At 38.7% G+C, this 57,671-nt stretch carries 51 protein-coding genes and 1 other RNA gene (2 of these 52 running past the window's edge); 11 read left to right on the top strand and 41 right to left on the bottom strand.

The annotated features are described in order from the left end of the window. Positions 1 to 612 carry the 5' portion of a hypothetical protein gene (locus SCALIN_RS02185; protein ID WP_096892624.1) on the bottom strand. It extends 411 nt beyond the left edge of the window, so the window shows 612 of its 1,023 coding nt (coding positions 1–612); the start codon lies at positions 610 to 612; its stop codon lies off the left edge, out of view. A 122-nt stretch (positions 613 to 734) separates the two neighbouring features. Between SCALIN_RS02185 and ssrS the strand changes: the two genes are divergently transcribed. From ssrS to rho, 4 genes are all read left to right on the top strand, one after another. Continuing rightward, a non-coding RNA gene (gene ssrS, locus SCALIN_RS02180) (6S RNA) lies at positions 735 to 910 on the top strand. Positions 911 to 1,358: 448 nt separating this feature from the next. Continuing rightward, the gene (locus tag SCALIN_RS02175; RefSeq protein ID WP_096892623.1) at positions 1,359 to 2,309 is read left to right on the top strand and encodes a 5'-3' exonuclease; all 951 of its coding nucleotides are present in this window, start codon (positions 1,359 to 1,361) and stop codon (positions 2,307 to 2,309) included. Further along, positions 2,310 to 2,921, top strand: coding sequence for a dephospho-CoA kinase (gene coaE, locus SCALIN_RS02170; protein ID WP_096892622.1), 612 nt, complete (start codon positions 2,310 to 2,312; stop codon positions 2,919 to 2,921). 13 nt (positions 2,922 to 2,934) lie between these two features. Next, positions 2,935 to 4,320: a transcription termination factor Rho gene (gene rho / locus SCALIN_RS02165; RefSeq protein WP_096892621.1), complete on the top strand. Its 1,386-nt coding sequence runs from the start codon at positions 2,935 to 2,937 to the stop codon at positions 4,318 to 4,320. Positions 4,321 to 4,441: 121 nt separating this feature from the next. Here the strand turns inward: rho and mnmG are convergent, their stop codons facing one another. Further along, positions 4,442 to 6,280 carry a tRNA uridine-5-carboxymethylaminomethyl(34) synthesis enzyme MnmG gene (mnmG, locus tag SCALIN_RS02160; protein WP_096892620.1) on the bottom strand — a complete coding sequence of 613 codons (1,839 nt, stop codon included), beginning with the start codon at positions 6,278 to 6,280 and terminating at the stop codon, positions 4,442 to 4,444. Further along, on the bottom strand, positions 6,280 to 7,845 hold the full coding sequence (gene rny, locus SCALIN_RS02155) for a ribonuclease Y (RefSeq protein WP_420885410.1): 1,566 nt from the start codon (positions 7,843 to 7,845) through the stop codon (positions 6,280 to 6,282). Before rny ends, mnmG begins: the two co-directional genes overlap by 1 nt. Positions 7,846 to 8,594: 749 nt before the next feature. Between rny and SCALIN_RS02150 the strand changes: the two genes are divergently transcribed. After that, positions 8,595 to 9,500: a UbiA-like polyprenyltransferase gene (locus SCALIN_RS02150; protein WP_096892618.1), complete on the top strand. Its 906-nt coding sequence runs from the start codon at positions 8,595 to 8,597 to the stop codon at positions 9,498 to 9,500. Here the strand turns inward: SCALIN_RS02150 and SCALIN_RS02145 are convergent. From SCALIN_RS02145 to SCALIN_RS02085, 13 genes are all read right to left on the bottom strand, one after another. After that, positions 9,487 to 9,702, bottom strand: coding sequence for a DUF2905 domain-containing protein (locus SCALIN_RS02145; RefSeq protein ID WP_096892617.1), 216 nt, complete (start codon positions 9,700 to 9,702; stop codon positions 9,487 to 9,489). The two genes, SCALIN_RS02150 and SCALIN_RS02145, sit on opposite strands and share 14 nt — an antisense overlap. Before the next feature lie 32 nt (positions 9,703 to 9,734). Next, the gene (lptB, locus tag SCALIN_RS02140) at positions 9,735 to 10,529 is read right to left on the bottom strand and encodes an LPS export ABC transporter ATP-binding protein (RefSeq protein ID WP_096892616.1); all 795 of its coding nucleotides are present in this window, start codon (positions 10,527 to 10,529) and stop codon (positions 9,735 to 9,737) included. Between the two features lie 17 nt (positions 10,530 to 10,546). Further along, positions 10,547 to 12,043 (bottom strand): S26 family signal peptidase, encoded by a 1,497-nt coding sequence (locus SCALIN_RS02135; protein ID WP_096892615.1) that lies wholly within the window; start codon positions 12,041 to 12,043, stop codon positions 10,547 to 10,549. A gap of 69 nt (positions 12,044 to 12,112) precedes the next feature. Next, the gene (gene lepA, locus SCALIN_RS02130) at positions 12,113 to 13,915 is read right to left on the bottom strand and encodes a translation elongation factor 4 (RefSeq protein WP_096892614.1); all 1,803 of its coding nucleotides are present in this window, start codon (positions 13,913 to 13,915) and stop codon (positions 12,113 to 12,115) included. Between the two features lie 125 nt (positions 13,916 to 14,040). Beyond that, the gene (locus tag SCALIN_RS02125) at positions 14,041 to 14,379 is read right to left on the bottom strand and encodes a c-type cytochrome (protein ID WP_162532109.1); all 339 of its coding nucleotides are present in this window, start codon (positions 14,377 to 14,379) and stop codon (positions 14,041 to 14,043) included. Positions 14,380 to 14,449: 70 nt separating this feature from the next. Beyond that, entirely contained in the window at positions 14,450 to 15,067 is a 618-nt protein-coding gene (locus tag SCALIN_RS02120; protein WP_096892612.1) for an XTP/dITP diphosphatase, read from the bottom strand. Positions 15,068 to 15,154: 87 nt separating this feature from the next. Beyond that, entirely contained in the window at positions 15,155 to 15,877 is a 723-nt protein-coding gene (rph, locus tag SCALIN_RS02115; RefSeq protein ID WP_096892611.1) for a ribonuclease PH, read from the bottom strand. A gap of 23 nt (positions 15,878 to 15,900) precedes the next feature. Beyond that, positions 15,901 to 16,827 (bottom strand): ornithine carbamoyltransferase, encoded by a 927-nt coding sequence (gene argF, locus SCALIN_RS02110; protein ID WP_096892610.1) that lies wholly within the window; start codon positions 16,825 to 16,827, stop codon positions 15,901 to 15,903. 75 nt (positions 16,828 to 16,902) lie between these two features. After that, a complete protein-coding gene (locus SCALIN_RS02105) occupies positions 16,903 to 18,087 on the bottom strand; it encodes an aspartate aminotransferase family protein (protein ID WP_096892609.1) in 1,185 nt (394 codons plus the stop codon). A 171-nt stretch (positions 18,088 to 18,258) separates the two neighbouring features. Continuing rightward, positions 18,259 to 19,260 carry an acetylglutamate kinase gene (gene argB, locus SCALIN_RS02100; RefSeq protein WP_096892608.1) on the bottom strand — a complete coding sequence of 334 codons (1,002 nt, stop codon included), beginning with the start codon at positions 19,258 to 19,260 and terminating at the stop codon, positions 18,259 to 18,261. Positions 19,261 to 19,354: 94 nt separating this feature from the next. Further along, positions 19,355 to 19,834, bottom strand: a complete 480-nt coding sequence (gene ruvC, locus SCALIN_RS02095; RefSeq protein WP_096892607.1) for a crossover junction endodeoxyribonuclease RuvC — start codon at positions 19,832 to 19,834, stop codon at positions 19,355 to 19,357. Further along, a complete protein-coding gene (locus tag SCALIN_RS02090) occupies positions 19,835 to 20,920 on the bottom strand; it encodes an SO_0444 family Cu/Zn efflux transporter (RefSeq protein WP_096892606.1) in 1,086 nt (361 codons plus the stop codon). A gap of 198 nt (positions 20,921 to 21,118) precedes the next feature. Then, a complete protein-coding gene (locus SCALIN_RS02085) occupies positions 21,119 to 21,835 on the bottom strand; it encodes a ZIP family metal transporter (protein WP_162532108.1) in 717 nt (238 codons plus the stop codon). A gap of 133 nt (positions 21,836 to 21,968) precedes the next feature. Here SCALIN_RS02085 and SCALIN_RS02080 point away from each other — a divergent pair, with 133 nt between their 5' ends. After that, positions 21,969 to 22,889 (top strand): dihydroorotate dehydrogenase, encoded by a 921-nt coding sequence (locus SCALIN_RS02080; RefSeq protein ID WP_096892604.1) that lies wholly within the window; start codon positions 21,969 to 21,971, stop codon positions 22,887 to 22,889. Next, a complete protein-coding gene (locus tag SCALIN_RS02075) occupies positions 22,882 to 23,709 on the top strand; it encodes a dihydroorotate dehydrogenase electron transfer subunit (protein ID WP_096892603.1) in 828 nt (275 codons plus the stop codon). Before SCALIN_RS02080 ends, SCALIN_RS02075 begins: the two co-directional genes overlap by 8 nt. Positions 23,710 to 24,159: 450 nt before the next feature. On the opposite strand, the gene SCALIN_RS02065 is transcribed toward SCALIN_RS02075, so the two are convergent. The 12 genes from SCALIN_RS02065 to SCALIN_RS02010 all read right to left on the bottom strand — a co-directional run bounded on the left by SCALIN_RS02065 (position 24,160) and on the right by SCALIN_RS02010 (position 35,721). Next, on the bottom strand, positions 24,160 to 25,077 hold the full coding sequence (locus tag SCALIN_RS02065; RefSeq protein WP_203415302.1) for a PEP-CTERM sorting domain-containing protein: 918 nt from the start codon (positions 25,075 to 25,077) through the stop codon (positions 24,160 to 24,162). A 201-nt stretch (positions 25,078 to 25,278) separates the two neighbouring features. After that, complete coding sequence (locus SCALIN_RS02060) at positions 25,279 to 26,481, bottom strand: type II secretion system F family protein (protein WP_096892601.1); 1,203 nt, start codon at positions 26,479 to 26,481, stop codon at positions 25,279 to 25,281. Next, a complete protein-coding gene (locus tag SCALIN_RS02055; RefSeq protein WP_133111614.1) occupies positions 26,478 to 27,371 on the bottom strand; it encodes a hypothetical protein in 894 nt (297 codons plus the stop codon). Before SCALIN_RS02055 ends, SCALIN_RS02060 begins: the two co-directional genes overlap by 4 nt. A 71-nt stretch (positions 27,372 to 27,442) precedes the next feature. Next, positions 27,443 to 28,084: a GspMb/PilO family protein gene (locus tag SCALIN_RS02050; RefSeq protein WP_096892599.1), complete on the bottom strand. Its 642-nt coding sequence runs from the start codon at positions 28,082 to 28,084 to the stop codon at positions 27,443 to 27,445. Between the two features lie 2 nt (positions 28,085 to 28,086). Continuing rightward, a complete protein-coding gene (locus SCALIN_RS02045; RefSeq protein ID WP_096892598.1) occupies positions 28,087 to 29,328 on the bottom strand; it encodes a PilN domain-containing protein in 1,242 nt (413 codons plus the stop codon). 183 nt (positions 29,329 to 29,511) lie between these two features. Further along, complete coding sequence (locus SCALIN_RS02040) at positions 29,512 to 29,955, bottom strand: prepilin-type N-terminal cleavage/methylation domain-containing protein (RefSeq protein WP_096892597.1); 444 nt, start codon at positions 29,953 to 29,955, stop codon at positions 29,512 to 29,514. Further along, positions 29,955 to 30,626 (bottom strand): Ig-like domain-containing protein, encoded by a 672-nt coding sequence (locus SCALIN_RS02035; protein ID WP_096892596.1) that lies wholly within the window; start codon positions 30,624 to 30,626, stop codon positions 29,955 to 29,957. Before SCALIN_RS02035 ends, SCALIN_RS02040 begins: the two co-directional genes overlap by 1 nt. A 73-nt stretch (positions 30,627 to 30,699) precedes the next feature. Beyond that, the gene (locus SCALIN_RS02030; RefSeq protein WP_096892595.1) at positions 30,700 to 31,881 is read right to left on the bottom strand and encodes a type II secretion system minor pseudopilin; all 1,182 of its coding nucleotides are present in this window, start codon (positions 31,879 to 31,881) and stop codon (positions 30,700 to 30,702) included. Continuing rightward, complete coding sequence (locus SCALIN_RS02025) at positions 31,785 to 32,522, bottom strand: PulJ/GspJ family protein (RefSeq protein ID WP_096892594.1); 738 nt, start codon at positions 32,520 to 32,522, stop codon at positions 31,785 to 31,787. The genes SCALIN_RS02030 and SCALIN_RS02025 overlap by 97 nt, the downstream gene beginning before the upstream one ends. After that, the gene (locus tag SCALIN_RS02020; RefSeq protein WP_162532107.1) at positions 32,519 to 32,893 is read right to left on the bottom strand and encodes a prepilin-type N-terminal cleavage/methylation domain-containing protein; all 375 of its coding nucleotides are present in this window, start codon (positions 32,891 to 32,893) and stop codon (positions 32,519 to 32,521) included. The genes SCALIN_RS02025 and SCALIN_RS02020 overlap by 4 nt, the downstream gene beginning before the upstream one ends. Positions 32,894 to 33,046: 153 nt before the next feature. Beyond that, the gene (gene gspD / locus SCALIN_RS02015; protein ID WP_133111612.1) at positions 33,047 to 35,098 is read right to left on the bottom strand and encodes a type II secretion system secretin GspD; all 2,052 of its coding nucleotides are present in this window, start codon (positions 35,096 to 35,098) and stop codon (positions 33,047 to 33,049) included. A 254-nt stretch (positions 35,099 to 35,352) separates the two neighbouring features. Continuing rightward, the gene (locus tag SCALIN_RS02010; protein WP_096892591.1) at positions 35,353 to 35,721 is read right to left on the bottom strand and encodes a response regulator transcription factor; all 369 of its coding nucleotides are present in this window, start codon (positions 35,719 to 35,721) and stop codon (positions 35,353 to 35,355) included. A gap of 224 nt (positions 35,722 to 35,945) precedes the next feature. On the opposite strand from SCALIN_RS02010, the gene SCALIN_RS02005 reads away from it, so the two are divergent. Continuing rightward, the gene (locus SCALIN_RS02005; RefSeq protein ID WP_096892590.1) at positions 35,946 to 37,673 is read left to right on the top strand and encodes a glutamine--tRNA ligase/YqeY domain fusion protein; all 1,728 of its coding nucleotides are present in this window, start codon (positions 35,946 to 35,948) and stop codon (positions 37,671 to 37,673) included. Positions 37,674 to 37,857: 184 nt separating this feature from the next. Then, positions 37,858 to 38,496 carry a chemotaxis protein CheX gene (locus tag SCALIN_RS02000; protein WP_096892589.1) on the top strand — a complete coding sequence of 213 codons (639 nt, stop codon included), beginning with the start codon at positions 37,858 to 37,860 and terminating at the stop codon, positions 38,494 to 38,496. A 159-nt stretch (positions 38,497 to 38,655) separates the two neighbouring features. Here the strand turns inward: SCALIN_RS02000 and moaC are convergent, their stop codons facing one another. The 13 genes from moaC to SCALIN_RS01935 form a co-directional block, all read right to left on the bottom strand. Continuing rightward, a complete protein-coding gene (gene moaC / locus SCALIN_RS01995) occupies positions 38,656 to 39,135 on the bottom strand; it encodes a cyclic pyranopterin monophosphate synthase MoaC (protein ID WP_096892588.1) in 480 nt (159 codons plus the stop codon). A gap of 128 nt (positions 39,136 to 39,263) precedes the next feature. Then, positions 39,264 to 40,241 (bottom strand): GTP 3',8-cyclase MoaA, encoded by a 978-nt coding sequence (moaA, locus tag SCALIN_RS01990; protein ID WP_096892587.1) that lies wholly within the window; start codon positions 40,239 to 40,241, stop codon positions 39,264 to 39,266. A 32-nt stretch (positions 40,242 to 40,273) separates the two neighbouring features. Next, positions 40,274 to 41,149, bottom strand: coding sequence for an Mrp/NBP35 family ATP-binding protein (locus SCALIN_RS01985; RefSeq protein ID WP_096892586.1), 876 nt, complete (start codon positions 41,147 to 41,149; stop codon positions 40,274 to 40,276). Positions 41,150 to 41,203: 54 nt separating this feature from the next. Then, the gene (locus SCALIN_RS01980) at positions 41,204 to 41,812 is read right to left on the bottom strand and encodes a 4Fe-4S dicluster domain-containing protein (RefSeq protein ID WP_096892585.1); all 609 of its coding nucleotides are present in this window, start codon (positions 41,810 to 41,812) and stop codon (positions 41,204 to 41,206) included. 103 nt (positions 41,813 to 41,915) lie between these two features. Next, positions 41,916 to 43,661, bottom strand: a complete 1,746-nt coding sequence (locus SCALIN_RS01975; RefSeq protein ID WP_096892584.1) for a B12-binding domain-containing radical SAM protein — start codon at positions 43,659 to 43,661, stop codon at positions 41,916 to 41,918. A gap of 282 nt (positions 43,662 to 43,943) precedes the next feature. Further along, positions 43,944 to 47,435: a molybdopterin-dependent oxidoreductase gene (locus SCALIN_RS01970; RefSeq protein ID WP_096892583.1), complete on the bottom strand. Its 3,492-nt coding sequence runs from the start codon at positions 47,433 to 47,435 to the stop codon at positions 43,944 to 43,946. A 48-nt stretch (positions 47,436 to 47,483) separates the two neighbouring features. After that, positions 47,484 to 48,557 carry a hypothetical protein gene (locus SCALIN_RS01965; protein WP_133111610.1) on the bottom strand — a complete coding sequence of 358 codons (1,074 nt, stop codon included), beginning with the start codon at positions 48,555 to 48,557 and terminating at the stop codon, positions 47,484 to 47,486. Continuing rightward, on the bottom strand, positions 48,460 to 49,233 hold the full coding sequence (locus SCALIN_RS01960) for a TorD/DmsD family molecular chaperone (RefSeq protein ID WP_096892581.1): 774 nt from the start codon (positions 49,231 to 49,233) through the stop codon (positions 48,460 to 48,462). The genes SCALIN_RS01965 and SCALIN_RS01960 overlap by 98 nt, the downstream gene beginning before the upstream one ends. A gap of 117 nt (positions 49,234 to 49,350) precedes the next feature. After that, positions 49,351 to 49,947 (bottom strand): hypothetical protein, encoded by a 597-nt coding sequence (locus tag SCALIN_RS01955; RefSeq protein WP_096892580.1) that lies wholly within the window; start codon positions 49,945 to 49,947, stop codon positions 49,351 to 49,353. 56 nt (positions 49,948 to 50,003) lie between these two features. Continuing rightward, a complete protein-coding gene (locus SCALIN_RS01950; protein WP_096892579.1) occupies positions 50,004 to 51,266 on the bottom strand; it encodes a 4Fe-4S dicluster domain-containing protein in 1,263 nt (420 codons plus the stop codon). 50 nt (positions 51,267 to 51,316) lie between these two features. Beyond that, entirely contained in the window at positions 51,317 to 52,267 is a 951-nt protein-coding gene (locus tag SCALIN_RS01945; protein ID WP_096892578.1) for an ethylbenzene dehydrogenase-related protein, read from the bottom strand. An 847-nt stretch (positions 52,268 to 53,114) separates the two neighbouring features. Next, entirely contained in the window at positions 53,115 to 54,572 is a 1,458-nt protein-coding gene (locus SCALIN_RS01940) for a sigma-54-dependent transcriptional regulator (protein ID WP_203415301.1), read from the bottom strand. Continuing rightward, positions 54,565 to 56,244, bottom strand: coding sequence for a two-component system sensor histidine kinase NtrB (locus tag SCALIN_RS01935; RefSeq protein ID WP_096892577.1), 1,680 nt, complete (start codon positions 56,242 to 56,244; stop codon positions 54,565 to 54,567). Before SCALIN_RS01935 ends, SCALIN_RS01940 begins: the two co-directional genes overlap by 8 nt. 573 nt (positions 56,245 to 56,817) lie before the next feature. On the opposite strand from SCALIN_RS01935, the gene SCALIN_RS01930 reads away from it, so the two are divergent. After that, positions 56,818 to 57,066: a biotin/lipoyl-containing protein gene (locus SCALIN_RS01930; protein WP_096892576.1), complete on the top strand. Its 249-nt coding sequence runs from the start codon at positions 56,818 to 56,820 to the stop codon at positions 57,064 to 57,066. A 2-nt stretch (positions 57,067 to 57,068) separates the two neighbouring features. After that, positions 57,069 to 57,671, top strand: the 5' portion of a protein-coding gene (gene holB / locus SCALIN_RS01925; RefSeq protein WP_096892575.1) for a DNA polymerase III subunit delta'. The gene runs 435 nt beyond the window's last position; the window shows 603 of its 1,038 coding nt (coding positions 1–603); its start codon is at positions 57,069 to 57,071; its stop codon lies beyond the right edge, outside the window.

Below are 57,671 nucleotides of genomic sequence, written 5' to 3'. Positions count from 1 at the left end.
TTTAAGTCCTTTACTTGAAGAGTGGTCTGATAAAAACTCTAAAAAATTTAATATGGTTTCCTGTCTGAATTCCATTACATCATTCGTAAACTCCCGGGGCATTTCATAACCGAAACTGTTCTTATAAATATCTTTACATGTGAGGCATGTACATCCCCAGATTTTTCTTGTTTTACCAAACAACTCAGTAAACTCTCCATAAAAGAGATGCGGTTCATCCCAGAATACACCATCTGCGCCAGTGCTTGCCGCAAGATCAATCCATTGAGACATCTTATCTCTAAATGTTCTTGAATTAATGCATGCCTTGTTTACATTAATGTCACCTTCCGTAAAACTCAACTTCTGCCTTGCTTCCGGAAATAGTTTTACAAATGCTGAAAATGATTCACCGCCAAAAACCCTACCAATCCCCCATGGGTCCATGAACACCTCCAGCCCGACATTTTTACTCATCCGAACAATATCAATCATGGTTTCAGCATGATAAGTGATATCGTGTTCACTCATTGTATGAATAACAAGATTACACCCATCCTGTATCATTTTCTCCATATCTTTTTCGACATGCTTTAATGTCCTGTTTCCAAAATAACTCGCACCTAATTTCATAGCATCACAATACTACTTCCACCAAATAACTCTGTCAAGAGAAACTATATCAAAGACTTACATATTAAGCGTCAAGAATATGCTTGAATTAAATTATCACATTTGATATAAGTCGTGTGAAAGCGGCTCTGCTATGTTCGTGCTAGAAGGAAATTTTTTTAAACCTACAAACGTCCTATCGGGAGCTTTATTTTGCTGACTTTAATCTTTGCTTAACGTGGAGATTGGTTAACAAAGAGTGCCCACCTTGAAAAAGGGTTGACGAAAAAACTCTTCTCACGGCAATAGCGGAGCCTGTTATTTCTTGCTCTTAATATCACTTTTTTCAGTTCATATTTAGTTCATAATAGAAGCTACATAAATAATTATAAGAAGAACAGAGACAAACTTTAATTATTTATAACTCTATTATCTATCACCGTTTTTTACATGAATACTCACAACATATAACTGTATTTAGAGATAAAACAGAAACTCTTATTATGAGAAAATTAAAAAAAGTGCTTGACAAATACGATAAACACAACTAATATTCATGAATTACCTCTATTTTCCATCTAGTTAGGTATTCAACATTTCTTGGCGCCACACTTGTGAAATGAAATAGCAAGCTCCTGGGTTTCAATTATACTTGTTGTAACATTCAAATTCGCAGTGAACTCCGGAAACTTAAATAATCAGTAAAATTCTGCATATTTAACAAAAATTTATTGAAAGTATATACAAAGATCACCTGAAACCTTTTCTTGCAAAAGACCTCTCTAACACTTGCTTATTGCCTAAAACGTGAAAATGTATTAGAACCGACAGACAATTCCATTATAAATATATATCCAAAAGTGTCGAAAAATTTCTTTATTATTGACGGACATTCTCAACTATATCAGGCATACTATGCAATAATCGGTTTAACAACTCCTTCTGGACAACCAATAAATGCGGTGTATGGATTTACCAGGATGTTACGTAAAATTGTAAAAGAGGACAAGCCATATTATATGGCAATCGCTTTTGATTCAAAAGGACCTACATTCAGGCATTTAGAATATGCAAAATATAAAGAGCATAGAAAACCTACACCTGATGATCTGGCGTCGCAGATACCTCTAATGTTCGATTTAATAAGAGCTTACAATATACCAATTTTTGCGATAAAAGGTTTTGAGGCAGACGATATAATTGGAACTATTTCAAAGAAAGTGTCTATGGAAAATATAGAATGCACAATTATAACAACAGATAAAGACATGGACCAGTTAGTGGACAAACATATAAAGGTTTTCAATCCCAGAAAGAAGGAGATAAGGGATATCGATAAGATACGAAACGAAATGGGAATTGAGCCCAAAAACTTTATTGATGTTCTTGCTCTCAGTGGAGACTCAAGCGACAACATACCCGGTATTCCCGGTATCGGACTTAAGACAGCTTTAAATCTTATTAGAGAATGGAAGTCACTCGATAACGTATTATCAAATATTGACAGGATAAAAGGCAAGAAAAAACAGGAAAACTTATTGAAATATGCTGAATTGGCGAGATTATCAATGCGTCTGGCAACTATTAATACAGAAGTCCCTATCGATTTCCGCCTCGAATCGTGCCGATTCACAAATTTTAATAATAATAAACTTAATGAACTGTTTACTGCATATGGATTTAACTCCTTTCTTGCTGATAATCATGATAGCAACTGAATGAAGCGACATGTTAATGTAATAGGTATTACTGGTGGTATAGCTAGTGGAAAGAGTACAATCGCTGAAATGCTGGGCACATTGGGTGCTGATATTATTGATGCCGACAAAATTTGCCATAATCTCATTAATACCAGAGACATTACAGATAAGATCACGAAAAGATGGGGAAACCATATACTGAACAGTGATGGCAAGATCGAAAGACGCATGTTAGCAGAAATCGTATTTGCAGACAAGGATGAGGTCTCTGCTTTAAATAAAATAATACATCCTAAGGTAGTAGAAAAAATTAAAAATAGAATTGCCGAACTTCAGATTGAAACAGCAACAGAGGCTATTGTATTAGATGCCGCACTATTAGTTGAATCAAACTTAATAGATATCTGTGACATAATTTTGTTTGCAGATACTGAGAAAAACAGATGTGAGTCAAGAGTCCGGTACAGCCGTAAGTGGCCATTAGATGAAATAGCAAAGAGAGAAAAGTTCCAAGGCTTAATACCCCAAAAAAGGGAACTTGCGGATATTATCATAAATAATAACAATTCAAAAGAGGATACATTAAATCAAGTTAAAGATTTCTGGTGTCAATTTATAACAAAAAAGTAATTTGGAGAATAACATGGTTTCGACTAAGACAGCTTCAACAAAAACAACAAAGACTACGAAAGCGACCAAGGCAGTTAAGAAAGCCAGCACACCCGTCGTAGATAAAAATACAAATGAAAAATATGAAGAAATAAAAAAAGGTGATATGCATATCACCTCATTACAAAAAATGACAATAAAATCGCTTCAGGATACTGCGAAAAAAGAAGGCATAAAGGAGTATTCCGGCCTTAAAAAGCAGGAATTAATATTTAAAATACTTAAGGAACGAGTAAACCAGAATGGCCTTATGTATGGAGAGGGAGTAGTTGAGGTACTACCGGAAGGTTTTGGTTTTTTACGCTCTCCGGACTACAATTACTTACCATGTCCCGATGATATATATATATCTCCATCACAAATAAGACGGTTTGGGATAAGAACGGGTGCCACTGTTTCAGGGCAAATACGCCCTCCTAAAGAAAATGAAAGATATTTTGCCCTCCTCAGAGTAGAAGCTATAAACTATGAAAACCCTGACCTCTTAAATGAAATGTGTGTTTTTGATGACTTAACACCACTCCATCCTGACGAACGTCTCTTGTTGGAAGCAAATAAAAATGAGACAGAGATGAGAATAATGGACCTGGTAACACCAATAGGCAAAGGACAGCGTGGTTTGATTGTCGCCCCGCCCCGCACAGGAAAAACTGTCCTTATTAAGGAAATCGCAAACAGTATAACAAAAAACCACCCGGAAGTTTACTTGATAATACTATTGATAGATGAACGTCCTGAAGAGGTAACAGAGATGGACAGGGCTGTCGACGCAGAGGTAATAGGTTCTACTTTTGATGAACCGGCAAGTCGGCATGTACAGGTTGCAGAAATGGTAATAGAAAAAGCCAAGCGCATGGTAGAGTTCAAAAAAGATGTTGTGATATTACTAGACTCTATCACTCGTCTGGCAAGAGCATATAACACTGAAATACCACATAGCGGAAAAATACTGTCAGGTGGTGTTGATGCCAATGCACTTCAGAAGCCAAAAAGATTTTTTGGTGCTGCAAGAAATATTGAAGAAGGTGGAAGCTTGACTATAATTGCCACTGCTCTTATCGATACAGGCAGCAGAATGGATGAGGTTATCTTCGAAGAGTTCAAAGGCACAGGTAACATGGAATTGCATTTAGACAGAAGATTGGCAGAGAAGAGGCTGTTCCCCGCAATTGATATAAACAGGTCTGGAACAAGAAAGGAAGAATTAATACTTGATCCCGAGGAATTAAAAAGAGTGTGGGTACTGCGAAGAGTACTTAATGAAATGAATCCTGCAGAAGTGTTAGAATTACTTTCAAGCAAACTATCTAAAACACAGACAAATGCGGAATTCTTAATGAGTATGAATATGAAAAGGTAGTACTTTTCGGGACAAGAGATATCTCTCTCTTTCAAGAGGTTTGAGTATACAATAAACGCAAACTAAACTTTATAATGTAACGAATTACAAAACATTGACAACGCTCTTATAGTTCAATGCTTTAAGAGCCTGATACTGTTCGAGTATCAGGTTTGCCCTTACTCAACAAATAAACCATCAGAATTGAAATATCTGCAGGAGACACTCCTGAGATGCGAGATGCCTGTCCCAAGGAGACAGGACGAAGATTGTCTAGCTTCTGCTGTGCTTCTTTCCTCAAACCCGGTATGTTATCATAGTGAAACTGAGCAGGAAGCATCAAGTTTTCCATCCTTTTGAACTTTTCAATTTGCTGGTTTTGCCTGCTGATATAGCCTTTATACTTAGCCTCAATTTCTATCTGTTCTTGAGCAGAAGAAGGGATATTTTTATTCATTAGTTCTTTGTCAAGTTCCAACAAGGTTTTGAAATTCATGTCTGGACGCCTCAATAGTTTTATTAATGAGTCTGCCCCGTGTTTTTTGTACTCAAGATACTTATTTGTTTCAGAAATAATTTTCTCTTTGACTGACAACTCATCCCATTGCTTTTTACTGATCAATCCGTGCTTATAACCATATTTCATGAGCCTCCTGTCCGCATTATCATGTCTGAGAACGAGTCTGTACTCAGCCCTGGAGGTGAACATTCTATATGGTTCACGAGTCCCTTTTGTCACCAGGTCATCAATTAAAACACCAATATACGCTTCAGAACGGTCAAGAACAAAAGGTTTACTACCACGGATTTTTAAAACTGCATTTATCCCTGCCATGATTCCCTGCGCAGCAGCTTCTTCATAACCTGAAGTACCGTTTATCTGACCTGCCAGAAAAACATTTTCAACATTTTTTGCCTCTAATGAAGGTTTAATCTGGGTAGGTGGAACATAATCATATTCTATTGCGTACCCATAACGCGTTATATTTGTCTCTTCCAATCCTTTTATGGAATGGACCATTGCTTCCTGAACATCAAATGGTGCGCTGGTAGAAATGCCGTTACAATATACCTCTGAAGTATGGAGACCTTCCGGTTCAATAAATATCTGATGTTGCTCTTTATGAGGAAATCTAGTGATTTTATCTTCAATAGAAGGGCAATATCTCGGGCCAATTGCCTTAATTTGACCAGTGTAAAGTGGAGAACGGTCCAGGTTTGACCTGATAATTTCGTGCGTTAATTTATTTGTATATGTTATAAAACAATTAACCTGAGGTTGCTGGATGTTTTTGGTAGAAAAAGAGAATGCTGTAGGTTGTTTATCACCCTCTTGCTCTTGCAGGATATCATAATTTATCTTCCTGCCGTTCAGGCGTGGCGATGTTCCTGTTTTCAGCCTGGCTAACTCAAAACCTAAATCCTTTAACCCGGCTGATAATTTATCTGATGATGGTTCACTTGATCTCCCACCATGCACCTGTGAGTTGCCAATGTGAATTAGTCCGTTAAGAAATGTACCCGTTGTAATAATTACGGCTTTGGATCTGTACTTTGTACCACTTTTACCAATTAAATCCAGTCTCTCTCTATTTTCAACTACAATTTCCTCAACACTATCCTGTCGTAATGAGAGATTGTACTGCTCTTCCAATCTCTTTTTCATTGTAAATTGATATTTTTTTTTGTCTGCCTGTGCGCGGGGAGATCGTACTGCGTGCCCTTTACTGGCATTTAGAAGTCTAAACTGGATGGCCGTCTCATCAATGACCTTCCCCATTTCACCACCAAGCGCATCTACTTCACGTACTAGTTGGCCTTTTGCCAACCCTCCGATTGCAGGGTTACAAGACATTTGCGCAATTGTATCAAGATTCATCGACAGCAATGCTGTCTGCATACCCATTCTTGCAGATGCCAACGCCGCTTCACATCCGGCATGTCCCCCTCCAACTACTATGACATCATAACTAATGTGCATTATTTTGCCTTCTGAACCACCCGTTTTTCCCTAATCACAGTAACGGTTACTTCTCCAGGATATTCAAGCTCATCTTCGACATTCTTAGCAATATCATAGCAAATTTTTGAGGCTGATTTATCACTGACTTTATCCGGATGAACAATAACCCTTACTTCTCTGCCAGCCTGTATAGCGTAAGCACTTTCAACTCCGTTAAAAGACATTGCAACACTTTCCAGCTTTTCAAGCCGCTTAACATATTTTTCAAGAGTTTCACGCCTCGCCCCTGGCCTGCTTGCTGAGATGGCGTCCGCAGCATTTATCAAGACAGAATACACAGTTTCAGAAGGCACCTCCTCATGGTGCGATGCAATTGCGTTTATAACATCCGGCTTTTCATCATACCGCTTCGCAAAATCTGCACCAACAAGAGCGTGAGTGCCTTCTACATCGGCGCTTAGCGCTTTGCCTATATCGTGCAAAAGCCCACACCTCCTGGCTACTTGTGCGTCAAGCTTCAACTCACCAGCCAGGACGCCTGCAAGATCAGCAACCTCTATTGAATGCTGAAGCTGGTTCTGCCCATAGCTGGTACGGTACCTTAAACGGCCTATTAATTTAATAATTTCTGTATGTAAGTCATGTATTCCCAACTCAAAACTAGTTTGTTTGCCTGTCTCCAGAACAATCTGTTCAATATCTTTTTCGGTCTCCTGCACCACCTCTTCTATACGTGCAGGATGGATTCTACCATCCACAATTAATTTTTTCATTGCTAACCTGGCTACCTCTCTACGCACACCGTCAAAGCCTGAAAGAACAATTATACCGGGAGTATCATCTACTATCACGTCTACACCGGTTGCTTTCTCAAAAGCACGTATATTTCTGCCTTCTCTCCCTATAATCCTCCCTTTCATCTCATCTCCAGGCAACTCAATGGTGCTCACAACATTATCAATCGAGTTATTTGCTGTACATCGCTGTATCGCCGTGCCTATTATTGAGATAGCCTTCTTTTCAGCTTCTTCTCTGGCCTTATTTATATGCTTTTCAATTAAACCTGCACATTCTATTTCAAGCTCTTTTTCCAGTCGACTTAGTAATAACTTTTCTGCAGCATCTGCTGAAAGCCCTGAAATCTTATAAAGAGTACTTTTTTCTTCCTCAATCAGCTCATCAAGTTGTGAACTCTTTTTATTAACATCTTTCTCTTTGTTTGACAAATTAGAAGCCATACTTTCTATGTACTTCTCCTTCTTTGTCATAATATCAATTTTTCTCTCAAGATTGTCTTCCCTTTTGCTCAAACGTTTTTCAAGTTGGCGTAATTCATGTCTTGTATCTTGAGTCTCTTTCTCAAAACCCTCTTTACGTTTATACAATTCTTCTCTGGCAGTAATATCAGCGCCTTTAATTATTCTTTCAGCTTCTGATTTTGCTTCTTTAATTACGCTCCTGGAAGCCTTTTCCCGGCTTACTTGACGTAATCTAAAAAACAAAAAACATATTAAAAAACCAAAGATTATGCAAACTGGAAGTATAGGAAAATATATTAATGGATTTGAAGTAATATAATTAATAAGTCATCGCCCCCTTGCATTAAATTAAGAATTAATGAAATTCCAGTGTGTATAGGTAAATACGAAACTGAAGCACTAAAGAATTGAAGTATGGAAGAATTCTCATGGCAAGTGTTTACTCTTAACACTTGAGAGGTAGCAGATTTTTTGTCTGAAATGGAATTTAAATAACTAAACTGGTTCTCTCTATAAAAAAAAATTACGTTATAAAAAATCTGAGCCAGATAATGAACCAATCTATTGAATCATATAAAGTTTTTTCATATCAAAAAAACATTCATGACAAACTATTGATACGAAAAATAGTTGTATTTTAATTGAGTTTTATTTGAATCCAATAAAACTCTCCATGTTGGACAAATGGTTTTCTTTCCTCAATTCTTTTTACATAAGTCAAAACTATATAAACTGGTATTACATATATAAATTAATATACCAGATACTTAAAAAAATGTATCTGATTTTATATGACAAATAAGCGGAAGTCAAGTAATTAAAAGTAATTAAACAAAACAGTGATCACATCGATATGAATTATTTCTTACTATCGTAAACTTATAAATACTGCAGACGGAGGTCGATTTAAATACCCAAACTCTACCACTTAAACGAATGGCTTATCTTAGCTTAATAGTAACTATTTTTACAACCATCACAATATGATATATATTGACATATATTGCAATAGGCTTATAATAAAAAAAATTAACAAGAAGGACTTCAAATAATTGTGTATAAACGTATATTAGATGAGCAATATTGAAAATGAAGAAAACGGTATAAAACCTGAACAAAAGAATTTATCAAGTTTTTTTACTATTTTTAAATTAATAAAATTCTCGCATACTATTTTCTCATTTCCATTTGCAGTGATGAGTGCTTTTATTGCAGCAGGAGGGGTGCCCCGAATAAGATCACTTTTATTAATAATTGGCGCACTTGTAATGGCACGTAGTTGTGCAATGTCATTTAACAGGCTTGTTGATGCCAAATATGATATCAGCAACCCCAGAACCGCATATCGCATTCAACTCCAGAACCATATAGGGAAAACGAATTTATGGTTTTTTACAATATCCTGCACAATCTTATTTATCGTATGTGCCGGAATGTTGAATCGTCTATCATTAATTATATCTCCAGCAGCCCTTCTGGTAATTTTTGGCTATTCATATACTAAAAGATTTACTCATTATTCACACCTTGTTCTGGGACTCTCTCTTTCATTATCTCCAATAGGCGCATGGATTGGTATAACCGGAGAAATTACCACCGCCCCTTTTATACTTGCTTTGGCTGTGCTGCTATGGACTGCGGGCTTCGATATTATCTATGCATGCCAGGACCTGCAGCATGATATAGAAACAAAACTACATTCTATTCCTAAAATGATGGGAATTAAGAATTCGCTTATTTTTTCATCTGTGTTACACTTTTTTGTGGTAATAACCTTATTATTATTTATGTATTTTACAAACCTAAGGTATGTTTATTTTGGAGGAGTCGTCTTTGTTGGCATAATGCTTATTTACGAGCATTCCCTTATAAAACCACACGACCTGTCAAAAATAAATTTAGCTTTTTTTACGGTCAATGGTCTTATAAGTATGATATTGATGGTTGCAACAATTGTAGACATATCTATTTTTTGCTAAAAATCCATAAAATCAGGGAGAGGACAATGCTGTTAATGATACAAGTTGTTACGGGAAAATAGAAACTAAAATTTTTCTTCTCAACTGCTATGTCACCCGGTAATTTGCCAATGAACGGTATCTTATTTCCAAAGAGAAAAATACACCCGAGTATTGCCAGTAATAAACCAATAATAATTAAGATTTTCCCACATTCAGTCACAATCAGGATATTACAAAGTAATTAAATTTTTTTTATTCCATTTCAGTTTCTAATATTTCGTCTTTTCCATCATAAGTACTAAAAGAGCCACGAGACCTTATATCATTACCCAGGAATTTTTCTCCAAAATATGATTTTCTTGCAAGTGGATCATTAAGTAGTTTTTGCGTAGTCCCACTGGTTATTATCGACCCGGTACTCAAAATATAAGAGTGGTCTGTAATACTTAGCGCTTCCCTCACATTATGGTCTGTTAATAATATACCAATGCCCTTTTCCTTAAGGCTCAAAACAATATCCTGGATTTCAGCAACAGCTATTGGATCTATAAATGAGAACGGTTCATCGAGAAGGATAAGTGAGGGTGAAGTTGATATAGCTCTTGCAATTTCGAGACGTCTTCTTTCCCCACCCGAAAGAGTGAATGCCATTTTTTTTGACAAATGAGTTAACCCCAATTCACCTAAAGCCTGATTCAGCTTTTTCATTCGTTCTCTATAATTAACTTTTAGCGTTTCCAGAACCGCTAATATATTTTCTTCAACAGTTAAACGCTGAAAAACAGATGGTTGTTGAGAAAGATATCCCATGCCCAACCTTGCACGCATGTATATCGGCATGTCAGTAACATCAGCGCCACGAAAGTAGACTTTACCATGATCCGGTTTTATCATACCAATAACCATCGCAAATGCCGTACTTTTCCCGGCACCATTTTGTCCCAGTAGTCCTGCTATTTCACCGGAATGAACCTCAAAACTGATATGGTCTACAGCAGTTTTCCTTCCATATGCTTTAGTTATTTCAACGGCCTGGACTAATTTCATCTTATACTTTTATATAGCTACTTGATAATCTTAATAGTACTTAGAGGCCAGAATACCATAAATGCCCTGCCAACCATACTGCTCTCAGGAACAAATTTCCAATACCTGCTATCATTACTGTTTCTACTATTATCTCCCATAAAGAAGTACTCCTTTTTACCTATCTCCACCGGATTGAATATTCCCCACTTCCCGGTTTCTGAATAGTAGACATCACGAGAAATTGCAATATTATTAAAGACTGCTTCCGTATGAATTCCTCCAAAGCTCAATCTGCTGAATTTTGTATGACCATCCAGTGATGATAATTCAGTATCGTATGTATGTGAAAAAACAACTGTATCGTTCAGTTTCAGGACAATTTCATTATCTGCACTTGAAAATTTAATTCTAGATACATTCCCAGGTTCTAGAAAAACGGTAGCGTTGCTATCAACAATCGAGCCTGAAATTTTTAAATAAGACTCCTTTTTCTCTCCCTGTGAACGAATAAAAACCTCATACGTTTTGTCATCCTCTTCCAGTAATATCAAAACTCCTCCATTTTTTCCAGTAGCAGCAACGTTGAATGACAACATTATATCTGCAGATACACCATCAGTAATTTCACTGTTATAAACACTATAATCTACAATGTCTCTTGTAAATGTTATATATGACTTTTGATCAATCCCTTCAGGTATTTTTAAATGTAATTGCTCTTTACTGATATCCCAATACTCATCCTTCGTTTCCCAATTTTTCACAATTTCCTGTTTTGCCGGATAATTGCTACTAAAAACCGGTACCCAAAGCGCATTCTGAACTTTTTCCGGTTTTCTCGCTATCTTATCATCAATATAAATATCCCCATTTATAACCTGTAGTTTCTCATCCGGTAAACCAATCAAACGTTTTATGTAATTTTTTCGGATAACATGCACATTTGTAGAGCCACACTGCGCACACAAAATAGTATTTGATGCATTACATGACTTACACGTTTCCGTGTGATATTGGTTAATACCAAATGAACGTTTAAAATATTCATTAACCTTGCTCTTAATGAAATTTTCTTTCTTCAAATTAGTACACTTTTCGCACATCATTGAGTGGTTTGAAGAAAAACCGCATGACATGCATGTAACATCAGCAAAAGGATATTTAAAAACGGCAACATCCCACCTCCTGGGGCTACCGAAATCATATGAAAACTTGTTTACAAGTATTCTGCTTCCTCCCCTTCTTCCGTTATCTGAAATACGTATTTTATAAAAACAATTTGAACATTTTACATAATTTATATTTTGATTACTTTTAAATTTCCAATTACAGTTAGGACATTTAACATCTTTATGTACACCCAATAATGTTGGGGCCATTGAACCTGTAGGGATTTTAAATGCTTCCACTATAAAAATCCTTAATATAAAAGCCAGAGCTACTGCTATGAGGATTGATTCAATGTTTTCACGAAAGAACCCTTTTTGCTTTTTTTTCTTATTTTTATCGTTCTTCAGTTCTTGTTTACTCATATTAGATTAATAAATATATAACCAGTTAATATAAAATATTTTTCTCAAACTTCCAGCTTCATCAACCTGCTAGCTTTTATCATCCGTCGAGAGTACAGATAAGAATGCGCTTTGCGGAATTTCTACATTTCCTACATTTTTCATTCTCTTTTTCCCTTCCTTCTGCTTCTCAAGGAGTTTTCGTTTTCTGGTAATATCACCACCGTAACATTTTGCAGTGACATTCTTAGACATTGCACGTATCGTTTCTCTTGCGATCACCCGGCTCCCGATAGCTGCTTGAATAGGAATTTCAAACATATGACGTGATATATCCTTCTTTAAATTCTTAACCAGACTTCTCCCCTTATAATCAGCCTTCTTTCTGTGCACGATACATGAAAGAGCATCCACTTTCTGTCCACCAACCAGTATATCCAGCTTTACAAGATCGTCAGGCACGTAACCTATAAGGTCATAGTCCAGAGTACCAAATCCCCTTGTTAATGATTTCAGTTTATCATAAAAATCAAAAATTATTTCTCCCAATGGCATTGTATACGTAAGTACCGCCCGCTTTTCACCCATATATTCTGTGCTCTTGTACGTAGCCCTTTTTTCATCTACCAGCTGCATGATAGCACCGATATACTCTGATGGAAGTATAATTCTTGCCTCAACTACCGGTTCTCGAAACTCTTTAATGGTTCCAACAGGAGGCAATTTTTCCGGATTATCAATATGTACTATCTTATTATCATGCGTTAATATTTCGTATGTCACAGTTGGGGCCGTTTGTACCAAACCGACATTGCTCTCTCTTTCTAATCGTTCCTGTACGATTTCCATATGCAAAAGACCGAGAAATCCACATCTAAACCCGAATCCAAGAGCTTGAGACGTTTCCGGTTCAAAAGTAAACGAAGAATCGTTAAGCCACAATCTTTCAATCGCTGCTCTTAATGGCATAAAATCAGTGTTTGCAGTAGGGTATAATCCACAAAAAACCATGGGCAGCGGTTTGCGGTAACCGGGAAGGGCCTCTGCAGTCTTTTTCTCTTTCAATGTTATGGTATCACCAACATGTACATCATGAATAGACTTGATACTGGCAACACAATATCCGACACTTCCGGCGCTTAATTCATTTACTGAAGTCATTTCTGGCCTGAATACACCCAATTCGGTAATGAGAAATGATCTATTGGTTTTCATCATTAAAATGTTATCACCGACCTTGATAGTACCGTCAAAGATCCTGAAATATACTATTACACCACGATAGTCATCATAAACAGAATCAAATATCAAGGCCCGCAAAGGCATGCTTGAATCACCTTCCGGAGAAGGCATACGTGTTATTATTGCATCAAAAACCCCTTCTATTCCAAGACCGGTTTTGGCACTCACGGCAATGATATCTTCGTCCGTTTCACCAAGGATACTTACAATTTCATCACTTACTTCCTCCGGTCTGGCAGATTTTATATCTATTTTGCTGAGAACAGGTATGATTTCAAGGTTTTTCTCCATCGCCATATACATGTTAGTTATTGTTTGTGCTTCAATCCCCTGTGCAGCATCAACCAGAAGCAATACTCCCTCACAGGCGCTGAGGCTACGTGACACCTCATAACTGAAATCGACATGCCCAGGTGTGTCTATCAGATTTAAAGAGTATATCTCTCCATTTTTTTCATAATCGAGAGAAACCGCACTTGCTTTTATGGTAATACCACGTTCTCTTTCCAAATCCATGTTATCCAGTAACTGGTCACGAAACTTTCTCGGATTAATTGCCTTTGCTGTTTTAAGCAGGCAATCTGCCAGCGTAGACTTCCCATGATCAATGTGAGCTATTATACAAAAATTACGAATATTATTTATTTTCAAAAAAACCCTCTATTATTATAACTAACGATTATTTAACCATGTATTATGGACACAAGAACTCTTAATCCCGATTATTTCCGTCTTTCTCACAGGGAATAAAAACCTGTGAGAAAGACAAATACGGTTTAATGAGCAAATGCCCTTACATGCGGGACCATTGCCTTTATCTCTTCCTCTGACAACATATCACCAAAAGGAAGGTAATTTGTATTGTCAGGATTTCCATTTGTAATTGAGTTCACAAACTCATCGTCAGTACGTGAAGACTGCCACTCTTTATCTGTAAAATCTTTAGTCCCAAACCCTTTACCAGCATCGGTACCCTTACCATCGTCACCATGACATAATGCACACTTCTCAGCATATATCTCTTCCGTGTCAATGTCATCAGCAAATGCATTTGCTAAACTTAAGCAAAAAATTGAACCTAAAACTAACAATGATACTACTATCTTACTTCTCAATGTAATGCTCCTTTCTTTAATAAAAAAAACAATTTTTTAATTTATTGCTTACTCAACATCGGTACATTCTTTAATGTACAGAATTAACAACAAATTTTTTTAGACCTTCTTTAAAAAGCCCCAGGGCCAAGGCTCTATGGCTAATCCGATTTTTAACATCAGGACTTAATTCTGCCATCGTTTGGTTATATTCAGATAAATAGAATACAGGATCATATCCGAAACCATATTCACCGCGAAGTTCTGTATTAATAAAGCCTTCACAGCTTGCCTCTACTACAAAATGTAATTTTTCCGGACCTGCCAGAGCAATTGCACATTTAAATCTCGCTGTTCTCTTCTCAACAGGAATGCCATCCAGTTCCTCAAGCAGCTTTGCGCATTTCTCTTCATAACAGGTATCCTCGCCACAATAACGTGATGAAAGAACACCCGGACGTTTATTCAGCGCATCAACTTCAAGACCTGAATCATCCGCCATAACCGATAATTTACAAAACTTTGCGAGTTGTAATGCTTTTTTAGCCGCATTCTCTTCAAAGGTAACACCGTCTTCAATGACATCAGGAACGTTATTAAAATCTTCCAGATCCAAAAGTGGCAATGACATTCCACTCAATATTTTCCTGATCTCCTCTTTCTTGTTTTTATTCTTAGTCCCAATTACGATACCGCTCGTTTTTATCATACAATCTGTTACCAGCAAAATGTCGCGGAACGGCTTTCGCTTTCCATTACAGACTTAGCCAGGGCAATGGAAACCTGAAGGTTTCCGCTACGTCTTATCTAATGCTTCCTTTTGTATCAGAGTTAATTCGCTTATCCCTTTTTTTGCCTGACCTATCATTTGCGCAAGCTCTTCTTCTGAGAATGTCTGTTTCTCTGCTGTACCCTGCAGCTCTATATATTTTCCTTCACCAGTCAAGACGACATTCATATCAACATCTGCCGAAACATCCTCTTCATAACACAGGTCCAGTAATGGCACACTATCCACTACGCCCACACTCACTGCCGCCACACTCCCTGATAAAGGTTCTCCTGTTATTCCAACGTTATCTTTCAACCAGTTAATAGCATCTACTAAAGCAACATACGCACCGGTAATTGAAGCGACCCTCGTGCCTCCATCTGCCTGAATGACGTCACAATCGATCCATATAGTCCTTTCTCCAATTGCCGAAAGATTAACTACCGCACGCATAGAACGCCCTATCAATCTTTGAATTTCATGAGTACGGCCACCTACCTTACCTCTGGATGATTCCCTTGATACTCTTTTAGGTGTGGAGCCTGGCAGCAAAGAATATTCTGCGGTAACCCAACCCTGGCCGGAATTCTTTTTGTGCGGTGGCACATTATCATCGACGGAAGCAGTACATATCACCTTAGTATTTCCAACTTGTATAAGAACTGACCCTTGTGAAAATTTTGTATAATTTCTCTCAATTAGTACCGGGCGCATCTCGTCCGGTTTTCTCCCGTCTTTTCGCATTATTTTATTTGTACCTCTAACTAAATTTACCCGTTAATAAGACATTTCAGCAGCGCCTTCTGAACATGTAACCTGTTTTCTGCCTGATCGTATACTATAGAATGCTCTCCATCAATAACATCATCCGTAATCTCCTCACCACGATGAGCAGGCAGACAGTGCATGACAAAGACGTCTCTCTTCGCATGTGAGATTAATTCACTGTTGACCTGAAAACCATTAAAATCATGCCGTCTGGTTTCTGCCTCCGCCTCTTCTCCCATGCTGATCCATGTATCCGTATAAATTACATCAGCACCTTCCACTGCTTCTCTGGGATCTCTGACTTGTTTAATGTATGAATCCTTTCCCGGAACAATCTTCTCAAGCTCATTCAAAAATGCTAAGGATAATTCATAGTTTTGAGGAGAGGCAACCGTAAACGATACTTTAAGTTTCGCGCATAAAAAGGCTAATGACCTGGCAACATTATTTCCATCACCAACATATGCTAATTTAACACTGTCAAGGTTACCTGTTTTTTCTTTTATAGTGTATAAATCCGTTAGTGCCTGACACGGGTGAGTATAGTCAGACAGAGCGTTAATTACAGGTACAGAAGAACTATCCGCAAGCTCCGTAACCGTCTCGTGATCATAAGTTCTGATAGCAATACAATCAATAAAACGGGATAAAACCTTTGAAACATCCTTTATAGATTCACGCTCACCAAGGTTTATATCATCCTTTGTCAGATAAATTGCATGCCCCCCCATCTGAGTCATCGCGACCTCAAATGAAACCCTTGTTCTCATGGAACTTTTCTCAAAAATCATTCCAAGGGTTTTACCGGAAAGGCACAGGTCGGTATCACCTCTTTTACAAGCCTCCTTCATTTCTGCCGTTAATGCAAACAGCTCATCAATATCTTCACGCTCTAAGCCCGCAACTGAAACCATATTTTTACACTGCATATAAATTAGCCCCTTTCAGACACTAATTTTACACCCGTCTGCCGTACAGACAGGAATTTATACTAGTTATTATTACTAATTGACCGTTTTCAATATGTCCTTCAAAATAAACAGGCCCTGATCGATATATTCCTTTGTAATATTTAGCTGCGGCATGATTCTTATCACTGTATCATGCGTACAATTCAGCAGCAGCCCCTTTTCCATACACCTCTTTACTACTTCTGCAGCAGGGATTTTGAGCTCAACACCTATCATCAAGCCGATGCCTCTCACCTCTTTAATAACGTCAAGCTCCTTTGAAATGTTTCTTATTTGTTCAAAAGAATAATTACCCATCTTTGTCGCATTATCCAACAATCCTTCCGATTCAATAACTTCAAATACAGCGGCTGATGCTGCGCAGGCAAGAGGATTGCCTCCAAATGTTGAAGCATGACTTCCCGGCACCAGGCTCCCCGCAATCTCTTTACTTGTCTCCATAGCACCCACGGCAGTGCCATTTCCAAGAGATTTAGCAAGCGTCATAATATCAGGTGTTATGTCGTAATGCTGATAGGCAAAATACTTTCCTGTTCTTCCCATTCCACATTGAACCTCATCAAGAATCAAGAGTATATCGTTGTCATCACAAATCTTTCTCAACCCCTTCATGTATTCTTTATCTGCCACATTAATCCCGCCCTCTCCCTGGATCGGTTCAAGCATAATACCACATGTTTTATCATCTATAGCATCTTCAATTTCTTTCAGGTTATTAAATGATACATACGCAAAGCCCTCGATAAGTGGAGCAAAGCCGTTATGGTACTTTGGTTGAGCGGTTGCCGTTACGGTTGCAAGGGTCCTCCCGTGAAACGAGTCTTTCATCGTGATAATTTTATATTTACCTTTTTTTGAGCTATGAATTCTTGCTAATTTTATAGCTGCCTCATTTGCTTCCGCTCCACTGTTACAAAAAAAACATTGTCCTTGAAAAGAGTTTCCAGAAATATATTTTGCAAGACGCCCCTGGGGTTCAGAATAGAAAATATTAGGAACATGCACCAACGTTGCTGCCTGTTCCTGCATTGCCTTCGTTACTACAGGATGACAATGCCCCAAGGAACTTACTGCCCATCCGGAAAAGAGGTCCAGGTATCGCTTACCGTCAGTATCCCAAAGATGCACCCCATCACCCCTTGCGATTACAAAAGGATGTCGAGAGTAATTTGGAATTACGTAATTATCATAGTTTGCCAGTATTTCACTTTTATTCATAATTTAGATTCCTTTATGTAGATCTCCTTCGATGAGAGGAAATAGAAAAATGGAATGCCTTAATAATTGTACACTCTTTCTGAAGTGGGTGAATATCAAAAAAGACCAACTCTTAAAAATACCCGAAAATACACTACCATAAATTTTCACATGGTAATGCATTTGTGTATGTTAAACAATAATCTGCGTTCCAACACCTTTGTCAGTAAAAATTTCAAGTAATAGTGAATGGGGTATATGGCCGTCAATAATGTGTGCTTTACTCACGCCATCCCTCATGGCAGAAATACAGGCATTAGCTTTCGGGAGCATTCCACCACTTATTACTCCACTCTTTATCAATTCATTCACTTCATCTTCATGTAATGTAGACGTGAACGACTCCGGATTTGACGGGTCAGTTGAAATCCCATGAGTATTGGAAATAAAAACCAGTTTTTCAGCCTTTAAAGAACCGGCTACAAATGATGCCACAATATCCGCATTTACATTATAATCTTCCCCATTAGCACCTTTGGCAATTGGAGGCACTATTGGTATTTGATCGCCTTCACATAATTCAATAAAGCTCTCACATTCTATCTCTGTAAGTTCGCCAACATAACCAAGATTTTCAGTCTCTGACTTATCATCATTATAGACAAACTTTCTGGCTTTGATCGGGCTTTTATTTTCTTTCCATACACATACACCTTTTGCTCCCATTTCATCTATATGATTTATTATTAATTTACCTATCTGATTGGTAAGCACATCAATAGCAATTTCCAATGTCTCTTTATCAGTAACACGGTATCCATTTATAAAAAGAGGTTTTTTACCTCTTTTTATCATTTCACTACTTATGAATGGACCGCCGCCGTGTACTATTATCGGTTTCATGCCTATAGACTTCATAAAAACCATATCCTGAAGGACACTTTGAAACGTATCCTTGTTTACCATTGCACTACCGCCAAATTTTACAACTACAATCTTATCTTTAAAAGACTGTATATAAGGTAGTGCCTCTATCAGGACTCTGGATTTGCGAATTGCTTCTTCCATCGAAGTACCTTTCGTGTCTCTAATCGTAGATGTTTTGAAGCCAAAATCAGAGGACAAATCATCCTCATACAAAAGGCTATGGGTTTCACCGTTAATTACTTTATTTTCTGCTACAGCCCGATACATATTTCCCTTAATAGCTTAATTTACAACAAATTACAACAATCTCAAAAAAATATCCAAACTTCGAATTATAACTTTTAGTACATCTCTGTCAAGACTAAATCGGCAATTTCATTCTATGGCAATGGCATATGGCTATTGCCAGCGCATCCGTCGCGTCATACCTGGCAGGCAACTCGGTTAAAGACAAAAGGAGTTTCACCATTTTACCTACCTGCACCTTCTGGGCATTACCTGTACCAACAACCGCCCTCTTCACCTCAGTAGGAGCATACTCAAACAAAGGAATGCCCGCTGCTGCTGCGCACAAAATTGCAACACCCCTGGCTTCACCGATTTTAATAGCAGCTTTAACACTTTTTCCATAAAACGCACTCTCCAATGCAATATGTTCCGGTTTGTAATCCTCAATGGCTTTACTTAGTCCATCGAACATTATTTTAAGCCTGTCTGGAAAAGTGTCCTTTCGTCTTCCCTCAATAGTACCATAGTCCACCGAAGTTAACTTTCCTCTCATATCATCAACAATCCCAAAACCGGTCACCAAGGTACCCGGATCTATCCCTAATACACGCATTTATCCTGAAATCCTGAAATCTTTTAGACCAGTTCTGGCAGCGCCATTCCAAAAACGCCAGACCATAAGAGCAATAAGCAGTAATGCAGACACCCACTGGAAAACACCAATGACGGAATGGCTGCCCAGGCTGATAGTTGGTACAATGTCTACCCCTGAAAGGGCTAATATATAGTCGAAAACATAACCGGATATCAGAGCCCCTGTTACAATGCATACAAGATAAATCCGAACGAATTTACCCCCAAATTGTCTGGTCAGCATAATAACTGTAGCCGCATTAGTCGCAGGACCTGCTAAAAGAAAAACCATGGCAGCTCCAGGGCTTATACCTTTTACTATAAGAGCAGCTGCAATAGGAGTGCTGGCAGACGCGCACATGTACAGAGGAACACTTGCCGCCAGCATAACCAACATTGGTATTATACCTTTTCCCAGACCATATATAGCAAGGTTATCTGGAAAAGCTACTATAATCAAACCTGCCAGCAAAAGCCCAACTAACAGTGAAAAAACAATCTCATCCGCCATCTCTTTAAATGCATAACTCCATATCCGTTTAATAAAATATGATATTCCCACATCATTCAATTCATTATCAATCTGGCAATTATCATTGCAGCCTGTATCCTTTCCAGCATCTTCTTGTTTTCCCCTATCATTCTCGTCATTATCCCTGAGCAGGCAAATTGCAAAAATACCTGCCAGTAAGGCGGAAAAGAGGCTTGCGATTGGCCGGGCAATTGCCATAAAAGGACCTAATAACCCCCATGTTATCAGAATTGAATCACTCCCTGATTCAGGGGTGGTTATCAGAAACGACATTGTTGATGGTTTACTGGCCCCTTTACGGTTCAACTCTACGGCGATAGGAACAACACCACAACTGCAAATCGGAAGTGGAATGCCCAGAGCCGCTGATGTAATGACACTTATAAATCCTTTACCACCCATGAGACGCTGAATCAATCGTCTTGGAATTAAAACATGAAGTATCCCCGCAATCAGCAAGCCTATTAACATCAATGGCGCCAGGAGTAAGAAAATATCCCAAATACCGTACAAAAACAATTTAATTAGCTCCATTTTTTTCGTAACCTCAATCGATAGTTACCAATGCCTGGTCAAAATAGGATTGCCTGTTCGCTGAAGCGTGTTGATTCTATTAACAGCCTTGCAAGCATAGTCAGCAATGTTACCTGAAATCTGCCGACACACCAACCGGTTTCGACAATTACACGTATTACATCAAAATTAATTCGTGTTCATCCGTGAAATCAGGGTCTAAAGGAAATATTTCCCTATCCACATCAGTGACACACCTAATGCCAGGCTATACAAATTATAAAATTTTCTGGGATGATGCTGGTGGACGAATGGCAGAAGATCGCTGCTGGCAATATATAAAAAAGTCCCTGAAGATATCCCAATCGCCCAGGCAAGAACACTCTCATGCAGGCTTTTGAAAATAAAGAAAGATATGAAAGCGCCTATGGGCGTAGTCAATGAAAAAATTAACACCAGTTTGATAATCTTTGCTTTTTTGTACCCACTATGCATAAGAATACCGGTAAGAGACAGGGCAGAAGGAAATTTGTGAACGACAATTGCCAGAAATATTATTATGCCAATATCTTTCACCAGAAATCCGGCTCCCATTGACATACCCTCTATTAAACTATGAAATGATATACCTAAAAATGCTGAGAGCCCTATTGTATGAACATCACATACATCCTCTTCACAGGAATGCACCATTACAAATTTTTCAAGAATATAAATAACAAAAAAACCGATCAAAATAGGTATTCCGACACTACTGCCGAGAGGTTCTGTTATTTCCGGCAGCATATAAAAAAAACAACTTCCAAACAAAACACCCACACCAAAACTTACTATCAGCCTGATATTGTTTTTGGACCATCCCCTTATTAAAGGAAACATGCCTCCAATAGCAGATATAACGAATATAAGCAGAAGATAGCCTGAAAATGTAATCATATAAATATAAATACACATTTCCTGTTAAAAGTCAATACTATAAGAACATTCAAAAAATATACCTTCAACAAACACCTTCTTTCTGGTATATTCTTAAATCCTTAGCATCTCCATTAAAATTGTATCCAAAAAAATGACTACGCCGAATCTAACTACTGACTTGTGCGGGATAAAAATGTCAAACCCGACTATACTTCCATCAGGGTTTCTCGGTACCTCCAAGTCTCTGTTAAACCGGGTTGCGGAGAATGGAGTTGGCGCCGCTACCATTAAATCGGTCAGTTTTGAAGCCAGGGAGGGTCATAAAAATCCGACTGTAATCCCATTTGAAGCAGGTATGTTAAATGCTGTTGGATACTCTAACCCCGGTGCGGAAGAGACAGCCAGGGAATTTTCAAACTTGCAAGAAGTGTCAATACCTGTAGTTGCCAGTATTATCGGCACTGAACCGGACGATTTTGTACGCGTTGTGGACACACTGTCGGAAACCCGATTCTCTGCCATAGAACTCCCGCTTTCATGCCCTCATACACCGGGATTTGGATTACTGGCCGGACAGGGAACACCCGAAAGTACAGGAAAGATTGTTTCTGCTGTCAGGAAAGTCAGCAGGCTGCCTATATTTGTTAAGTTATCTCCTAACATACCTGAAATAGGAAGCTTAGCTAAGGCGGCTGAAAATGCCGGAGCCGATGCCATAACAGCCGTTAATACACTTGGGCCGGGCATGATAATAAACATAGAGGCACGAAAACCGATACTCTCATTTAAAGTAGGAGGCGTCTCAGGGCCAGCCCTGAGACCTGTTGCAATGCGATGCGTATATGACATATATGAATCAGTTAAAATCCCTATAATCGGCACTGGAGGGGTTTCTACAGGCCGCCATGCCATAGAGATGATCATGGCCGGTGCTACAGCAGTTGGCGTTGGTACCGGGATTTACGAAAGAGGCATAGATATTTTTAAGAAAATATGCCGGGAGATGGAAATGTGGATGTCTGAAAACAACTATAATACAATACACGAAATGATTGGAATAGCCCATGAGTGAAATTGCTTCTTTTGATCAGCCGGTAATGATGAAGATCGATAAGATCATCGATGAGTCTGACGGAACAAAATCATTTATGTTCAAGCACAAGATTGATTATACCCCGGGACAGTTTATTATGGTCTGGTTGCCGGGCATTGACGAGAAACCATTTGCAGTATCATATCTGGGAGATGACTTCTTCGGAATTACCGTGCTTGAAAGAGGCAAATATACAAAACTACTTCACAAAATGGGAGCAGGGGAACAACTTGGTATAAGAGGGCCATTTGGTCATGGATACAGTTTTCCGGATGTAATTGCGGACGGAAAGGGAAGTGCCTGCGTAATAGGCGGTGGCTGTGGAATGGCGTCTGTAACGATATTAATTGAAAAGCTCCAGGCTAATAATCCCACAATTCTCATGGGGGCAGCGACCAGTACCTCATTGTTTTTCAAAAACCGCTATAAGGACATAATACTTTTTACAGACGATGGAAGTGAAGGTATTAAAGGATACCCGACAGACATCCTGGAGGAGCTTCACAACAAACACAAATACGATATTGTCTATACATGCGGCCCTGAAATTATGATGTTCAAGGTGTACGAATTCTGCAAAAAACGTGATATACAATGCGAAGCATCGTTGGAACGATATATGAAGTGCGGTATAGGAATCTGCGGACAATGTGTTTGTAGTAGACAAATGGTGTGTAAGGATGGACCTGTATTTAATCTACAGACTCTCAGCAATATGCATGATTTTGGAAAGTTCTCACTTCTTAAAAGCGGCAGGAAAGTCCAGCTACAAGAATATGCGGAGTGGAGAAGCTGCTAAGTTAGCACACATTCCTCCTCTGCATGGAGCGGTGTGAAGCTTTCCCGTGACTTTTTATATATTTTAAAAAAAGGTTTGTACTTCTTCAGGTGCCAAATTGCACAAGCTTTGCATGGATAGTCCGCCGTCAAAGCATACAGTAACCTGGTCAAATATGGACAGCGAAGCATAATCGTTCCCTGATCTGAATTTTTAATATTCTTTAACCATTGCAAGTAACCATCAGGTAGAGACGATGGCGATGTTTCACCCCTTGTGTGACTGTCCAAGAGTGCCAGAGAATGGTGTATAAACATAATTTCAAACAGAGAGTGAACACTATAACCGGTTGGAGAATAAATGGGAAGCTAAGAAGAGAAAGCGGGATATAAAAACACCTACATCCATCAGTTTATGACGAATGTAGGTGTATGTATTATGAATCAACATAGGTAATTAATTACCTGATATTTATCCTACTATTTTCTTCTTACGCCTACGTCTTACTTCTGCACCTGCCAGTCCAACTAAGCCAATACCCAGTAGGGCCACGGTTGTTGGTTCTGGTACAACCGATGGTGGTTGCACTACAATTTCCTCTACTTTTATGTCAATAAATGCAGTAGTAAAGGAAGTTGCGCTATTTCCGCCGGAACGAAGTATATTTAGATCCCAAGCTGCACCACCTGACGCAATTGCAAGATCAACATAGTCAGCCTCTGTGGTTCCAAAACCGCCTATTGTTAATGTCCCTGACGATAACAAATGGGAAGTATAACCACCGGAACCATCTGCTTTATAGCCATGCGTTGAGGTTATTCCGATTAGAGCATCACCATCAAAAGTGAATGTTGAGTTTACAACAGCATTTAACAATGTATTGGTACTTGTAAGTGATGATAAGACACCAGCATATGACAATGCACCATTCTGAGTATCTCGATCTTCATCTGTCACCAAAATCATATTTCTTGCCGCACTACCTCTATATGAGTAGTTGTTTTGTGCGTAGTCTATGCCGTTCCACCCATCTTCAAAGCCACCACTTGTAGCAAGTCCACCTGTTGCAGTGGAATACTGTGCTGCTGTTCCCCAATCACCAGCTCCAACTACGTGCTTATGTGGAACATCGCTAGCAACATGACCGCCAAAACCGGTCAGACCATATTGATTACCCGTCACTCCAGCAGCTATAAGGGCAGTATCGAGTGTTGTCATCATAGTACCAAGCCAGGCATGTTCTCCTGACATTGAGCCTGATTCATCCACAACACTCATAACATCTGCTGTTGTTGCAGCTGATGCGTTTTGTGCAGGAACACAAACACAAACCACAGCCATTATCACAGCAATAAGGGCAAACTTTTCCAACCTACTAATTGTCTTCATATTAATTCCTCCTCTCACGAAAAAATAAAAACACACCTCAATTAGCTATATAAAACGTTTGCAATTACGATCATAATAACAAAAGCCAGAATAATGTCAAGCCAATAAAATAAAAATACACCTCAATTAGCGATGCCAAACGTTTACAAGCTTGAATATCATAACAAATGGCAGAATACTGTCTAGTCTCCAGACTCTTAACTAAAATGATACTTCATTGATACTGAATATGGCGCTTAACATGGAAATGACAACTACACCAATTGCACATCCCATTACCAGGATTAAAGCGGGCTCAACCAGAGATATGAGCCTCTTGATTCTCTGTTCTATGTCCGTATCCATGTTATCAGATACCTTTACAAGCATTTCATCCAATTTACCGGTCTCTTCACCAACCTTAAGCAGATGTTGAGCTATTCCTGGAAAGAACGCTTTCTCATTTAATGGAACCGTAAAACCTTTACCGGCCTTTATATCTGGTTTTACAGACTCTATTTTGTCTGATAAAAAAGCGTTTGACAGAACGCCCTTTGAAATATCAATAGAAGTCAACAGAGAGACTCCATTTTCAAGTAATGTGCCTAACGTTCTTGCAAAACGGGATATTTCAATTCTCCAGAATATATCTCCAAGGACAGGTATACCAAGTTTTTTCCTGTCTATACTCGCCTGTATACCGGTTTTATTCTTTAGTGATTTCAACAGGAAGTAGATGCCTGTTAAGACGAAAAACAAAACCCATCCGTAGTTTGTCAAAACGTCACAGAGTTTTATCAATATCTGGGTAGACATCGGCAGGGAAATGCCAACTTCATCAAAAACTTTTGTAAATCTTGGTATTACTATCAGGACCAATGCACCTACTGACAGAAGGCCTGACATAACCAGAAACATTGGATAGATAAGTGATGATGTTATCTCAGACTTAATCCTCTGCACTCTCTCCATAAAAGAGCCCAGACGTTCGAGTACACTGGGAAGAACACCACTCTCCTCACCGGCACGGACCATATTTACATAAACGCCGGGAAAGATATCAGGAAACATCGATAACGCGTCACCAAGTGATTTGCCGCCCTTAACCTCCTCCAGAATATCCAGTATCACCCCTTTAAACCTTTTATTGTCCTGTGCATCTGAAAGGATCCTGAGGCTTTTATCAAGTGAAACACCACTGTCGAGCAGAATGCCAAGTTCCTGGGTAAAAAAGACTGTAGCCTTCTTTACTGAACGGTTAGACAACAACTTGCCGGTCTTTCCTCCTCCGACTTCTTCAACTTTCAGGACAATATGACCCGATTTTTTCAGATAATCCAATAACTCCGTCTTGCTAACCGAAGCCCTCTTACCCTCCAGAACTCCGCTTCCTCTGGTCATAACACGATATTTAAATGTACTCATCTCTTTTCACTTCTTTCAGTATCCACAGGCATGAGGTTTATCGGTAAACCTTCAAGTATATCAGCAAATGCTGTTTTGTTAACTACTCTGCTCTCACCGTCTACTCTTTTTCCAGTCCGCGCGCCATCAACTACATTATATTTATAGTCTAGTTTGGTAACACCTCCTGTTTTTCTTTTTCTGGCACTGCCAGCCTTCTCAGGATCTGTCAATCCAGAATAGAGCAAAACGACTATCTCCTCCCCATGCCAGTCAAGCCTTATCCTGTCTTTTTCAATACTGGTAACTTTATATCCCTCTAAATCCTCTCCCTCTTCAACATACATTGTTTTCTTTTTACTGACCCCTTTTAGTGGATTGTTAATCAACGCTTTCTTTATATCTCCGACTATCACAATTCCGTGTAGAACAATCTTCTTTGGTTTTCCGGCCATAGCTTTTTTCTTGGCCATAGCTTTCTTTGCAATCTCTTTCTTTGCAAGATTTTTCTTCTTAATTTCAGATCTTTTTGGTATTACTGCCTTTACTACCCACTCTTTCCTGTTATGTGAGAACACATTCCTTTCAGTAATAATATTAAAGGCTTCATTTTCAATCACATCCTCCTTCTTTGAACCTACATCCACCGATTCAGGATCTGAAGGTACAGTGGCAGTGACAACTTCTTTTTTCCTTACTTCTACCATTGTAGACAGATCGGACACGTCCATAACAGGCATTAAGCAATAGATTAACACACTGGCTATTGTAAGCATTATGACAACTCCGAAAAGAGTCAAATTTACCACGTGCAATATACACCTTGTACCATGTACGTTATCTATGGAAGCATGTGTTTTCGGTTTATTACGCTTAATAAGCTTCTTAAATTTAAATTTTTTTTGTAACATTTTTTCTCTATCAAAAACAACCCCACTGCCCTGTTGATCATGTAAATGATACCATCGTGACCTCCTTAATATCAACCCCCTGTAATACCAATTGCCGGGGGGAGACCTGCCGTATTTTTTAATACTTTTGTCTCAAGCATCGCTATTGCAAACAGCTTAATGGTAGCTGACACTCCTTTCGTAGTAGTAAAGCCAGTGCTTTTTATTTTGAGATCATCTACAAAAACCAGTTTTTCATTATTGTATTCAATATTATGAAGAAATTTCTGAAGTCTCTTTATTTTATCTATTTCGTTTATCTGAACTCTCGCGTATACAAGCATTAAATGAGGCTTTTCATTTATTATTTCAACTTTTTGCGCAGAGCTTCTTGAAATCATAAGCCCACTCTTCCTCGCGACACTTTTAATATAATCTTGTAGTTTTGCCTGGGCCAGATCCTCTGTTGTTGATCGAATAAATTTCGTCTCAAAGGAGCTGTAGGTGTTTTTTAATTTCATTAACTGTTTCTCATATAAATCTTTGTCGCTAATTACGGCATTATATTTAATAAACAACTCCTTTTTTAAAGCAATTTTATCATTCAGGCTTCCTGGCTTACTTTGAAACGGGTTGAATGAGAGCTGATCGCATATTATTATGATGATCAAAACGACAGTAATTGACAAGAAGACCACAGTCCGCTTACTGAGCTTATTCAGAGATGTTCTCATCTTTACTTTATACCCCCTTTAATCTTAAATTTCTCTTTACCCGATTTATCCTTAACAACCGAAGAAGTAAAGCTGACACTGTCAAAACGAGGTGAGTATTCCAGTAAAGTCAGCACCTTTGAACCTGATAAGCCAATACCTTCTATCTCAAAACCATCCTTCTTTATTAATAAATTTCGTACCCATGTATCGTTCGGAAGCGCCTTTGTAAGCTCAGCAACCACGTCTATCCTACGTGAATTTTTCTGTACGACTTCATTTATTTTGTCATTAATTTCTGAAATACTATCTATTTCTTCTCTTAATCTGTTCGATACCATTACACGGGGACGCAGCTTTTTAAGCTTTGCATCGATAGCCTGTAAACTCTGCACCTTCTTGTCCCTGAATATACCGGGTAAAATAAAGATGAAAGCAAGTACCAGGATTGAAAGTATACCCATTATCGCAAAAGCTTTAATTCTAACTTTTGTTTTTACCTTTAATACATTAAATCTACCTAAAATCTCTGTAAGCCCGTTCAGCGCGACACCGAGTGATTGCTTATTTGAATCCCAATATTCAATATTTGCATCATCCTCACTCTGCACATCAATTGTTTCCTCCTGCCCACACTCCAAAAATTTTAATTCATCCGGTTTGTTCTCAATAATTTTAGTCTTTAATAAGTTTTTATTCCTAACCAGTGAAGTACTCACAAGTGATTTATCTACATATAAATTGAAAGTGTATCTGTCTTCGCATTTTTCAATGACAGCAACTTTATCATTGTTAACTAGTGGAATATAAGAGAGCGGAGAGATGATCACCCGATCTGGTTTAAGATTTGATGCCTCCAGTTTTACAATAACGCCATCCAACTCTTCCTTTTTTACGGCAAATATAAATACCTTTTCACCATATTCATCGGAATGAGAAGGATGGATGTCGTAGTATACTTCTTCTTCGGGGAATAGAACAAAACTGTCCAGCTGGTAGGAAATAGATTCTCTCAGTTCCTTAATATTTGATCCCGGCAACTCAATCTCCCTTACTATAGCCCTCTCTCTGGGCCATGACAAGACAGTATTCATTGTCTGAAAGCCGTGTGCATCCATTATTAATTTGAGATCCAGAGAATCCTTTATAAGAAAGTCATCAACCACTATACTTTGAGATGTGGATTTTAAGAATTTTTGAGATGCTTTCGAAATAATAAGATCATTTCCATGAAGTGACAATCCGATACTCTTTGGAAAGAACATTGTCTCTACTTTCTCCTTTGCTCGAAAAGTGATAGAGGTTGTTTGTCCACCCTGACGAACGAGTTCAGATGTGGGAAATAGCCACTAACCTGATCAAGAATTGCTCAATTCAGGTTAATATGGTTCTAAAGCCAATCTTTATATATCTATACTGGCCAGGTTCGTGTATTCTGTAGCTAAATCCTAATCCAAATCAAATTTCGCCAAACCGGATATCAGATCAACATACACTACCGCTTTCCTTGCATTGCTGCCTAGAAACTCTATCTTCGGGCCTGAACCTCTTCCGTTATTATAGAATATAAACTTCCCAACCTGTTGTTCGCCAATAGATGAAGGGTTTAAGACTATATCAGGTGGTATATTAAAGAACTGATCGTCGTTTCTTTGAAGAACATTTTGTTCATAATTGATAGAAACAGTTATATCTTTTTTTTCTAAAATTGCATCAAGATGTGTATTTCTCAAGTAAGTAACAACCTCAGAGACGGCATTTCTGAACTTTGCGGTATCAATACCGGTTGTTATTCTCGGCACAGAAATAACAGCACCAATTGTTATAATAACGAGAACAACTAATAATTCTATCAGCGTAAACGCTTTGGAATTACTATGCTTATCTACCATTATTTGTCTATCTTTTTGAAAGAGAGATATCCCTTATTCGTCCATACCCCACCAAAGATAAGTTCAGTAGAGTGTATCTCTGCCCAGCCATCTTTTAGTACAGTATCCAGCTCTTCTGAAAGGTTAAGAGTCTTCATTTCTTTGGCTTCCAATCTCACTACAACAGGTTCAATAAATCGTTCGCTATTCTCATAAAACTGGATCTTTGCATAATTTACGTCTGAAGTAGGATTAACAATGCTCAACTGCATTTCACCATAGAAATACGGAAGAATATAGTGAATTAAGTTTCTAATGGCAACATCTATCTGAGAGGAAACCACGCCGTCAGTTACTGTCAAAGTGCTGTTTCCCTGCTGCTTACCAAGTATATAAAAACTTAAATACCCCGACTCATCTGAAACGGAATGTCCGATGTTAACCGACAATATCTGATCATTCTCCGGAATCATCTGTACTTTATGTCCTTCAACCGGATTTCCATCTTCGTCCAGAACTAATACGTTTACCGATACAGTATCACTTACATCAATCATTGTACTGGTTGGGGATACAATTATCTGATCCCCTCCTGTTGCCTTCGAAGTGCTAACGTTCTCATCTGCAAAAGCAAAACAGCACCAGAATATCGTGAGAATAAATAAATAATGTATTTTAATTTTTATCAACACAAGTATTTTTCCATATAATATTTGTTCTTATAAATGATATCACTACAGATGTTTAAGTCAAGTCAAACTTAATTTATTCAGGATACGCAGCATATATTTTGTACCTGTTACCCTCCTTTCCTACAATCAACTTATAATCGTACCCATGAAGTGCTCTTGATTCGCTTGACTGTTTTTGCTTACTACCAGTTTTTTTAGAAAATGCGCTTATTGATATATAATCTGAATTTTCCAGGGTCAAAAAACGTTTTATATCTTCAAAACTGTCACCAATTATTCCAAGACCCCAAAAAACTTCCTTCAATTCCTCTATATCGCCAATTATACCATTTTCCTCAATATAGAGAGATAATTCATCAACAATGTCATCAGACAAGCCAGGTATTGAACTCAGTATTTCCTTTGATGCAATGTTTATATTAACTCTTATTTCTTTACCACCGTAAATAGTTGTAAAATCTCTTATACTCTTAAATATTTCAGGAGTTACACCTCGCAGCAGAGCCAATTCCTCAATAGAGTCGAAAGGTGCGTCCTTAGCTTTATAAGGTTCAGGCAGAGATCCATAAAACCCGTCTTCAGCTCCGTTAATGTGTGTCAGATCATCTGTGTCCATCCAATCCAGTATCGAATCGGCAATTATGTCTGCATCAAAAGCGTCAATATCCATCTTTTTGAGAAAGGTTACAAAGAATTCTCTATTTTTATCATTTAAACCATTTATATTAATTTTTCTGTTCTCAGAGGTTAAATATACATCACAATCTCTATCTCCTATAGTTACGGAATATGGATTCTTACCAGGGATCCACTTATTATCACTGTTTTTATCACTTTGCTCTGAATCACTATCCTCATTATCTGCCCCTGCATCAATTGGCGGGGATCCTCCTTTTGGAAGATCCCCGGGTGCAACGAAACCGTCCGCTCCCTGAGTATGGCTATTACCACTGTCTTTATACTTGTCTTTAGCTTTTGTGCTCGATCCACTATTGACAATTGACATTTTGGCAAATGCATAGAGAGACGCACCCCTGGCGGCATATGAATCCTTTACCCTGTCAGCACTGATAGATTTGAGCAGAACAGCCGTTTTAGTATCTTTAGAAAACCCCAGTGCAACCATGCTCAGGATTGTAATTGACCATAAAACAAAGATTAATACATAACCATTACAGGGGCTATCAATTCCTGGGTTTCGCCCCCCTTTGCAAACACAACTTTTACGGCTTTTGGCAAATTGTTTAATAGCCATTCATCCTTCCATTCAAGATCCGACTTAGTGGAAACTACGTCCACGTGCTCCTGTAATCCAAGATATTGAAACGAAATATTGTCATACCCATTAACAATCTCAACCGCTTCACTATCATTAAACATTAAATCATTTTGGTCCTTAAATGAATTCAGGTTTTCACCCGGAACAAATCGCTTCTCCTTATAATTCAGGCTGAAACTTTCACCATCTACTTCAGTATAATAATAGGCCATCATCAATCCTAATCCATAACTTCTTTCCAGAGAAACAGAGGTCACAAAAATAATTTTATCTGAATTGCCATCAAAAATAATATCTTTATTAATTAACTCATTCCTCATCGATGTTGCCTGTTGGTGAAAAAAGAATAATGCGCAGTTATCTCTATATCTATCCTCAAGCCACTTACTCCCCTTCTCCATCTGAAAAAAACCTGTTCTTATAGCAAAGGACACGAGCAGGATTAATACCGTACCAATAGAAAGTGCAATTATAAGCTCTAATAAAGTAAATGCTCTGGTGCATGGTTGTTTAGTAGACCCTTTTTGAAATGAGACTACTACATTTGTTATACTCTCCCTCTCGCGCATTGACACATTTACCCGTTCGACATGTAATGAGCGTTTGCTCTTTCTCATCTAATGCCTACACTTGAAATGTTAACACCTTCAACTGACACTGTATAGAAGTACACATCTCTCTCATATCCTCTGAAACCGTCAACGCTTTCATCTTCTACACTCCAGTTGATGTCCCTGCCCTTAATCTTACCCTGGACTGTTTTCTTATCATTGTCCAGATCTAAACCGACATCTATCAGTCCAAGGAAAGATTGTTCAGTCTTAGTAACAGCAATTTCCATCCTTTTATCATAGTCGTTAATTTTACCTCTAAGCATTGCTGAACTTCCTAAAAGCCTTACAAAGATTGTTATGGACACTCCTACAATAACAAGCGCGACGACGACCTCGATGATGGTAAAGCCACTGTGGCTCTTTTTTGGCATCATAATACTATTTTCCTCACTCCAAAACATATCATGAGTATTACCACTAAACCGCATAAAAACAAGTCAATGTAGCCAAACTTTTTCCCGCTTCCTGGTGACATATCTTTATAGCTTTCAATTTATCATTCAATAACAAGCACACTCTCTTAAAAGTTATTTCACCATTTCCTTCTTTTGCATCTTTGCTATTTGCTTTAATTTGTTTTTGAATTCACTGGTTAATCTATCTGCATCATCATTTTTATTAATAATATAAGGTGTGAGCAGTATCATTAACTCTGTTTTAGATTTAGATGAGTCCAGTGACCTGAATATTTTACCAAGATAGGGTATGTCACCCAGATAGGGAAGCTTTTTTACTGTTACCTCATCTTTAGTATCAATAATACCACCCAGGTATATTGCATGGCCACTCATGACGACCAACGATGTCTCTGTTTTCCTGATTGTAAAATTCGGGGTATCTGGTACTTGTGATGTATTTGCAATTTCACTGATTTCCTGCGTGATATCCAGTGTAATCATATTGTTTTCACCGATTCGCGGGGTGACCGTGAGTATTTTTCCAATATCGCGATACTGTACATTTGCCACTGTGGTTCCAGCGGTACCTGCCCCTGCTGAACTGGTACCCGATAATACAGGTTCAGACGATCCTACCTGGATGCTTGCCGTCTGTTCGTCACGAACAAGGATATGTGGCGAAGAAAGTATTTCAGTCTGTCCCTCAGAAGCAATAAAATTAAATATTGTATCTATGTCTCTGTTAAAAGTAAATGCTCTGACACCACCAGCCAAAGTACCTGTATCACCAGAAACTATACCTGTGGGTAAGAGTGATCCGACCGCCCCCTTTGGTTTTCCGCTTGCGCTGGCCCCCCCATACCTGAAAAACACCTCGACTCCACGGTCCAGAGCATCCGTCAAAGTCACCTCCGCGATTATTGCCTCTATTAGTACCTGTTGTGGAGTAGCGTCAATCTTCTGTATAATAGCCTTGATACTCTGGTAATCGGAAGGCAATGCTTTTACAATAATAGCGTTTGTGTTCTTATCGGCAATAATCTTCATGGGTTCTGTTCCGCCTTTAATGTTTTTATCGGCCGGTGTAATTTTTTCTTTAAACAATTCTGTTAAAATCGCAACTGTAGTTTCTGCCTGTTCATGCTGCATTTTATAAATATACATTTTCGGCTTATACACCCCTATATGAATATCGATATTAGCAATCCACGAGTCTACGGAATCCAGGAGTTCAGGTATAGATGTTGCAACCATTATTTTATTAGTATCCTGAAATGGTATAAATGATATGTCCATTTTTGGGGACTTGGTGCTTGCACCAAGCGTTTGCGCGACCAGCTCCAGGTCCTTAGCAAGAGCAACAGGATCAGCATACTTTATCTCATAGAACTTTAATACCTTACCGGAAAAAAACGGGACATCATATGTATCTATAACCTTCAACAGCCGGACCATATTCGTAACATTATCGGAAATGACAAGCGCATGCGTATCATTTGGGGCGATAACAAAGCCGGCTTTAGTCAATAGTCCTCTCAGTGTCGGAATGATGGCCTGTGGCACCACATGTTTTAAGGGTATTAACTGTGTAATCACTTCCCGGCCTCCCGGTTTTATACTGCTATCCAACTGTACAATCCTTGCTTCGCCTCTGGCTTCCTGTATAGGCAGAACTTTAGATATCTTACCGTCATTAACTATGGCAAATCCGTTTATATTTAAAGTTGCCTGTACGATATCCATCAATTCACTATTATAAAATCTGCCTTCTGTCCTAAGCGTAATCACACCAGTAACTCTCTTATCGATGGCATAGTTTAAACCCATTATATCGCCAAGAATAACTTTCAAAACCTCTTTAATATCAGCATTTTGAAAGTTAAATGTTATGTCAATTTTCTTGCCTTCCGGAACTTTTGCCTGAGCAGCCTCTCGCCCTGGCATCTGTTGAGGATAATGGACCTCACTGGGTGCATGTTTCTCTTCCTTCCCAATATCTGGCTTTCTGTTTGAAGATATTTCCCATTCCCATTGCCTGCTCTCTGATATTTCAGTTTTCTCTTGATCTTTCTTAACAGCTACATTTTCTGCACTGTCCTGATTTTTGTCAGGAGTTATCTTACAGCCTGCTTCAATCATTAAGATCAAAGAAAGTAAAATAAGTAGAAAGTTCTTATTCATATATTTAATTTTCGCGAAAAAAATCAGCGTTCCAGATCTATAACAGCTGAGAAAAGACCTTTCTGGAATCCAGGACAAGAGTACATATCTTGCTTGTTATTAAGAGTTTATAAAAAATAGTATATTATTGTACAAAGAAAAGCAAGGTATAAATCGAAGACCCGATTGAACAATCAACTCTAAGTAAATATACCATTAATTTCAAATATTCTTCTCATTAAGAATAAAAAATTTAACTTTGAAATAAGATATCGTTACTCGCTTAAATACTTTCCCAACAATTCCAAAGTCTCTTTATCGTGCAACTTGTCCTTACCATATCCCGGCACTGCTCCAAACCCTACCGCTTCATCCATTTTATCTTTGTAGTTAGTGACCATCAACAATGGAACGTCAAAGCGATTATCATTTTTCATTCTCTTAATCAATTCCAGACCGCTCTCCTGATCAAATGCCCCTATCCTGTTAATAATAACTAAATCACAAGCCTGATTTTCAAGGTGCTCTATTGTCTTCTTTAAGAGTTTCACCCTTGTTACCTTGGCAGAAAAGTTATTCTCTATCAATGAAGTAATTTGTGGATGGTCTAAGTCGCAATGACCGACTACTAGCACATTTTTCATCTAAACCCTTATCCCTTCCCTCTTTCGTTTAAAAAGATATATCTTGTTATTTCTCTTTTAAATCAAATTATGTCACTGTATCTAACAAAAGAATGAATGTCAATACCTACACCTCATTATAAAGATAGCATTTAAAACTTTAAACTATAAATAATGCATGATTGTTGATAATATATCCGGTTTATTATATAAATACAGAACAATTTTTTATTAATGCGAGTTAAATGGAACAACATAATAACGAACAAAAAAGAGATAATGAAACAGGAAAACAACCTTCAGTAGATTTTATCAGAACATTTGTAGCTGAAGACAACCGGACAAAGAAGTGGGACGGTAAAGTAATAACAAGATTCCCTCCTGAACCAAACGGTTTTCTTCATATTGGACATGCTAAATCAATCTGCCTGAATTTTGGCATTGCTGCTGAAAATGATGGTGGACGCTGCCATCTGAGGTTTGATGACACTAATCCTGTTATGGAAGAAGCCAGATACGTAGAATCTATCCGGGAAGATGTTCGCTGGATGGGCTGGGATTGGGGCAAACATCTATACTATGCTTCAGATTATTTCGATCAAATGTATGATTATGCAGTTCAATTAATCAAAAATGGCCATGCCTATGTCTGTGATCTGACCCCGGAACAGATGAGAGAATATCGCGGCACTTTAACTTCTCCGGGCAAAGAGAGCCCATACCGCTACCGAAGTATCGAAGAGAATCTGGACCTTTTAGATAGAATGAAAGCAGGTGAGTTCGAAGACGGCACCCGTGTACTTCGAGCAAAAATAGATATATCATCTGCCAATATGAACATGCGGGACCCTGTTATGTACCGCATTTTACATGCAGACCATCACCGTACTGGAGGCAAGTGGAGAATTTATCCCACCTACGATTGGGCACATGGGCTGGAAGATTCCATTGAGGGTATTACCCATTCTATCTGCACACTGGAATTTGAAAATCACAGGCCGCTCTATGACTGGTATCTTGACAAACTTGAAGTCCATCACCCTCAACAGATTGAGTTTGCGCGATTAGAACTCACTTATACCGTGATGAGTAAACGTAAACTACTGCAGTTGGTCGAGGAAAAACACGTAAATGGATGGGATGACCCCCGTATTCCAACTATCAGTGGAATGCGCAGGCGCGGATACAGCCCGGAATCAATTCGTGAATTCTGCAGGCGTATCGGGGTAAACAAGTTTAACAGCACAATTGATTTTGCACTGTTGGAACATTGTATTCGCGAAGACCTGAATAAAACATCAAATCGTGTTATGGCAGTATTAAAACCATTAAAGGTAGTAATAGACAATTATCCTGAAGAAGAGGAAGAGTGGATGGACGCGGTAAACAATCCGGAAGATCCGGAGGCAGGTACCAGAAAGGTTCCTTTTTCGAAAGTATTGTACATTGAGCAGGATGATTTCATGGAAGACCCTCCCAAAAAGTTTTTCCGCCTGGCACCAGGTAGAGAAGTAAGGCTACGCTATGCTTATTTTGTAACCTGTAAAGATGTCGTCAAAGATGACAAAGGGCATATCGTAGAGATACATTGCAGTTATGACCCGGCAACACGTGGTGGAAACGCACCTGACGGACGTAAGGTAAAGTCGACTATTCACTGGGTGTCTGCAGCACATGCACTAAATGCGGAAGTCAGACTTTACGACCACCTCTTTAACAGAGAAAATCCTGAAGAGACAGCAGACGGTGAAGACTTCAAATCAAATTTGAACCCACAATCGCTCAAAACACTCTCAGGCTGTATGATTGAACCATGCCTCAAAAATACCAGGCCACTCGATAGATTTCAGTTTGAAAGACTTGGTTACTTCTGTACGGATGCAGAATCCACAAAAGAGAAAATTGTCTTTAACAGAACGGTAACACTGCGTGACACCTGGGCTAAAATCCAAAAGAGGGGACAAATTAAATAATATTGATTTTGTCTTTTCCTGCAGTCAAATCATTGGTATTTCTACACCATGCTATTGCAGCTTCGCTCAACAATATATTTAAGTTATTTAATATTTTACCGATAATCAACATAGTAGTAATAAAGCAACTACATTATCTCACTATTAATTATTTTGAATATTTGATTTTGAAGGGAAGGATATAATGGACATTAAAGAATTAGAGGGTGGCATAACAAAAGCTATTAATGAGGCTACAAACGAAGTCTTTACCACTATGCTGATGATGGAGGTAAAGACACAGGAGTCATTCGTGAAGGACGAAAAGAACGTTAGTACTGATTTAATCTCCTCTCTTCACTTCTTTGGTGACCAATATATGGGAAAAATCGCGATCTTCTCCTCTGCTGCAGTTGCATGTAATATTGCCAACTCGATGTTGGGTACAGATACGGTTGAAGTTAACGATGAAATCAAAGATGGTATGGGTGAACTTGTCAACATGATTGCGGGAGTTGCAAAAGTAAAACTCACAGACACACTTGGGGACATGCACCTACTAACGCCATGGGTAATCGCCGGCAGACATTTATCTATTGCCTCTTCAGATGGCAGGGACGCGAGCAGCAGTGAAGGAGGTGTAGATTTTGCACTTGATTCACAGGCATCTTTTTCCTGGGTCATGACAAAAGTTGAATATGATAACGGTGCGTTTCTTGTAGGAGTACAACCTAATGCCGTCCCGGAAGAGAATACAGCAGCATCTATTTCAGATAGAGAGATTAAAGCTTTAAAAGAAGAGATAAGTAAACTAAAAGAAGAGATAGTGCAATTGAAATCATAACCCGGATAATAGCAACCCCGCCGCGTTTGTCAAAAAATAGACTTCTGGCCAATATGCATTTTTAATAAGCAGTATACATTTCAATAAAGCTTAATTTCTCTTTACCTATAGTTTAATATAGGTAATACTTTAATCGTTTCATCCAGCAAAAATTCATGCCTAAGCCCTTATAAATGTACCACTCTTACCACCGCTCTTATTGACAAGAAAGATGTCACTTATGAGCATTGATTTATCTGCGGATTTACACATGTCGTAAATTGTAAGAGCACACACTGAAACCGCAGTGAGTGCTTCCATCTCAACGCCTGTTTTCGCTGTTATCTTAACTTCTGCCAGGATTTCAATTGTATCCTTACTATTATTGGTATAATCGATCTTAACCGAATTTATATTAAGCGGATGGCACATCGGAATCAGTTCACTTGTTTTTTTTGCCGCCATTATGCCTGCAACGCGAGCTACTTCAAGCACATCTCCCTTTCTCACCTGCTTATCCATTATTAATCTGAATGTTTGGGAATTCATGGTCACAGACGCATGAGCTACCGCAATACGTTCGGTAATATCCTTATTGCTCACGTCTACCATTCGAGAAGCGCCGTTCTTATCAATGTGTGTTAGTGTTGGATTATTCATTTTTGTAATTAAATTTAAAGCTTTTAATCCGCTCTGTATAACATCAGAGCGACTAACCTCTCTTTCGAGAGGATTCCAGTATTTGACTCCTCTCGAAAGAGAGGAGTCAACAGACTCGCCTTCACTTATTATCCGCCAATTTGATTCATTACCGCCTTGTTTTTTCCTGAATGTACTATAGGCTTCATAGTTGTCACTTTTTTAAATGCTTTTGTTAACTCGTTAGCCAGTTCCTCTTCGTCAAGATGAGAAGAGCGCAATAAACCCCTGACATCAACCTCTCCACCACTCAACAGACATGAACGTAATTTTCCATCAGACGTAAGTCTCAGACGATTACAAGTACTACAAAATGGTTTTGAAACCGCTGAGATAAATCCTATTGTCCCCAACGCTCCCTTCATTCTGTAAATCGTAGCAGGACCTCCCCCTACTCTTTCATTCACAGGAACCAGCTCGCCAATCTCCTGCACTCTCTCCTTTATCTCTGAAGACGGCATAAATCTGTCTGCATCAACCATATTCTTCCATCCGGAAGCCATCAACTCTATAAATCTTAACTCTATGTTTCTCTCCAAAATATAGCGGACAAAATCCAGTATTTCATCATCATTCTGTCCACGCATTATTACTGCATTCATCTTTGTGCCAGTAAAACCGACCTTCAAGACTTCTTCCACACCATCAAATACGTCCTGAACATTACCACCTCTGGTTATATCAGCAAACCGATCCGGACGTAAAGTATCCAGACTAATATTCAGCCTTGAAAGGCCGCTCTTTTTCAAAGTACCCGCATACTCCTTCAGGTTAACCCCGTTTGTAGTTAATGCTATATCATTAATACCATCAATATCTGTAATTTGTTTAATAAGAGTAGTAATACCTCTCCTTACGAGTGGTTCTCCTCCGGTAAGTCTTATCTTGTTTACACCAAGGGTTACCCCATGTTTTATTATCCTTAGTATCTCTTCAAAACTCAGAATTTCATCCCTTTCACTCAATTCTGACCCTCCGGGTGGCATGCAATATACACACCTTAAGTTACACAAATCAGTAACAGAAACTCTAAGATAACTAATCTTTCTGGAATGTTTATCAATCATTTATTTCTCACTTAATTTGTCAATTTAGATGACTATGCAATAATTTTCTTTGCTATTTCCATAAGTGCTGAAGAATTCTTTGAATTATTGTTGGTTGATACAAAAGCCTTGCCTTCATCACATTTCGAAGCAATTTCCGGATCAAGAGGAATCTTACCAAGAAACGGAACATTCATTTTCTTCGCAATTTTTTCGCCTCCTCCTGATTTAAATACATCAATCTCTCCACTGCAATGAGGACACGTCAGTACACTCATATTTTCAACAATTCCAATAACGTGTACATCATAGTCCTGCGCGAACAAGATAGCCTTCTGCGCGTCCAGGAGAGCAACATCCTGAGGAGTTGTAACGATAATGGCACCATCCACCTTTCCCGCCTTTCCAATTTCCTCAATCATCGTAATCTGCTCGTTACCTGTTCCTGGAGGTAAATCGGACAGAAGAAAATCAAGCTCTCCCCAGTTAAAAATACGAACAAGGTCACAAAGAAAAGGTTGCTTTGCTGCATCTCTCCACGCGATAGGCTCTTCTGGATTTGGAAGCATAAAGGCAATTGAGACTACTTTGAGATTGTCATTAATGGACAGTGGCTCAATACCATTCTCAGTTTCCTTCATCCTGCCTCCTTCCACACCAAGCATCTTAGGAATATTTGGGCCGTGTATATCCACATCAGCAATTCCTACTTTATAGCCCATCTCTGCTAAAGCCACTCCAAGATTAGCAGTTACCGTACTCTTACCAACACCTCCCTTATTAGACATGATAATAATCTTTTTCTTTATCTTAGACATCCTGTTACTTAATGCCCAATCATTGTGATTCTGTCCTTTTTCTGGTCTTTTACAGGTCTCAAAATCGGGGCAAAAATCACAGGTAAATGGCCTTTCACACTTTTCTTCCATAAGTAGTTAACCTTTTTATTTGTATGTTTTAATAGTATTTAAATTCTTTTAATGTTAAGGAACAACCTTGATGGCAATTGGCTGGTTTACCGTGTTACATACATTTTCACAAATACCACAACCAACACACTTTTCTCTTCTCACTACAGGTTTATTATCTTCCAGATAAATTGCATCCGGGACAGGACAATTCCTCACACATTGTTCACAAAATTGAGCACCATATGCCATGCAATTATCTTCATTTATAGATGCATGTCCCATCGTTATTTCTTCAACCTTATTCACCGCAACCAGCGCACCATCATTACATGCCTTTATACAGTGATAATCTTCACACAGATAACAAGGTGTTTCTTCTGGTACTATTATTGGTGTGCCGTCTGCAATATCAAAATCTTTATTCAGTTTTCTGATACTCTCATGTGGGCAAACTTTTATACACTCATCACACTTGGTACACAAAGCAATAAATTCCTCTTCGCGCACCGCACCCGGTGGCCTGATGTATCGCCTTTTTTTAGCATGCAAACTAAGTCCAGAACTGTTTTTGGTAACAGCCTCCACCTTGTTTTTTACTATCTCACTGACAGCATTCCCAAAATAGGAAAATGTCTCTTTGAAGAAAGTCCTTCTTCCCTGGTCTATAATCTCGTCACTCATTTTCTTTTATCTCTTTAATACGTTATAATTCACAACATATTTGCTGAATTTTTTGGCAGAGGTAAAACAACCCCCCTTAGTCCCCCCTTTTTTAAGGGGGAAACTAAGGGGGTTGTTGGTCTAAGTATAACAATCCATCTGACATAGAAAAATTGTACGGAAATATTGGTAATCTTTTATCTATTTCTGATCTTACATATTCGTAAACTTCACCTGACTCTTCAGGTGTCATGCCGCCGTCTGTCTCGTAGAAATAACCAAGACTTAAATCATCATGTTTAGGATGTCCTATTTTAGTCAATCCATATTTCCCAGGATCACGTAAAATCGGTGCGTGTTTTTCCAACTCAAAAAGGCATGCAAGACAAGAGGAACCTTTTGAATTCAGAAATTTGTCATTAGATATCACAAAATCAAGAGTTTCCAAAGCTTCCTCTCTTGTTTCTGATGGAAAGCCAACAATAACGTACATATGAATAGCTATACCTGTTTTATCACAATTATCAATAATGTTCTTCGTGATTTCAGTCTCTATTCCTTTATCCATTAACGACAATATTCTTTTATTGGAAGACTCAAGTCCAAAAACCATCTTAAGACAGCCAGCTTCACGCGCTTTACTCAATATGTCCTTTGTGAGCCCTTTATCAAATCTTACACCTGCCATCCATTTAATATTATTTTTCTTTGCTATTAATCTCGAACTCACGCTATCCAACTGTTTAACCGGCATACACTCATCACTGAAAAACATGTATTCCATACTGTACTTCTCTTTAAGCCGATCGATATCTTCAAGCACCAAATCCAGATTCCTTAATCTGAATTTTAAATTATCTACATGTAGATTACAGAACGTACACTTTCTCCAATAGCAACCCCGCGATCCCTGTAAAGGTAAAACTCTCCTTGGAGATAAATATCGATCCAGTGGAAAACCATCATAATCCGGTGTTGGAAGTTCATTGATGTCTTCAATATGAAAAGGTTGGTTGACACGGATTCTTTTACCTTCTTTATAAACAAGGTTAGGCACCTTACTGAAATCCTTCTTTCCGTTAAGCTGCTCTATAAGACCTAGAAGTGCATGTTCACCCTCAAACACAATAAAACTATCAACAAGATCAAAAAGCAGATGATTTTGCTGAAGATTATCAATCAACTTTGTAAATACACTACCCCCCATCGTAATATGAATATCTCTGTTCTTTTCCTTTACCAGACTTGCCAAGGTAAAAGCGGGCATTACCTGAGATGTCGCAGTAACAGATATTCCCAGTAAATCAAGTCCATCATTTGTCAAAGAATCCATGATGTGTTCATCAAACAGGCTATGATACGGATTTTCATGTTTATCATTAACAGCTTTTATTACGTCTTCAGAGGAATATACACTGTATCTCATGGAATTGTCTGCAATTGATATTTCAGATGGGTAATAAAGCATTCCAAACGCCTGCAGCCATCTATCAATTATCTTCCAACACTCTACATAATCATCAATTTCATAAAAACCCTTAGATTTCAATGTTGACTTTGCCCATTCTACATTCTGAACCATATTCTCTCTTTCTATCACTTCTCTGGCCCAGTTTAACCTGGAATATACTTCTTCATGGTTTTCTCCAGAACCAATTGTGTTTTTTCCTGTACTCAATCTATTTTCTATTTCAGCGCATGTATTTCTGATTTTATCAGAAGAAAGCAATACATCCATTATCTCTATATTTAAATCACGTATAGCGACATTCTCTACTCCCCTCTTCTTTAAAAAACCCTGTAATGACGGAAGACTCAGGAATGGCTGAGATGGTATCCAGGAAGGTGGAAAGACTAGGGAAACCTGCAAATATACTCCTCAAAAATTAAACTGCATAATCAAATATTTGAAAATAGTAAGCTATAGCTGCCTAATAAATTTTGACTTTGCTAAACTTTAAATAATCCCGAACAGAGTCGAAGTGTAAACTTTTACAGAAATAGCGAATTAACATTATTAATCTATTATAAATGCTATTTTCTGTACTTCAAATTAAAAAAGCCCCTGACAATAAAGTCAGGGGCTTTTAAAATCACATTAAAATCTTATACGAAACATACTGCACTCAAATACAAAACTACATCATCAAAATTATTCGATCGTTGTGGTTCCACCTTTAAGATACAGTTTCATGAATTTACTTTCATTTGCAGGAGTAAAACCTGTTCTTGCCGGTTCCCAAACTCCTTTCGCATTTAATCCTCCATCCTCAGCCTTTGTAATCCTGACAAGCGTTTCTTTAGGAGTCGTATTAATAACATGATTATCAGCTTCACCACCATGCATGAATCCCATGAAAACTTTCTTCTTGTGGAAGAGAGTATCTGTCTGATGCATCGGCATTAACCACGATCTGGTTATTGACTGCTGAGAACCATATCTGAAATTTGAAAGATATCCATCTTTAGACATTGCCATGCCATCTTTCCTCGTTTCATGCGCTTTAACACTCTTCTCTGTGGCGACATTAGTTGAATGTTTCATCATCGTAGTATGATATGGATACGCCGGATTATACTTTGCTCTCACCATAAGCCTTGCTACTTTATAGAATGGATCATTCGGTTTCCAACCCCTGTATGGTCTATCAACAGGATTTGCATCAACGTAAATATAGTCACCATCATTGATAGCCAGATCTTTTGCAGCGGCTGGATTTATGTGCAACTGATGTTCTCCAGCGCCTGGGCTTCGTTTGTCCATTCTATATGGATCACCGAAGTTATTATTCCAGATAAGGTTCCAGTCCACTGTACTCCATTGTGAATGGACCCTGTGTCTGGTTTTCGGAGTTACACAATAGAACCTGTACCCTTTTTCCCACAATGGGTTCTTCGTTTTCTTAACTTCACTCCATGGCATTTTGATGTTTCTTACATGTCGTTCGTCAGCACCCATATGGTTTTTTGGAATACCATAATCTTCAGGTCGAATATACGGATTTGTACTGACTATTACATTTGGCATATAAGGTGTTGCCTCTACCGCTTCCCTGTGACATACAAAGTTTTCACCGTATTCAATCGCTTCGGGAATATCACAATATGAATGAAGCCTTCCATCATCTGTATGGAACGGACGGTCATAAACGACCTGTTCATACATTGGCGTCCTTGGATAGGTACCAAAGTTCAGCATTGCACCACCCGGTACACCATACTTACCGGCGATCATATCGTTTACGTTATACCCTCTTGTAGGAACACTACCGTCAAAGAGTCTCTGCATGTAAACCTCTGGTCTCTCTTCAAGTGCAAATTTCCAGTAGTCAGCAAATCTTCCGTCGCCAAGTATTTCACCCATTCTCTTGGCAACAAGTGCAGGGACCATAACGTCATCCTTAGAATCATGCAATGGTCTAATCCCACCTTTCCATACCTGAAGAAATGGATTAGAACAGGAACATGTAACCTCATAATGTTCAAATTCCATCCATGAATTTACCGGAAACCCAACATCGGCATATTGTATGGATGATGTCATCATTATGTCACTTGAGATGATAAGATCAATCCTGGGATTAACATTTTTAAACATCTCATAGACCCATTTTGCATTATTAAGCAAGTTAACATTATTAAACCATAGAACCTTAGTCGGTGTATTATAGTGAGTCTCTCCGGTAAAACTCTTTCTACCAAACTTTGGAGTATTGATAATAAGAGGAGTATCTCCATGGTTCCAGTATGCAACCTCTTCATCCATTGCATAACTATGAGCGTGAATATCCTTACCATCCGCATGCGGATCCAGATTCATCCTGAATGGATCCTCTGCAATGATACCCTTGAATCCAGGACCTGACCACTTTGATCCCTGGAAGTTACCGGCTTTATAATTACCTGCCCAGGTGTGAGAACCTGAACCATGATAACCAATGTTACCTGTCAGCATTAAAGGCAGGTATGTTGCTCTGTTATGGAGTGTTGCATGGAAATAATGGTTAATTCCTTCACCATAATGAATTGCCGCAGGTTTAATTGTTGCACAATCCTTTGCAAGCCTTTCAATAAGATGAGCAGGAGAGCCTGTTATATCGGCAGTAGTCTTTACATCGAAATCCCTGAGATGAATCTTGTAAAGATCAAAAAGAGTCATCACTTCGACTTCCTTCCATCTTGGCTCATGAGAGTCATAGCCTCCCTTAAACTCATTATCTTCATCTATAACCTTAACCTTGAAAGTTCCTTCAAGAGCTGGATCTATACCTTTAGCTACCATTTTCTTACCAACATCTTCCCTGGTGATAGCCTTAAATTCTTTGGTTTTCTCGTCAAACACAACAAAATCGCCCAGCTGTTTCCGTTGTTTCTTCTTCAGGCCCTGCACATTCATACTATAGTCAAGATCAGGTGGATGGTAGTCTGCAAAAATTTCCTCTGCTTTCAATCTCTTAAGCGTATCTGTCCTCACCAAGAGTGGGAAATCCGTAAATTTCTTGACAAAATCCGCGTCATACCATTTGTTATCCATTATGATCTTTGTCATAGTAAGGAAAATTGTTGTATCAGATATACCGGTTCGACAAGGGATCCAGTAATCGGCCTTTGTCGCTGAAGGGCTGTACTCGGGCGTAATTACGACCATTTTACCACCCCTCTCAATGATCTCAGTCAGCCAGTGTGCCTCAGGCATCTTGTTCTCTATAAGGTTTTTTCCAACCTGTATAATCAATTTTGAATATCTGAGATCTGCAAAATCAACGTCAGATGCCTGCAATCCATGAACATATGGATGTCCTGGAGCCTGATCACCATGCCATGTGTAATTTGAAAATCTTCTGCCGCCCATTGCTTTATCAGGTCCGACACCTCTTATATTAGCATCAAGAAGTGCAAGCGTGTTAGAGAATCGGTACATCCCCATGTATTTTCCAATAACACCAAGAAGACCCATACCCCCACGATTTTTGAAACATCTCGTACCAGCACCATTCCAATGTGTTAGGGTCTCCGGAGCATACTTATCTCTTTCCAGCAGCTTCTTTTTCCCTTCTTCTCCACTGTACTCTCTTGCAATATGGATCATACCTCTGGCCACATAATCAATTATGTCATCCCAAGACATCTTTAACTGCTCATCAGTACCTCTGGATGTAAATTTATATTTCTCTCTGGCATCCCAGTCCAACTCAGGAAAACCGTCATCCGCCCACTGTTTCCAGCCTTTTCTAAGAAGTGGGAACCTTAACCTATGTGGTCCATATACTCTTCTGAAAAAAGTAAAACCCTTCAGACACATCCTCGGGTTCCAAGACCTCTGTGGTCTTCTTCCTTCAATATCACCGTAATCCTGATGCTCATAATCCTGCTCCACCCTTATTACGACGCTGTTTCTCACAAATGCTCTTACACGACATTGATGAGTATCATTTGGTGAGCAAACAAATGGAAATGAACGGTCATATTTGTACTGATTTCTGTACACGTCTTCCCAGTTTCTGTCGGGATAAGAATCGAGAGGATTATCTACCTCTACTGCCGGCTTTAAAGAATTAAAAGCCAGAGCATTTCTCATAGGTATTGAGACAGCCGCAGTAACACCTCCCGCAACCTTCATAAACGTCCTTCGCGTTAGCTTCATACATATCCTCCTATTTTTATATAAAAAATACTTATTCGCACTTTTAAACTACCACTTACCTGCTTTAATCTTATAATATTCCGCACATCTTTCGCAGACTCCATCCTGTGGCTTCCAATCCGGAAACTCTTCATTAATTATTTTGGCAATGTCCTCATCTTGGGCAACTTCCTCTATCCAATCAAATGAAGGGAAACCACAAAGCGGACAGGTCGTTCCAGGAACAGGACCAAGGGCCTTTGATTCTTCTACCAGTTCTTCAGCAGAACGGCTCCCTGCAGCTAATGCAAGGACTTTGTTTGTGTCTTTAGATAATTCAACCATTCTGTTATGTGTAAAAGTTTCATCCGCATTCCATATTCTATCAAATATTACAGTCCTTGTCTCTTCAGGGATTTTACTAAAGAATGAATCAAATTCTTTCTTTCTCTCCTCTTTGGATGCGGTAGTCTCGAGTCCTTTTTTAGTTAAACGGCCATCAATAGAAATATCCCAGAAAAGCCTATATCTATCAGTGATTATTCGCTCTTCCATAGGAGAGGTCGCAAATTCCTCATGTACGTTATATTCGAAGGCACTATTTATCATGTCAGAAACATGCATAAGTTCATGCCTGATAACTTTACGTATTTCATCGCGACCCTCAATAAAAAGCTCGGGATATAGCCTGATGATGACTTTAGTACCCTCATCTACAAGATTAGAACCCTCGTTCTTCCGTGTCGTAGCTCTCCTGACATGAACCTCCTTAACCATTTCCTCTATGTCAGGATACTCATCGAATGCATCTCTCAGGAAGGCTCCATAACCTAATCGATTAAAGAACTCCACATCAAGTTCCCTGAAACGCCTTGGCCTTTTCTCTTCCTCCATTTCATAAATAGCATCTCTTTTCTTATGATACTCATTGTATAAAGCGGAGTCTCCAGATGTTTCCTGCCGCAACAATCCCTTACACACAATATCATCAACCAACTGATGATCATATTCAATTTCAAGAGTTTCAACTTGTTCTTCCTGTAGTTCAGTCATATTTTTCCTCATCCATGCATGAATCACAAGCCATAGCGCTTTTACCTTCAAGCCTCTGAAGATAATCAGGTTCGTTACCCATATATTCATCTATCTCTTCCGCGTCAACAGACAACTTGAGCATTTCTATATGAATAAAAAGGCTCGCCAATGCCGAAGCATGGCGATAGAACTCTTCAGGTGTTTTCTTAATAACTGACGTTGAAAATGCCTTTATCCACCTGCCGATGTGGGCATACAAAAATTTCTTTTTACCTGAAATACAGGACTCCTGTTCCTTTTCGCTGTGGTTTTCTATTGCATATGCAATTTTATAAGTCAAAAAATGCAGAAATTCCAATTCAACCGCTACATGGTCCCATCTACTTGTGGTCGTGTCCTCTTCAATCTCTATCCCATAAGCCTTATACATTCCTGAGATATCGGCAAGATCTTGAGTTTGTTGCCAAATCTGCGAACCGCTGTAGTACATCTCATAAGGGGGGCAATCCATCGCAACAGTAGAACCGCCAAATGTAGCACGATAGCTCCACGCCAGCCCCTCAACATCAACACCCTCCACCCTCCTCTGCAGCAGATCGAAGGTTTCCAGCATTTGACTACTTCCACTTATTTCAATGCAGTTTTTCACCTCGGCCATGTAGTCATCATTAAGCAGCAGATCTAAAGCCTCTTTATTTGGCTCAAGAAGGCATGTTGAAAGGAATTGATAGATTTGACTTGCCGCAAGCAAATCGCCTACATTTTCATTAATTTTAATTACCATAACTTTCCTCTTATATTTTCTTTATCTTTAGCCACTTTCTTAATAAGTGGCTGGATAAAGAAAAACAAATTCTAAAAACTTAAGTAACGTCTCGGATGACACCACTGCCTGAATCTATTACTTCACATTGCTGAAATAATCCTGTATCTGTGGAGACTTCATATAACCGATAACATATTCATCAGTTGCAGATGCAGCACTACCTTCATAAAACTTACCAGCCCTGAGCTGATAACATTCAAAACAGTTGCGACAGATACCGTCAGCTCTCTTCCAACCCGGGAAATCACCTTTTACATGCGTTTCAGTATCATCATCCATGTCACCAGTATTCAACCAGAAATATGTGGCATAACCACATAATGGACAAGGACTATGATATTTTGATTCCGGAACATTCGCCGGAGTCAAATGACTTAGCGCAGAAGTATCTTCAACTTCCAATATTCTTTTATGCCATGCACCATCACCCTCTATCCAGTAAAAATCGGAATTGTTCGGTTTGTCAGTTTTTGTTTCCGGCGCAGGTGCATCATGGAACAAATGCCATTCAATATTGCCGTTACGCCTTTGATGATAATCCGGTTCATTTGTAGACTTAAAGGCCTCAAAGCTTGGAGCCCACTCTTCCGCCACTACATGCTTAACCCCTGTGATCCCAATACCCATAAAAATGAATATACTAAGAACACATAGTATTTTCGGATATTTCATATCTCTAATTTCCTCCATTTATCAGATTTCAAGTTAATTGTGTAATTACTTTTAATTTAATATGTGACCATTCGTTTTTCGTCACTCTCCCAAGTTGGCTCTTCAACCTTTAACCTGACCATCTCCGTGCCGTCGGCAGCAAACCCGATCACGGTATCGTTATACACTTCGACCTTCTTTCCCATTACTTCTGTCTCATAAATCTTAGGACCATCCTCAATCTCAAATCTCGAAAGCATAGTCTGCGTAGATCTGAAAAGCGCGAGAACAGCCATAAGTTCTCTTGAAGGTGAAGCATATTTATCAAGAGCCTCGTCAACTCCAGGACCGAACATCTGCCTCAAATAACTTCTTGGCGCCCATCTCGGCGGTATATAATAAATGTTAGGCTCAGTACCAAACTGCGGATACAGTGGCAATGCAACTTTATGCACATGAACCAGCCAGTCCATCGGGTTCTTAGGATCAGGCTTCTTATAATCACCGGTCAGAAGACCATTCAATCTGATCTTACCCACACAGGCAACCATACAACGAGCCTCCATCCTTCTGCCTTTTGTAATAGGATCCTTCCCTTCAACTCTGGGGTAACAAGCAATACATTTTTCAGACATTCTTGTTTCACCTCTGTACATCGGCTTCTTATATGGACACTGCTCAACACACTTTCTGTAGCCCCTGCAGCGTTTCTGGTCTATCAGAACGATACCGTCTTCCTTACGTTTATATATTGCCTTCCTGGGACACGCAGCCAGGCATGCAGGATAAGTACAGTGATTACATACCCTCTGAAGATAGAAAAACCATCTCTTATGCTCAGGCAACTCAGATGACTCCGCAGCCGGCCCAGTCTCATAATTTGTCTTTTCACTGGCAGCAGTATCTTCGTATATGTTGGGGAATCTCCACTCTTTATCATCAGGGATATATCCCACTGCTACCTGGTTAAGGCCTTTCGTTTTTGCCAGCTCAAAAATAGTATCACCATTATAAAGTCCGTAAGGAGCAGTAGCTTCGTTTTTATCATCTTCAGAGGTAAACCATTCCATAGGATTATTACCGTTATCCCATAACATCTGCAAAATCTTTTGATCCCAATGCTGAGGATATCCGCCATACGGCTTTGTTTCAACATTATTCCACCACATATACTCCTGCCCCTTACTGTAAGTCCAGGTACTCTTGTGGGCCATCGTACAGGTCTGACAGGCAATACACCTGTTTGTATTAAAAACTGCAGCAAACTGATGTTCCGGCCTTGACTCAAAGTATGGATACTCCATCGTTCTCCCAAGGTGCCAGTTGTGAACAAGCGTCATAATATTCCTCCTTATTATCTATGTAATTATTTGTCGTTTCACTAAATTATTTACTCAGTATATTTCGTTGGTTCTAACGTTATCGGTCTCCACCTAATACTGACAGACTTTAGACCGTTTCTATCACCCTCTTCACCATTCCAGACTGCCATATTAAAGAAAGTTGTTTCGCCCGGTACAAACTGAACATCATTAGGATCCGGAGTCATCAATGGCCTGAAGACCATAACATGCCATTTATCTTCACTCCAATAACCCGTACCATTAACATCCTGATGGGTCTGGGCGGTCAGCGTACCAAAACCGATAGCATTCAGATCTTCCACAGACCTACCCCTGGGAGTAGACAGTAAAGATCCCGCAGCTATCCCTCCAGACATAAGCGGAACACTATCGTGTACTTTTTTGTTAAAATAATCCGGATTAGGATCAAAATCAAAATCTGTAAACATATTTGGATACTGATCTTCCATGTGCTCATATTTACCATCTGCATGTAAATCGCGTTCCCAGTCAGCTTTCCAATGCCAGATATTTACCGGTTTTCCCCTATCTCCCATTCTTGGACTGAAAGGAGTCCTGGGAGATATTTCAACAATACCTAAAGGGAACATAAAACCAACTGCATCCCTGAACTGTTCATGTTTAATCGCCCTATCATTCTTTGTTGCATCGTTCCATGTGACATAAAAGAAAATCGTTTCACCGTTATGAATACTACTAACCTCAACTTCCGCAACAGAGCCTCCACCGTTTGGAAATGCTCTATCCTGTATCTGCAAATTAACTTTATATGATTCCGCCTGCGCAAGGGCTTCAGCTGCCCCATCAATATCTACAGCTACGTACTTAGCGGTAACCCCTTCATCAGTAGGAATGTTCTCTTCTACTGTTGCCTCCTGCTCAAGGCTTTGTGAGAAAACCTCACCACTACATAGATAGAACATTGCGACAAAAGCGCTTCCCAGGAAAACAGACTTTCGTATAAGGCCTCTCAACATGACTATTACCTCCACTAAAAATTTAAAATGAACTTAACTTAAAAGATGTACCTGATATATTTACACATGATATACTAATTAAAAAAAGACAAAGACATTATAAGTCAAATCGACAAAAACTCAACAGCAAAAATGATTAAATATGAAATTTCAAAATAATGTTTTTGACTTAATGCTATCCAGACGAACAATGGTTATTGTAAACATCTACAATAAAAGCGGTTATTATAAAAAAACAAACTGCTCATTGTTCTTTTTCTGGAAATGGACATGGAAACTGTGGTGTGCATCGAAATGATCTTAAACAAAATGAAATAATTAGATAAATACCACTATTCGCATAAATCCCTAATAGAATGTCCATACGTTAACCTCTAAGCTTCTTCCCCTCCAGAAGAAAGAACTACTAACGACCACTTGAGAATTATCTGCAAATTCAAAAGTTAACTAATAACAAATTATTATGAAAACCAGGAATTGGCTTTCTTAATAAACTTAAGATATTCAGGAATTGCAATAAATGTGCCATAATAAAATATATTCAAAAACACTGATTTAATACCTCAACATAACACATATGATTACATATATATATGACAAAAACCCCCAAAGGCCTTAAGACGAACACATAATCACTAAAACACCAACACGACTGACAAACTGTCACTTTTTGCCAGATACAGAAAATCACTATGACATAATGTCAAACCGCCTTGACCAGTAACCACTGCAAAATCAGACGCTTAGAAAAACTAATGTATTAATCCACACATTTTGTTTGTATTTACATGCAAGTTGGTCTCAAAAACACAAGACAGATTTTAATATTAATTATATTGATTGTGTATTAACTATTTATATTATCATTTGCTTCTTCTTCTTCTTTTCTTCTTAACTCTTCCCTGCTAGCCTCTTGCCTGTTTAATTCTTCCCTTTTTCCCCCTTCTTCCAGTGAATTCATTTTCCTGTAGATAGTTCTTGGGGTAATACCCAGTAATTTTGCGGTAACCTCTTTGTCGCCTTTTGATCGTTTTAAAGTTTCATTAATTATCTTCGTCTCAATTTCACGTAACGGCATACCAAATGGAATAAAGAATTTTTTTTCCTCTATCCTGCCACCAGCAATATTTCCCGGAAGATCCTTTTGAGTAATAACCATATCTTGCGCCAGGACAACAGCCCTTTCAATCACATTTTTTAATTCGCGCACATTGCCAGGCCACTGATAACCGGTCATAATATCCAACGCCTCCTCAGAAATACCCTCTATTCTCTTGTTATTCTTTTTCTGATATATTTTAAAAAAATGACTTATCAGTAGTGGAATATCTTCCCTTCTCTCCCTTAGCGGAGGAATGTCTATGGTAATCACGTTCAAGCGATAAAACAAATCTTCTCTGAACTTCTTTTCTTTTATAGCATTTGCAAGATCAACGTTCGTTGCCGAAATTATACGAACGTTACTTTTTAAAACACTGGTACCTCCTAAACGCTCAAATTCGCCCTCCTGCAGGACCCGTAACAGCTTGACCTGAATAGATGGCGTTATCTCTCCAATTTCGTCAAGAAAAAGAGTCCCATTGTGGGCCAATTCAAAACGCCCTTCTTTCTGATTAACAGCACCTGTAAACGCCCCCTTCTCATAACCAAAAAGCTCAGATTCAAGAAGTGAATCCGGCAACGCAGCACAGCTTACTTTTACAAATGGCTTATCCATCCTGGCCCCAATACTGTGTATAAGTGACGCTATGGCCTCTTTTCCAGTGCCGCTTTCACCCTGAATCAACACTGAGGCCTGGCTTGGCGCGACCTGTTCCGCCAGCTTTACGACCTCACACATTACACCACTTTGCCCGATGATGTCTGCATGTCTATCTTGTTCTGAATGCGCGAGCTGCTCTTGCAGATATTTATTCTCAACAACAAGGGCCTGCTTCTCAATAGCCTTTCTTATCATATTGGTAATTACGATTTTCTTGAATGGCTTTGTTATAAAATCATAAGCGCCATCCTTCATTGCGCCAACAGCCTTCTCAATTGTCCCATGAGCTGTTATCAATATAACCTCCACTTCCGGTTTGATCAACTTTGACGCTTTAAGCAGTCGAAGGCCATCCATTTTATGCATCTTCAGGTCCGAAAGCATTACATTTATTTTCTTTTCACGTAAAATATCCAAAGCGCTCTCACCGCTTTCAGCCACAAAAACTTCATAGCCTTCTTTTGAAAGCATCCTGGACAATGCGAGCCTGATACTTTCCTGGTCATCAACAACCAGAACTGTCTGTTTTAAAGAATTATTCAATTATATCCTTTCCGCAACTTTCAACAGGAAAACCAATAACCATAGTTGTTCCTTTGCCTATCGCACTTTTACAAATTATTTCGCCACCATGCCCTTCTATAGTTTTCATCGTCAAGGCAAGCCCCAGACCTGTACCATTAACTTTTACACTATAAAACGGATCAAACACTCTTTGAATATCATCTTTACTGATACCATGACCGGTATCAGTAATATTCACTTCAATATTATTACCCTTAAGTCTTGTAGAGATGCTTACCTTACCACCTTCAGGCATTGCCTCAAATGAGTTTTTAAGTATATTAAGAAATGCCTGCTTTATCTGATTTGTATCGAGCGATATCATGGGCAGATCGGGTGTGTAATGCTCTTTTAACGCAATACCTCTCTGCAACCTCTCCTTATTAAAAAATTTTGAAAGCTCGATTAAAATGTTATTAATAGAGGCCGGTTTCGTTTCCAACCTTGGAAATCTTGCAAACCGAAGGTATTCGTCACTCATTTCAGTTAATGTATCGACTTCATTCAAAATAGACTGGATCAGATTTTCCACATCACTCTTTTCCCCCCCATTATCATTGCTGATTTCGTCATACAATAACTCTGTATTTAAACTAATCGAACTTAATGGATTTCTTATTTCATGGGCCACCTTTGCAGACATTTCACCAATAGTAGCAAGACGTTCCGAATGCAATAGCCGCTGTTCCAGTTTTTTTCTTTCTGTAATATCATGACTTGTCAAAACTGTACCCCAATATTTACCACTGGGATCTATTATCGCAGAATATGTATTGTATAGAAAGCCATCTTTCGTCTTTATTTCCTGATGCTGCGAGGTTTCTATTCCCTTTCTGAAACTTCCGGTTATATTAGATGCTATCCCTCCTATATAAGGAACATGGTCGTCTTTCACTGATTTATTTAACAGTTCGTCGCTCCTTACTTTCCATGCCTTCTCAATCTCCTTATTACACATTGTCACCTTATCATCAGGATCGATAAAGATAACACCTTCTGCCATATTTTCTAATGTTGATTTTATCTCAAACAACACATCATCTCTGCTTTTTCTTAATCTATCCATTATCGATGTTACAAAATATACCGAAATAAATATTGTACTGGCAAGCGCAAAGAAAACACACAGTAAGTAAACTTCAGAATGCCAGAGCTCATCGCTATATCTGAAAGCTGAAAGTGTCTGTAAAGGCTGGTGAGGTATTATAGAATAATACTCCAGTAATAAAAGCAACGCAAAAAGACTTGCCGCAAAAAGCGCTTGTAGATAACTATATTTTTTCTCCAGAAATATACCAGCTATAATAGCATGAAATAAAAAGTAAAAGATAAATGGATTTTCAATACCGCCTGCGAAATATATCAGGCAAATAAGAAAAAAATGGTCTACCATGATCTGTATGCCCGCATGCATCTGTACAGACACAAATGTTTTTGCTCTGAGAATAGTTGTATAGTAACGAAAACCCGCATTGGTTAACCCAATAATTACTCCTATGGTATATAACGGAATCACCCGCTCCACAACATTAAAAACGCTACTGAAGATATAAGTAGTAATAAACAAACCCGATACAGCAATCCAACGCAGAAAAATCAACCAGTGTATTCGCTCTACCAATTCTGTTTTTTTTAAATTTTCCTTAAACACCTATACTGGCCCCTGTCTAGTTTATAACAAGTGCTTGTTATTCGAAATTATAATAATAGAGAAACACCGAACGTCACAAAAATTTCTCTCCGCAAACTCATTCTGTATCTTTCGCGAGACCAGGCATCAAATCATATATTCAGTGCCCATTTGTTCGATTCATACATATCACCTCTCTGGCAGTGGCATAACGTGATCCTGGATCGATAACCAACAATTTACCCTACTACTATAGCGATATCTTTTCATCACTGCAAAGTCAATAAAAAAATAAGAATCAGTATAACAAGAGTCACAAAATATTTCATCACAACGATAAATTTGGAAAAAAATTAGATGATTATTTTTGTACAACAGACTATTGACAACAAATTTACCATTTGTATAATCAAATTTCAGCTTTTATTCTCATCTCAAAGTTGAATTTATTATAATCAAAAATAATTATTAACGAGTAATGTTTCCACGATTTTTCAGCCTGGGGACAACTGCAATCAGGAAATAGTTTCAGCATTCATACAACATGAACAACGTAAGCATTTATCATTAATTTCAAGCATTAACTATTAAATAATGGAAAAAGAATTTGAACTGCCTGACATCGGAATTGAAGCGGATGTTGAAATCACTGTCTCTTTCTGGTATATAGAAGAAGATGAAGAGTTCGAAGAAGGGGATGACATTCTGGAAGTTTCTACGAATAAAGCAAATTTGAATGTTACCGCGCCATACACAGGAAAACTAATTGAGATCCTTGCCCAGGAAGGCGATGTTGTAACGATTGGTGATGTCATAGCCATGTTAGAGAAAATAAATACTTAATTATGCCATTTACCGATATTCTTGCACAAGACCATGTTATTGACCATTTCAAGAAAGCGATAGAAACTGATCATCTCTCTCATGCATATCTCTTTACCGGACAGCGTGGAGTTGGAAAGACTTTGTTCACGAAAGAATTTGCAAAAGTTCTTAATTGCATGAATGACAAAAGTGATCCCTGTAACTCTTGCCACAACTGCATTCGCATAAATGCAAACAGTCACCCTGATGTTTCCTGGATCGAAATAGAAGAGAAAGCAAAATTTATCAAAATTGAAAATATCAGAAATTTACAAAACTCTGCAAAACTGAGCCCTCTTGAATCTGACTACAAAATTTACATTATTGCAGACGCGGACATGATGAATGAAGAAGCCTCAAACTGCCTGTTGAAAACACTTGAAGAACCCTCGCCGAACACCATAATTGTCCTCATTGCCAACTCAATCAGCTCTGTTAAAGAAACTATCAGATCAAGATGCCAGATTATCAGGTTCCATCTATTACCAAGCCATATAATTGAAAACCAGTTAGCCGGTAAATCGGATGCAGATCCAGATAAAATTGCATGGACATCAACGTTTTGTAACGGAAGCCTTGGAGAC

Origin of the sequence: Candidatus Scalindua japonica (genome assembly GCF_002443295.1) — a bacterium.
In the GTDB taxonomy this organism is placed as follows: domain Bacteria; phylum Planctomycetota; class Brocadiia; order Brocadiales; family Scalinduaceae; genus Scalindua; species Scalindua japonica.
The sequence above is the reverse complement of the archived record's forward strand: the minus strand, read 5'-3'. Positions and strand labels throughout refer to the sequence as shown.

What these genes read in the sequence shown, in the direction of transcription:
- coaE (WP_096892622.1), top strand. Translation starts at nt 2,310, where the DNA reads ATGAAGCGACATGTTAATGTAATAGGTATTACTGGTGGTATAGCTAGT.
- rho (WP_096892621.1), top strand. Translation starts at nt 2,935, where the DNA reads ATGGTTTCGACTAAGACAGCTTCAACAAAAACAACAAAGACTACGAAA.
- mnmG (WP_096892620.1), bottom strand. Translation starts at nt 6,280, where the DNA reads ATGCACATTAGTTATGATGTCATAGTAGTTGGAGGGGGACATGCCGGA.
- SCALIN_RS02150 (WP_096892618.1), top strand. Translation starts at nt 8,595, where the DNA reads ATGAGCAATATTGAAAATGAAGAAAACGGTATAAAACCTGAACAAAAG.
- lptB (WP_096892616.1), bottom strand. Translation starts at nt 10,529, where the DNA reads ATGAAATTAGTCCAGGCCGTTGAAATAACTAAAGCATATGGAAGGAAA.
- SCALIN_RS02135 (WP_096892615.1), bottom strand. Translation starts at nt 12,043, where the DNA reads ATGAGTAAACAAGAACTGAAGAACGATAAAAATAAGAAAAAAAAGCAA.
- SCALIN_RS02120 (WP_096892612.1), bottom strand. Translation starts at nt 15,067, where the DNA reads ATGATAAAAACGAGCGGTATCGTAATTGGGACTAAGAATAAAAACAAG.
- argF (WP_096892610.1), bottom strand. Translation starts at nt 16,827, where the DNA reads ATGCAGTGTAAAAATATGGTTTCAGTTGCGGGCTTAGAGCGTGAAGAT.
- SCALIN_RS02105 (WP_096892609.1), bottom strand. Translation starts at nt 18,087, where the DNA reads ATGAATAAAAGTGAAATACTGGCAAACTATGATAATTACGTAATTCCA.
- argB (WP_096892608.1), bottom strand. Translation starts at nt 19,260, where the DNA reads ATGTATCGGGCTGTAGCAGAAAATAAAGTAATTAACGGTGAAACCCAT.
- ruvC (WP_096892607.1), bottom strand. Translation starts at nt 19,834, where the DNA reads ATGCGTGTATTAGGGATAGATCCGGGTACCTTGGTGACCGGTTTTGGG.
- SCALIN_RS02090 (WP_096892606.1), bottom strand. Translation starts at nt 20,920, where the DNA reads ATGGAGCTAATTAAATTGTTTTTGTACGGTATTTGGGATATTTTCTTA.
- SCALIN_RS02085 (WP_162532108.1), bottom strand. Translation starts at nt 21,835, where the DNA reads ATGATTACATTTTCAGGCTATCTTCTGCTTATATTCGTTATATCTGCT.
- SCALIN_RS02080 (WP_096892604.1), top strand. Translation starts at nt 21,969, where the DNA reads ATGACTACGCCGAATCTAACTACTGACTTGTGCGGGATAAAAATGTCA.
- SCALIN_RS02075 (WP_096892603.1), top strand. Translation starts at nt 22,882, where the DNA reads ATGAGTGAAATTGCTTCTTTTGATCAGCCGGTAATGATGAAGATCGAT.
- SCALIN_RS02065 (WP_203415302.1), bottom strand. Translation starts at nt 25,077, where the DNA reads ATGAAGACAATTAGTAGGTTGGAAAAGTTTGCCCTTATTGCTGTGATA.
- SCALIN_RS02060 (WP_096892601.1), bottom strand. Translation starts at nt 26,481, where the DNA reads ATGAGTACATTTAAATATCGTGTTATGACCAGAGGAAGCGGAGTTCTG.
- SCALIN_RS02055 (WP_133111614.1), bottom strand. Translation starts at nt 27,371, where the DNA reads ATGTTACAAAAAAAATTTAAATTTAAGAAGCTTATTAAGCGTAATAAA.
- SCALIN_RS02050 (WP_096892599.1), bottom strand. Translation starts at nt 28,084, where the DNA reads ATGAGAACATCTCTGAATAAGCTCAGTAAGCGGACTGTGGTCTTCTTG.
- SCALIN_RS02045 (WP_096892598.1), bottom strand. Translation starts at nt 29,328, where the DNA reads ATGTTCTTTCCAAAGAGTATCGGATTGTCACTTCATGGAAATGATCTT.
- SCALIN_RS02040 (WP_096892597.1), bottom strand. Translation starts at nt 29,955, where the DNA reads ATGGTAGATAAGCATAGTAATTCCAAAGCGTTTACGCTGATAGAATTA.
- SCALIN_RS02030 (WP_096892595.1), bottom strand. Translation starts at nt 31,881, where the DNA reads ATGGCTATTAAACAATTTGCCAAAAGCCGTAAAAGTTGTGTTTGCAAA.
- SCALIN_RS02025 (WP_096892594.1), bottom strand. Translation starts at nt 32,522, where the DNA reads ATGAGAAAGAGCAAACGCTCATTACATGTCGAACGGGTAAATGTGTCA.
- SCALIN_RS02020 (WP_162532107.1), bottom strand. Translation starts at nt 32,893, where the DNA reads ATGATGCCAAAAAAGAGCCACAGTGGCTTTACCATCATCGAGGTCGTC.
- gspD (WP_133111612.1), bottom strand. Translation starts at nt 35,098, where the DNA reads ATGAATAAGAACTTTCTACTTATTTTACTTTCTTTGATCTTAATGATT.
- SCALIN_RS02010 (WP_096892591.1), bottom strand. Translation starts at nt 35,721, where the DNA reads ATGAAAAATGTGCTAGTAGTCGGTCATTGCGACTTAGACCATCCACAA.
- SCALIN_RS02005 (WP_096892590.1), top strand. Translation starts at nt 35,946, where the DNA reads ATGGAACAACATAATAACGAACAAAAAAGAGATAATGAAACAGGAAAA.
- SCALIN_RS02000 (WP_096892589.1), top strand. Translation starts at nt 37,858, where the DNA reads ATGGACATTAAAGAATTAGAGGGTGGCATAACAAAAGCTATTAATGAG.
- moaC (WP_096892588.1), bottom strand. Translation starts at nt 39,135, where the DNA reads ATGAATAATCCAACACTAACACACATTGATAAGAACGGCGCTTCTCGA.
- moaA (WP_096892587.1), bottom strand. Translation starts at nt 40,241, where the DNA reads ATGATTGATAAACATTCCAGAAAGATTAGTTATCTTAGAGTTTCTGTT.
- SCALIN_RS01985 (WP_096892586.1), bottom strand. Translation starts at nt 41,149, where the DNA reads ATGGAAGAAAAGTGTGAAAGGCCATTTACCTGTGATTTTTGCCCCGAT.
- SCALIN_RS01980 (WP_096892585.1), bottom strand. Translation starts at nt 41,812, where the DNA reads ATGAGTGACGAGATTATAGACCAGGGAAGAAGGACTTTCTTCAAAGAG.
- SCALIN_RS01970 (WP_096892583.1), bottom strand. Translation starts at nt 47,435, where the DNA reads ATGAAGCTAACGCGAAGGACGTTTATGAAGGTTGCGGGAGGTGTTACT.
- SCALIN_RS01965 (WP_133111610.1), bottom strand. Translation starts at nt 48,557, where the DNA reads ATGAATATATGGGTAACGAACCTGATTATCTTCAGAGGCTTGAAGGTA.
- SCALIN_RS01960 (WP_096892581.1), bottom strand. Translation starts at nt 49,233, where the DNA reads ATGGTAATTAAAATTAATGAAAATGTAGGCGATTTGCTTGCGGCAAGT.
- SCALIN_RS01955 (WP_096892580.1), bottom strand. Translation starts at nt 49,947, where the DNA reads ATGAAATATCCGAAAATACTATGTGTTCTTAGTATATTCATTTTTATG.
- SCALIN_RS01950 (WP_096892579.1), bottom strand. Translation starts at nt 51,266, where the DNA reads ATGACGCTTGTTCACAACTGGCACCTTGGGAGAACGATGGAGTATCCA.
- SCALIN_RS01945 (WP_096892578.1), bottom strand. Translation starts at nt 52,267, where the DNA reads ATGTTGAGAGGCCTTATACGAAAGTCTGTTTTCCTGGGAAGCGCTTTT.
- SCALIN_RS01930 (WP_096892576.1), top strand. Translation starts at nt 56,818, where the DNA reads ATGGAAAAAGAATTTGAACTGCCTGACATCGGAATTGAAGCGGATGTT.